General features: G+C 37.7%; 37 protein-coding genes, 2 pseudogenes and 1 riboswitch. Of the genes and pseudogenes, 27 read left to right on the top strand and 12 right to left on the bottom strand.

Annotation, left to right across the window (positions count from 1 at the left end):
- Positions 1–103: 103 nt before the first annotated feature.
- Positions 104–291 (bottom strand): annotated as a pseudogene (locus AC973_RS07680) (AAA family ATPase); the annotation flags it as partial.
- A gap of 239 nt (positions 292–530) precedes the next feature.
- On the opposite strand from AC973_RS07680, the gene AC973_RS07675 reads away from it, so the two are divergent.
- The 4 genes from AC973_RS07675 to AC973_RS07660 all read left to right on the top strand — a co-directional run bounded on the left by AC973_RS07675 (position 531) and on the right by AC973_RS07660 (position 4,491).
- Entirely contained in the window at positions 531–1,658 is a 1,128-nt protein-coding gene (locus AC973_RS07675; RefSeq protein ID WP_065419883.1) for a hypothetical protein, read from the top strand.
- A gap of 94 nt (positions 1,659–1,752) precedes the next feature.
- Positions 1,753–2,352, top strand: a complete 600-nt coding sequence (locus AC973_RS07670) for a super-infection exclusion protein B (RefSeq protein ID WP_225968963.1) — start codon at positions 1,753–1,755, stop codon at positions 2,350–2,352.
- 675 nt (positions 2,353–3,027) lie between these two features.
- On the top strand, positions 3,028–3,657 hold the full coding sequence (locus AC973_RS07665) for a helix-turn-helix domain-containing protein (protein WP_107069910.1): 630 nt from the start codon (positions 3,028–3,030) through the stop codon (positions 3,655–3,657).
- A gap of 9 nt (positions 3,658–3,666) precedes the next feature.
- Entirely contained in the window at positions 3,667–4,491 is an 825-nt protein-coding gene (locus AC973_RS07660) for an IS3 family transposase (protein WP_048729280.1), read from the top strand.
- Positions 4,492–4,636: 145 nt separating this feature from the next.
- Here AC973_RS07660 and AC973_RS07655 read toward each other — a convergent pair whose 3' ends face one another.
- Positions 4,637–6,649, bottom strand: a complete 2,013-nt coding sequence (locus AC973_RS07655) for a KUP/HAK/KT family potassium transporter (protein WP_048729278.1) — start codon at positions 6,647–6,649, stop codon at positions 4,637–4,639.
- A 295-nt stretch (positions 6,650–6,944) separates the two neighbouring features.
- Positions 6,945–7,457: a GNAT family N-acetyltransferase gene (locus AC973_RS07650; RefSeq protein ID WP_048729277.1), complete on the bottom strand. Its 513-nt coding sequence runs from the start codon at positions 7,455–7,457 to the stop codon at positions 6,945–6,947.
- Between the two features lie 442 nt (positions 7,458–7,899).
- Between AC973_RS07650 and AC973_RS07645 the strand changes: the two genes are divergently transcribed.
- From AC973_RS07645 to AC973_RS07625, 5 genes are all read left to right on the top strand, one after another.
- Positions 7,900–9,246 (top strand): ABC transporter substrate-binding protein, encoded by a 1,347-nt coding sequence (locus tag AC973_RS07645; RefSeq protein ID WP_048729276.1) that lies wholly within the window; start codon positions 7,900–7,902, stop codon positions 9,244–9,246.
- 64 nt (positions 9,247–9,310) lie between these two features.
- Positions 9,311–10,204 (top strand): carbohydrate ABC transporter permease, encoded by an 894-nt coding sequence (locus AC973_RS07640; RefSeq protein WP_082148269.1) that lies wholly within the window; start codon positions 9,311–9,313, stop codon positions 10,202–10,204.
- Positions 10,204–11,091 carry a carbohydrate ABC transporter permease gene (locus tag AC973_RS07635; RefSeq protein WP_048729275.1) on the top strand — a complete coding sequence of 296 codons (888 nt, stop codon included), beginning with the start codon at positions 10,204–10,206 and terminating at the stop codon, positions 11,089–11,091. The genes AC973_RS07640 and AC973_RS07635 overlap by 1 nt, the downstream gene beginning before the upstream one ends.
- Before the next feature lie 12 nt (positions 11,092–11,103).
- The gene (locus AC973_RS07630) at positions 11,104–12,228 is read left to right on the top strand and encodes an ABC transporter ATP-binding protein (RefSeq protein ID WP_048729273.1); all 1,125 of its coding nucleotides are present in this window, start codon (positions 11,104–11,106) and stop codon (positions 12,226–12,228) included.
- An 11-nt stretch (positions 12,229–12,239) separates the two neighbouring features.
- Complete coding sequence (locus tag AC973_RS07625) at positions 12,240–12,977, top strand: glycerophosphodiester phosphodiesterase (RefSeq protein ID WP_048729272.1); 738 nt, start codon at positions 12,240–12,242, stop codon at positions 12,975–12,977.
- A gap of 69 nt (positions 12,978–13,046) precedes the next feature.
- On the opposite strand, the gene AC973_RS07620 is transcribed toward AC973_RS07625, so the two are convergent.
- Together AC973_RS07620 and AC973_RS07615 are read right to left on the bottom strand one after the other, a co-directional pair.
- Entirely contained in the window at positions 13,047–14,021 is a 975-nt protein-coding gene (locus tag AC973_RS07620) for a Gfo/Idh/MocA family protein (protein ID WP_048729270.1), read from the bottom strand.
- 30 nt (positions 14,022–14,051) lie between these two features.
- Entirely contained in the window at positions 14,052–15,065 is a 1,014-nt protein-coding gene (locus AC973_RS07615; protein ID WP_048729268.1) for a Gfo/Idh/MocA family oxidoreductase, read from the bottom strand.
- Between the two features lie 214 nt (positions 15,066–15,279).
- Between AC973_RS07615 and AC973_RS07610 the strand changes: the two genes are divergently transcribed.
- From AC973_RS07610 to AC973_RS07600, 3 genes are all read left to right on the top strand, one after another.
- Positions 15,280–16,143 (top strand): MurR/RpiR family transcriptional regulator, encoded by an 864-nt coding sequence (locus AC973_RS07610; RefSeq protein WP_048729267.1) that lies wholly within the window; start codon positions 15,280–15,282, stop codon positions 16,141–16,143.
- Positions 16,136–17,083, top strand: coding sequence for a Gfo/Idh/MocA family protein (locus tag AC973_RS07605; protein ID WP_048729265.1), 948 nt, complete (start codon positions 16,136–16,138; stop codon positions 17,081–17,083). Before AC973_RS07610 ends, AC973_RS07605 begins: the two co-directional genes overlap by 8 nt.
- 75 nt (positions 17,084–17,158) lie before the next feature.
- Positions 17,159–17,935 carry a Cof-type HAD-IIB family hydrolase gene (locus AC973_RS07600; protein ID WP_225968962.1) on the top strand — a complete coding sequence of 259 codons (777 nt, stop codon included), beginning with the start codon at positions 17,159–17,161 and terminating at the stop codon, positions 17,933–17,935.
- A 172-nt stretch (positions 17,936–18,107) separates the two neighbouring features.
- Here AC973_RS07600 and AC973_RS07595 read toward each other — a convergent pair whose 3' ends face one another.
- Positions 18,108–18,917 (bottom strand): Cof-type HAD-IIB family hydrolase, encoded by an 810-nt coding sequence (locus AC973_RS07595; RefSeq protein WP_048729262.1) that lies wholly within the window; start codon positions 18,915–18,917, stop codon positions 18,108–18,110.
- A gap of 177 nt (positions 18,918–19,094) precedes the next feature.
- Here AC973_RS07595 and AC973_RS07590 point away from each other — a divergent pair.
- Positions 19,095–19,481 (top strand): annotated as a pseudogene (locus AC973_RS07590) (YccF domain-containing protein); the annotation flags it as partial.
- 49 nt (positions 19,482–19,530) lie between these two features.
- On the opposite strand, the gene ybaK reads toward AC973_RS07590, so the two are convergent.
- On the bottom strand, positions 19,531–20,013 hold the full coding sequence (ybaK, locus tag AC973_RS07585) for a Cys-tRNA(Pro) deacylase (RefSeq protein ID WP_048729258.1): 483 nt from the start codon (positions 20,011–20,013) through the stop codon (positions 19,531–19,533).
- Positions 20,014–20,299: 286 nt separating this feature from the next.
- On the opposite strand from ybaK, the gene AC973_RS07580 reads away from it, so the two are divergent.
- Positions 20,300–22,483, top strand: a complete 2,184-nt coding sequence (locus tag AC973_RS07580) for an amino acid ABC transporter substrate-binding protein/permease (protein WP_048729283.1) — start codon at positions 20,300–20,302, stop codon at positions 22,481–22,483.
- A gap of 94 nt (positions 22,484–22,577) precedes the next feature.
- Here AC973_RS07580 and AC973_RS07575 read toward each other — a convergent pair whose 3' ends face one another.
- Positions 22,578–23,537: a 2-hydroxyacid dehydrogenase gene (locus tag AC973_RS07575; protein ID WP_048729257.1), complete on the bottom strand. Its 960-nt coding sequence runs from the start codon at positions 23,535–23,537 to the stop codon at positions 22,578–22,580.
- Between the two features lie 133 nt (positions 23,538–23,670).
- On the opposite strand from AC973_RS07575, the gene AC973_RS07570 reads away from it, so the two are divergent.
- A complete protein-coding gene (locus AC973_RS07570; RefSeq protein ID WP_048729254.1) occupies positions 23,671–23,946 on the top strand; it encodes a DUF503 domain-containing protein in 276 nt (91 codons plus the stop codon).
- 4 nt (positions 23,947–23,950) lie between these two features.
- On the opposite strand, the gene AC973_RS07565 is transcribed toward AC973_RS07570, so the two are convergent.
- Entirely contained in the window at positions 23,951–24,394 is a 444-nt protein-coding gene (locus AC973_RS07565) for a YaiI/YqxD family protein (RefSeq protein ID WP_048729252.1), read from the bottom strand.
- A gap of 112 nt (positions 24,395–24,506) precedes the next feature.
- On the opposite strand from AC973_RS07565, the gene AC973_RS07560 reads away from it, so the two are divergent.
- On the top strand, positions 24,507–25,451 hold the full coding sequence (locus tag AC973_RS07560; protein WP_048729250.1) for an exonuclease domain-containing protein: 945 nt from the start codon (positions 24,507–24,509) through the stop codon (positions 25,449–25,451).
- Between the two features lie 64 nt (positions 25,452–25,515).
- Here AC973_RS07560 and AC973_RS07555 read toward each other — a convergent pair whose 3' ends face one another.
- Complete coding sequence (locus AC973_RS07555) at positions 25,516–26,067, bottom strand: hypothetical protein (protein WP_065419881.1); 552 nt, start codon at positions 26,065–26,067, stop codon at positions 25,516–25,518.
- Positions 26,068–26,208: 141 nt separating this feature from the next.
- Between AC973_RS07555 and tsaA the strand changes: the two genes are divergently transcribed.
- The 7 genes from tsaA to AC973_RS07520 all read left to right on the top strand — a co-directional run bounded on the left by tsaA (position 26,209) and on the right by AC973_RS07520 (position 33,595).
- Positions 26,209–26,892 (top strand): tRNA (N6-threonylcarbamoyladenosine(37)-N6)-methyltransferase TrmO, encoded by a 684-nt coding sequence (gene tsaA, locus AC973_RS07550; protein WP_048729245.1) that lies wholly within the window; start codon positions 26,209–26,211, stop codon positions 26,890–26,892.
- A gap of 10 nt (positions 26,893–26,902) precedes the next feature.
- Positions 26,903–27,796 carry a fumarylacetoacetate hydrolase family protein gene (locus AC973_RS07545; RefSeq protein WP_048729244.1) on the top strand — a complete coding sequence of 298 codons (894 nt, stop codon included), beginning with the start codon at positions 26,903–26,905 and terminating at the stop codon, positions 27,794–27,796.
- A gap of 145 nt (positions 27,797–27,941) precedes the next feature.
- Complete coding sequence (locus AC973_RS07540; protein ID WP_048729242.1) at positions 27,942–28,484, top strand: LemA family protein; 543 nt, start codon at positions 27,942–27,944, stop codon at positions 28,482–28,484.
- On the top strand, positions 28,478–30,295 hold the full coding sequence (locus tag AC973_RS07535) for a DUF2207 family protein (protein WP_048729239.1): 1,818 nt from the start codon (positions 28,478–28,480) through the stop codon (positions 30,293–30,295). Before AC973_RS07540 ends, AC973_RS07535 begins: the two co-directional genes overlap by 7 nt.
- Before the next feature lie 314 nt (positions 30,296–30,609).
- On the top strand, positions 30,610–31,671 hold the full coding sequence (locus AC973_RS07530; RefSeq protein ID WP_048729238.1) for a GGDEF domain-containing protein: 1,062 nt from the start codon (positions 30,610–30,612) through the stop codon (positions 31,669–31,671).
- 149 nt (positions 31,672–31,820) lie between these two features.
- Complete coding sequence (locus tag AC973_RS07525; RefSeq protein ID WP_048729235.1) at positions 31,821–32,702, top strand: DUF368 domain-containing protein; 882 nt, start codon at positions 31,821–31,823, stop codon at positions 32,700–32,702.
- A gap of 119 nt (positions 32,703–32,821) precedes the next feature.
- A complete protein-coding gene (locus tag AC973_RS07520) occupies positions 32,822–33,595 on the top strand; it encodes a CHAD domain-containing protein (RefSeq protein WP_048729233.1) in 774 nt (257 codons plus the stop codon).
- 249 nt (positions 33,596–33,844) lie between these two features.
- Here AC973_RS07520 and AC973_RS07515 read toward each other — a convergent pair whose 3' ends face one another.
- Together AC973_RS07515 and AC973_RS07510 are read right to left on the bottom strand one after the other, a co-directional pair.
- Positions 33,845–34,603 (bottom strand): amino acid ABC transporter ATP-binding protein, encoded by a 759-nt coding sequence (locus AC973_RS07515; protein WP_048729232.1) that lies wholly within the window; start codon positions 34,601–34,603, stop codon positions 33,845–33,847.
- Between the two features lie 12 nt (positions 34,604–34,615).
- Positions 34,616–36,283 carry an ABC transporter permease subunit gene (locus AC973_RS07510; RefSeq protein WP_048729230.1) on the bottom strand — a complete coding sequence of 556 codons (1,668 nt, stop codon included), beginning with the start codon at positions 36,281–36,283 and terminating at the stop codon, positions 34,616–34,618.
- Between the two features lie 103 nt (positions 36,284–36,386).
- Positions 36,387–36,550: riboswitch (Lysine riboswitch) on the bottom strand.
- A 263-nt stretch (positions 36,551–36,813) separates the two neighbouring features.
- On the opposite strand from AC973_RS07510, the gene AC973_RS07505 reads away from it, so the two are divergent.
- The 4 genes from AC973_RS07505 to trxA all read left to right on the top strand — a co-directional run bounded on the left by AC973_RS07505 (position 36,814) and on the right by trxA (position 40,887).
- A complete protein-coding gene (locus AC973_RS07505) occupies positions 36,814–37,377 on the top strand; it encodes a cell division protein ZapA (protein WP_048729228.1) in 564 nt (187 codons plus the stop codon).
- Between the two features lie 39 nt (positions 37,378–37,416).
- Positions 37,417–37,974, top strand: coding sequence for a CvpA family protein (locus AC973_RS07500; protein WP_048729227.1), 558 nt, complete (start codon positions 37,417–37,419; stop codon positions 37,972–37,974).
- Between the two features lie 135 nt (positions 37,975–38,109).
- Positions 38,110–40,494 (top strand): endonuclease MutS2, encoded by a 2,385-nt coding sequence (locus AC973_RS07495; protein WP_048729225.1) that lies wholly within the window; start codon positions 38,110–38,112, stop codon positions 40,492–40,494.
- Positions 40,495–40,575: 81 nt separating this feature from the next.
- Positions 40,576–40,887, top strand: a complete 312-nt coding sequence (gene trxA / locus AC973_RS07490) for a thioredoxin (RefSeq protein ID WP_016896983.1) — start codon at positions 40,576–40,578, stop codon at positions 40,885–40,887.
- Positions 40,888–40,993: the final 106 nt, after the last annotated feature.

The following is a 40,993-nucleotide window of genomic DNA, read 5'->3' as shown; positions in this document are numbered from 1 at the left end:
ATGGCATTTAACTTTATTGATTTCTTAATTATTATTAAAAACTAAAAAACGTATTCGTGTACTTTGAAATTATTTACCAACACTATTTGTAAAAGAACCGCCTGAAGTCTGATTCTTTGAGCGTTTTATTATTATAATATTACTATCATCTAACAGAATTCTCAAAGCAGTGAGAGCGTTAGTTTTTCCCGAATCGTTTTCGCCTATAATAGTATTGGTCTCACTGTCGAATCTAAATATTTCAGATTCATAATTTCGAAAATTTCGAATTTGAAGAGTAGATAAAAACATACTCAATTCTCCTTATTTTTTAATTTGATTACATAGTATATTTTATCACAAAGAATCTGATTAAAGCCTTAATTATGTATAAATTGAGTTGTTAAAAAGTTTTTCCTAAAGATGATTTTTTATATTAATTATGGCATTTTTTAGTTATCATTAATATAAAGATTACTTGGTTGGTATTTCTACTCAAATATTAATTTCAAAGTACCGTAAAATTAAAAAGCTAAGGAAATGGAAAAATTATGGAACTTCTACAAGAAACTTCATTTATATTACTTTCTCAAGAATCAGTTGAAGTAAAACAAATTATATACCAGTTGGTTAACTCAAGATTTAAACAACAAGATCAACTCAATATTTCTATATTACCTTTCTTATCATCTATTTGTGATGGATGGTTAACATTTTTTAAGTCACAAAACATAGAAATAGAAATTCCAAGTATTGAAAACGTTCCTTTCGATAGATTAGTCAAATCAACACGTGTTAGTTATAAACTATATTCAGATAAAAAGCATAACAAAATTAGTAGCCAACTACAAAAGGACGGTTTGAAAAGGATGGATCTGTTACAAACAGATTACAATTTTATTCAAAAACTAGTTGTTAAATTATTGGGGCAGAAAGATTTAGGCGTATTTACTATAGATGGGTCTCCTTACGGAAATACAAGTCAACTAAACATTTATTTAGACAAAATACTAAACATAAAATCTACAGCGTCGTTAAGTGACCTTGAAAAAAATTCATTCCTTTTTTTAACTAAATACTCTGAATATATTGCATCATTCATTAATTCTGTGGTTACTCAAACTTCAAATAGTAGTATTGATGAAAATAAGAGTTTATCATTAGATTCAAATAAATTCGAACACAAAGATTATTTTTTTTATGATGAACAGCGTAAAAATCTATTAAGTGGTGTTTTACCGAAAGATGCTCAGCTATTTCTTTTTAATATATTCTGCCAAAATAACTTTATAAACGATGTAATACCTGATGTTTTTCAGATCTCCGGACCATTTTTTTATAGGTCTAAATTACAAACTTACCTCATTAGTATTAATTGTCTATCTCTAATACTGAAGAAACATTCACGATCAATTAATGAAAGCCAATTTCATACTATTCAACATTTGCTTGAAGAAAAAGAAAAGTATTTCACTTTCGAAAATAAATTACGAAATAATATTTTTCACTATGGAATTCAAGAAATTCCGGTTTCAATATTTAAAGATTCAAAACATCATTTTGAAGAAATGATAGAATACTCAGTTGATATCGACTTTGAACGCTTTATGGCAAAAATAAATCAATCATTCACAATTATGAACCAAATGCTTAGCGATTTAATCAAATATAAACTTTAATTTAAAGTACACACTTCAACAAAGAAGTTAAGTCACAATTACTTTATACGCAACAAAATACATGTAGAATATAATATGTTCTGGGGGTGTTACCTTGAATTTTAACTTAAATATTACAGATATACTAAATTTACCTATAAAAATAATGTCAGCACTTGCTTTAGCAAGCGGTCTACTACTTTTCTTACCATCAAAAATATTAGCAAAACTTTATTTAGACACTTTTATAAATAAATATGGTTTTATAATTGGATTAATTTTTATTGTATCTTTAGCTATTTTAATAATTACACTAATTATCCAAGTATTTAATTTTATAGCAAATAAGAGAAGTATAAATAGGTTCTATCAAACAGCTGAGACTCGTTTAAGAAAGTTAAGCCCTTATGAAATTTGTATTGTTTTAAGTTTATTTGAAAAAGAAAATTATACAAACTTGTTGCCTATCAATGATGGGGCCGTGAAAAAAATAGAAAGTGAAATGATCATCGGAAAAGCAACAACTCAATATATGATTTCTAACCTAAATACTGCAAAATTTCCTTATTTATTACACCCCTGGGTGGTTGATGAATTGAAAAAAAAAGATCATCTTTTAGATTATTTTGAAAGTACTGCTGAAGAATTTCTGAAGAATGACGCAAATAAACAATTGATTTATGATTCTTGTATTCGACAACCGGATTATTATTAATTGATATAGATATTAACATTAAAACTAGGTTTAATATCGCATTCCATATTATATAGTATCCATTTTTAACTAACCAATTTGAAGAAATATTAAATTAACTTTTAACCGATTTCTTTATTTTTTCAGAAATGATAAAAGTTCAAATATTCTTAATTACACTATATAAAAAAAGCGTCCAATTACGAACGCCTTTATCTTTGAATATTGAACTTTAGAATCCCTATTTACGATTTTATACAAATCTGAATCAGTGCTTCTATTGCACTTTTTGCAATTCTCATCTTATTTTTTATGATTTATAACACTTTATCCGTTTCCATATTTCTTGATTTTACTGCATGTCCCCTTATATGACTCACACAAAATCCAGAGTGGGAATAAGGTGAATTTTAAGAACGCTGATATAACAGCGTTCTTTTTTGTGTTCAATTTTCTTTAGCCATAATTTACATCTTTAAAATAAAAAAGATAATCAATCAAATAATGAACCAAGATTACTCAGATAACAATATCAAAAAAAGGAACTCCGTCTTGATATGATCCCTCTAAAGTAGACACTTAAAAAAGTAAATCTACTTTAGGGGGAGTTTTTTACGTTCAAATAGTAAACATACAGTATCTGAATTAGAATATTTTATTAAATTATATTTACAGGAAGGTGTAAGTATCAGTGAGTTGCAAGAAACCTATGGTTTAAAGCTTGTAGAAAGTAAATTTCGCCGCAAGATTCTACGATATAAAAAGCACGGCATTTCTGGTATTCAGTCAAGTAAAACCAACAATCATTATAGTCAAGAGTTTAAGCAAGCTACTGTTGAGGAGTATTTTATTTCTGATCAAACAATAGTTGGGATTGCACGTAAGTATAATATTCCTTCAGATGCAACTGTTGGAAATTGGATAATCAAGTATACTAAGGGTGAAGAAAACCGTAATTATTCTCCATTACCCGAGGTGTTTAAAATGAAAAGCAGAAAAACGACCACAGAAGAAAAAATAATGATTGTCAAAGATTGCTTGGCCAATGAATTGTCTTATAAAGAAACAGCTCAGAAACATCATGTATCCTACAACAATGTGTATTCGTGGGTTAAAAAGTACAAAGAATACGGTCCTGATGGACTTAGCGATAATCGTGGACGGCGGAAACCAGATAGTTTACAAACAAATGAAGAGAAGTTAAAGGCAGAAATTGCCGCACTGAAGGCTAAAAAACGAGTACTTAGAAACAGAAAATGCAGCAATAAAAAAGCGGAGAGAAGTGGAAAGAGAGTTGATGTTACGCAAACAAGGTATGAAGTCTAATATCAAACCATTAAAAAATTACAACAAGAAGGATTCAAAATAGTTCATTTATGTAAAGCTTTAAAAGTCAGTAGAGCCGGTTACTATAAATGGTTGAATCGCAAACCATCCCGCAAAGGTCAGCGTTTAGAAAAGCTTATTGAAATGATTGCCCATACTTATAATAAATTTAATGGTATTTATGGTTATCGTCGGATAACCATTTATCTAAATCATTACTTAGGTGCTAAAGTAAACCATAAGTGTGTTCATCGATTAATGAAATTATTGAAATTAAAAGCTGTTATTCGTCAAAAAAGATATAATTACAAACCGCATACACCTAATCATGTGGCAGAAAACATCTTAAATAGAGCATTCCAAGAAGAATACAAGCCAATGGAAGTGCTACTTACAGATGTAACAGAATTACCTTACGGTAATAATTCAAAAGCATATCTAAGCGCTATTTTAGATTATGGTGTCCAAAAAATAATAGCATTCAAACTCTCACACCAGAATAACAATGCCTTAGTTCGAGATACGTTTTCACAAATTGAAAATCAACTTATCCCGAATAAAACATTGATCCACAGTGATCGTGGAGTTCAATATACTTCTCATTTTTTTAGAGAATATATTTCTAGAAACGATGTAATACATAGTATGTCCAGAGTGGGTAAATGTATAGATAACGGTCCGATGGAAAGCTTCTGGGGTATTCTGAAATCAAAAATGCTACAATTAGAAGCATACGATACGTTTGAAGAGTTAAATGATACACTTCAATCTTATATTGAATTTTATAATATGGAGCGAGTTCCACTTAGCATGGGATTGCGTATTCCAGCATAAAAAAACCATGCATATTAAAATTGATGCATGGCTTAAATATTTTATTTATTTACCTGTCTGCTTGACAGGGGGCAGTTCATCTTATGAGTTCCTTTTTTTGTATATTTATTCAGGTCGTTGAAACATTGATAATGAATAGTTGTTACTAATTTTTTATATGATCATTAGTAATTTCAGTTAGTGTTATTTTTCTCTCATTTCCAATAACTAAAGGTACATATTCGTTTAATACTTCTGAATAATCTAAGCCAAAGGCTGAAGCAGTTGGTTGAACATGTTCTTTAATAAACAATTTAAGTTGCATAACTTGGCGCTCAATAGAGCTGAGCTCAGAGGTTTGAGAAAGTTTCTCATGAATAATGACGAATTGGAAGTCACCAACTTCCCTACCAGGTGTTATGGTATATCTCTGTGGTTGTTTTGGTAAACGACCACTTGTCATTAAGTCATGGATGATCTGGCGAATATATACATTAATTTCTTGGGTAACTTTAAATCCTAGGTGTAATTTCACTTTAACAATATAATCTGTATCCATCATGTCGACCTCATAAGCTTTTGTATAAGGTTCATCAGTTACAACAACATTCACAAACCAATAAACTCTTGCCTTTTTAGGCCGTTTATCAAGGATCGAATAGATATATTGACGCCCGATAATAGAGTCATTCATATGAGCAACTAAGAAAACGACATTTGTTTGATTTAAAGGCAATGAGGAATCTTTTCGTAATTCACCAATTTGGTCTAAATAATCATGTAAATCAATAAGGTCTTCTGTCTTGGCTTCAATTTGGTTGCCCCATTGCCATATTACCATGATGAATAAAATAATGGCAGCAATCATCACAGCAACATACCCACCGTGAAAGAATTTGGTAATACTTGAAATGAAGAAAATCCCTTCAATTAATGCAAAGAATAGGGTTAAGGTATGTGCGACCAGTTTAGGTTGACCAATCTGCATTAGGTATGCATGTAATAAGATGGTTGTCATTAACATGGTAATTGTTATAGACAGACCGTACGCAGCTTCCATACGCGCAGATGTTTGAAAGGCGACCACTACACAAGATGTAAAAATCCATAACAGTAAATTAATTGTTGGAATATACATTTGACCAATAGAAGAGCCTGGATATAATATTTTCAGTCTCGGTAATAGTTTTAATTTGATTGCTTCAGAAACCAATGAGAATGATCCGGAAATCAATGCTTGAGACGCGATAACTGCTGCAATCGTAGCAAATATTACCCCAAATACTAGCCAACCTTCTGGAAGCATTGCGAAAAAGGGATTTAAGTCTTCAATTTCTTGGTAGTCCGGGTTATTTCTAACTTTTAATAACCAAGCTGCTTGACCTAGGTAATTCAAGGTCAAACAGATTTTAATATATGGCCAACTAGCACGAATATTGGCTAATCCGGCATGTCCTAAATCGGAATACAAAGCTTCAGCACCAGTAGTTGCTAGAAAGACACTACCTAGAATAAAAATACCAGCTTTATTTTCCGGGCTAAATAAAACTTTAAAAGCATAGTAAGGATTCAAAGCTCTTATAACTGTCCAATCGCCTATAAAGTTTAATAAACCAACAGTGCCTAAAAAGGTGAACCATGCAAACATAATTGGACCAAATGCTCGTCCTACTACATCAGTACCAAATCGTTGGATCCCAAAAAGTACGAGTATGATAGCCAAGGTGATGGCAATTACAATTTGTTGACTTTCACCAAAATGACTATAGAATGTCGGCACACCACGCAAGCCTTCAATAGCAGTTGTTACCGTTACAGCGGGTGTAAGGACACCGTCAGCTAGAAGTGAAGCCCCACCAATCATCGCAGGAATGATGAGATAGCGAGCTTTTTTTCGTACTAAAGTATATAAAGCGAAAATACCACCTTCCCCTCTATTATCTGCTTTTAACGCTATTAAAACGTATTTGATTGAAGTTAGTAGGGTAATAGTCCAAAAGATTAGTGAAACAGAACCGATAATAAAATCAGGACTGATATTGGCCAGTCCACCGTTACCAGCCACAATTGCCTTCATTACATATAAAGGGCTGGTTCCTATATCCCCATATACGACGCCCATTGCAATCAACAATCCCGCAAAAGAAAGTTTATTGTTTATGCTATTTTTACTTGTCATTATACTCTCCAATAATATTCAAAAATTTTCCAAGATTACCAAATTATGAACTATTCACTATAAAAGTCAATAGGTTTAATGTACTTATTTCACAAAAGTACTCGAATAATCAAAAGGCAATACACTTACTGAAAGTCGCTAAATATATACTAGCCTAAGAGTGATTAAAAACTGGGTATGTAAGACTAGATTCATCTCTATTGATATAAAAAGAAGAGAGTTAACCGATTGGTCAACTCTCATAAAATTAGTCTAACATTTAGGGTCACCTATACTGTCTAGGGATTTTTGTGTCTTATAATTCTTTATAATAAATCAAGTCTATTTGTTCGTCGTCTGCCATGAAGAAGGGATGTTGACTAATATGGCGAAAGCCCATTTTGCTGTAAAAATTAAGTGCGCGTTGATTATGTTCCCATACGCCCAACCAAATACCAGCCAAACCTAGACTACGTGCAATTTCTTCAGCAGCTTGAATTAATTTTGTGCCATATCCGTTGCGTAGAAAAGCTGTTCGCACATAAATCCTTTCGACTTCAAGGAGATTGTCGCCCACATATTCTGACTGTGCTTCGCCCACATTCAATTTAAGATAACCCATAGTTTCATTATTCTCTCTTAAAAAGAAGAATTGACTATTGGCGGTTTCTAATTCTGCTACTAATTTGCTCCGATTATATGCATCTTCTAAATAAATCATCATATTTTCATCTGAATTAAATTCCCCAAAAGTGTCCGTATAGGTTTCGATTGAGACAGCTCTTAGCTCATCCACATCGGCCACACTACATTGATGTAATTGTATCATAAATGACCATCCTCCTTGCAAAATGGATTCCCTATATCATAACCTAAAAGCCAAAAAAATTTAAATCAAAAGGGGTAGGGAATTGGGGAAATGCAGCTACTGGTTTGACGTGTAAAATTATTTCTTAGTATTAAGGACTATAATCAGTGAAATTTGCAATAGAAGCGCGTATTTGTAAAGAATTTACTTAATATTTACAAGAATTATATCTAGTTTTAGAAATGAGCAATGTATAAATGCACTTGTTCTGGCATTGGTAAAGGGTTATATTCGTTTTTTATTAGATATATAAAATCAATTAAGTGTAAAGAAATCGAATTAAAGACTTTACTGATTATTTTCAAAACTAATACTTAAAATTGATTGGAAGTTAATATTGGTAGTTTAAGATAAACAGCGGAGTTAAAAATTTGAGATCAATTTTCGGGAGGAAATAAGGACAATGAAATTTAACAAGAATATTATGCGCTTTGGTGTGGGGTTATTATCAGCTGCATTATTAGCTGCATGTGGTAATGCTAGTGCAGGTTCTGAATCATCTAACTCATCTACTGGTGCTGCAGAGGGCGAAACTGAATTAGTATTCTGGCATGGTATGGGTGGGTCTACTGGTGAAGCACTACAAAAAATCGTTGACCAATATAACGAGTCGCAAGATGAAGTTTTCGTCAATGCGCAATATCAAGGAACTTATGATGAAACATTAACAAAATTACGGTCATCTGCCTCTGGTTCTGATGTCGGTGCCGACTTAGTTCAAGTATTTGAACAAGGGATGACATTCATGATCGACTCAGGTTTAACAGTACCTGTTCAAGATTACGTTGACGAATCTGGATTTGAATTAGGCGACTTAGAAGAAAACTTATTAGCTTACTATACGAAGGATGACACTTTATACTCTATGCCATTCAACTCATCTACACCGTTAATGTACTACAATGCGGACCTATTTGAGCAAGCTGGTATCGAAGAAGCACCAACTACATTTGAAGAAATTATTGAAATTTCACCACAATTAACTGAAGCAGGCGTTGAAATGCCAATGTCATTAACTATCTATGGTTGGTACATTGAGCAATTTATCAACAAAACTGAAGAAGACATGTACAACAATGGTAACGGCCGTGATGCTGCACCAACAGAAGTTGCATTCGACCAAAACGGTAGCATGTTACGTGCCTTAGAAACTTGGAAAAAAGCACAAGATGAAGGTTTAGCACCTAACGTAGGACGTACGGGTGGACAAGCTGAGTTCGTTTCAGGTCAATCAGCAATTACTTTAGCTTCAACAGCAACATTACGTCAAATCTTAACAGAAGTTGACGGCCGATTCGAAGTAGGTACTGCTTACTTCCCAGCATTATCTTCGGAAGATGAAGGTAGCGTTTCAATCGGTGGTGCGTCTCTATGGATGATCGAATCTGAAGACGAAGCTAAGAAAGATGCTACTTGGGACTTCATGCAATACCTAGTAACACCTGAGGTTCAAGCGCAATGGAATGCAGATACAGGTTACTTCCCTGTAAACAAAAATGCCCATGACGAACAAGTATTCAAAGATAACTTAGCAGAATTCCCTCAATTCCAAACGGCGATTGACCAATTACATGATGCGACACCTGAAGATCAAGGTGCTTTATCTGGTGTAAATCAAGAAGCTCGTATGTACTTCGAAGCAGAATTAGAGCGCCTATTAAATGATGAAATCACTGCAGAAGAGGCAGTTCAAAATATGGCTGATCAAACAAATGCAGCGCTTGAAAACTACAATGCGACGAATCAATAAGATTTAGACTTTGTACAGCCGGAAGCTTTTTCCGGCTGTTTTATATTTTGAAAGGAGCACAATTTTGGAACGTACAGATGAAATTGTAATCATTAAAGCGAAGAAGACCTTGGGTGAACGAATCCAACCTTATATGTACTTGTTACCAGCTTTGTTAGTTTTAACAGTATTTATGTTTTGGCCTTTTATCCAAACGATTTTCCGTTCGCTATATCTAACAGATTCTTTCGGTCAAATGTCCCAGTTTCTTGGTTTGAGAAACTATGTTGAATTATTTGCCAGTAAATCATTCTGGAACTCTATGATGGTATCATTCCAGTTTGTTTTGATTGTTGTACTTTTTGGTGTGACAGTTGGACTAATAGCGGCTATTCTATGTCAACGGTCATTTCCTGGGATTAGATTTTTCTCTACCTCTTATGCGATGCCAATGGCTATTGCATCTGCAGGTATGGCCATGATTTTCCAAGTCATGTTAAACCCGACAGTAGGAATTATAAACAAGTTAATCGGCACCAATCAGAACCTTCTAACGCATCCAACATGGTCTCTGGTAGTTATAGGGATTTTAACTGGCTGGTTAAATTCAGGGATGAACTTTTTATATTTCTCTTCTGGATTAGCGAGTATTGAGGATTCTTTATATGAAAGTGCCTCAATTGATGGAGCCAACGGTTTTCAAAAATTTATCAATATTACCATTCCTTCATTAGGCCCAACTTTCTTCTTTGTTATTGTAACTAACGTGATTAACGCCTTCCAAGGTTTCGGTCAAATCAATATCTTGACTAAAGGTGGTCCAGGTGAAGCGACGAACGTAATTGTTTACGATATTTACAAGAATGCCTTTATGAATTACCGGTATGGATTTGCCTCAGCAGAATCAGTTGTTTTATTCGTCATCATTATGGTTTTAACAATTATCATGTTCATCATTCGAGGAAGGAGTAATAAATAATGGCCAGCACGCAAGCAAATTCAACAGCAGTTACAAACCGTAATAAACAAAATCAAAAATACTTGGTGCAGCAAAGAGTTCAACAAGTAGGCGTAATTGTCCTTAACGTTATCATGTGGCTTTTTATGATGTTTCCTTTAATTTATGCCGTATTAATGGCCTTGAAACCATCAGCTGAATTATATGATCCAAATTCAATTCTATTCCCGCAAAACCCAACGTTAACAAACTTCGTTCAAGTTTTTGATATCGCCCCTTTAGGTCGTTATATCGTCAACTCAATTATCGTAGCAACATCTGTTACCTTATTGCAGATTCTGACATCTTTATTAGCCGGTTTTGCTTTCAGATTTGTAAACTTTAAGGGCAGTAAATTAGTGTATGCCTTAATCCTTTCTACCATGATGGTACCAGGTGAAGCGGTAATTATCTCTCAATTCTTGATGGTATCTGGCTGGGGCTTAAATGATTCAATTATTGTATTGATCCTGCCATTTATGGCTTCAGCATTTAACATCTTTTTATGTACACAAGCGCTACAAAACTTCCCTTATGAAATTTATGAAGCAGCTAAAATGGATGGGTGTAAAGATTTACGATTTGTATTTGAAATTATGTTTCCATTACTGAGACCAACGCTTGGTTCAATGGCCGTTCAGTCATTCCTTGCAGGTTGGAACATGTACATGTGGCCGTTACTAGTAACGAATAACGATAATGCGCGAACTGTTCAAATCGGGATTTCAATGTTGAATAGTGTAGATTCACAATCATTAGTTTTAATGGTAGCGGGTGTTATTATTTCAATGATACCTAGTCTAGCCATCTTTGTTATCGGATCTAAGAACATGGTTAAAGGTTTAACTGCAGGGGCAGTGAAAGGTTAATAGGAGGATAGAATGGCAAAAGTTCAATTAAATAAAGTTGGCAAAATTTATGAAGATGGATTTAAAGCAATCCATAATATCGATTTAGACATCGAAGATAAAGAATTTATCGTATTTGTGGGACCATCTGGTTGCGGCAAATCGACTACTCTACGAATGATCGCAGGATTAGAAACTATTTCTGAAGGGGAATTACGTATTGGTGATGATGTTGTCAACAACGTACCTGCAAAAGACCGTGACATCGCAATGGTTTTCCAATCATACGCCTTATACCCACATATGAATGTTCGTGATAATATTGCCTTCGCAATGAAAATGGAAGGTATTTCTAAAAAAGAACGTTATGCAAAAGTTGAGGAAGTAGCGAAACCACTACAACTAACAGAATACTTAGACAAGAAGCCAGGTGCCTTATCTGGTGGACAACGTCAACGTGTGGCTTTAGGTCGTGCGATGGTACGTAATCCAAAAGTATTCTTGTTAGATGAACCATTATCAAACTTGGATGCGAAATTACGTGTATCGATGCGTTCTGAAATCGTTGAATTGCACCGTCAATTACAAACTACCTTCATTTATGTCACACATGACCAAACCGAAGCGATGACAATGGGGACGCGTATTGCAGTCTTAAATGCTGGTCGTGTTGAACAATTTGATACACCAGAAAACTTATACAATAATCCAGTGAACCGTTTTGTTGCGGAATTCATTGGCAGTCCACAAATGAACTTAATCAACGGTCGTTTAGTGAAAACTGAAAATGGTACGGCAATTGAATCAAGCGCGGAAATCTTCCCATTACCTCAAGAGATGCAGGATAACATTTTAGTAGAAGCAACTGGTCAAGAAATTCAAATCGGTTTACGCCCAGAGCACTTTGAATATAAGAATGACCGTTTTGATAACCAGACTATTTTAGTTCAAACTAAAAATGTTGAACAAGTAGGTGCAGATACCTTCGTTTACTTTGATTTCCATTCTTCAGAATGTGAAATGACAGCGCGCTTAAGTCCAGCGAGAAGAGTGCCAACACATTCTGATGTGTATTTACAAATTGATATAAATAAAGCATATTTATTTGATAAAACAACAGGTAATTCAATCTTAAACCGTCGTTACCACGAAGAATAAGGAGTGAACCTATGACTGGCATTATTGCCCACCGAGGCTTTTCAAAGTTATTCCCTGAAAATACCATGCTGGCTTTTAAAGAAGCAGCTAAGTTTGATATCACGGGTATTGAGCTTGATGTACAATTAACGAGTGATGAACAGGTCGTGATTTGTCACGATGAAACCATTGACCGGACGTCAAATGGCACGGGTTTTATCAAGGACATGACCTTAGCGGAATTAAAAACCTTCTATTTCTACGGCAAATACCAAGGTCGAGTTGAAGAAAATGAAGACATTCAAATACCAACACTTGAAGAATTTTTCAAGTGGTTCCAGCCCTTAGACATCATGGTCAATATTGAATTAAAAACCAATATTTTCCGTTATGATGGTCTGGTTGAAAAGGTGAATGACTTGATTCAACAATATGACTTAATTGATCGAGTAGTCCTATCTTCTTTCCAACACCACACCATGAATGATGCCAAAAAGGTAAATCCGGCCTTAAAAACGGGTCTTTTAACGATGAGTGGCATTTTGAACCCAGGTGATTATACCGCTAGTCACGGGCATGAATTTTACCATCCATTCTTCATGACTTTAGAGTCAAAAGATTTTGACAATCTTGCAGCCAACAATATCTGGATTAACACCTATACTGTAAACCGAGCTGAAGATATGGAAAAACTAATTACTGCTAAAGTAACCAATATCATTACCGATGATGTGGCCTTAGGACTAGAAACATTGAATGCATTAAAATAATTTACAAAGGAAAAGCCTATGGTTCCAATTGTGGATGCCATAGGCTTTTGTCGTATACTTTAGTGGTGCTTATCCTAATTGTAAATCTGCTGAAGTAAGGGCTTGGTCAATGACTGCCATAACCGCTTTAGAGTGGGCTAAGTTTGCTTTGACCCGGTCCATATCGTGAGTACGGATGATATCTTCAAATTCAACAAATTCTTCATACATGCGGTGGTTGTGAATTCGTTTGTCGGTTGTTTGTGAAGTCTCTCCGCGCAAGGCTAGATTATAAGAAGCCAATGAATTGGTTGGGCCATCGATAATTAAGGCACCGTTTCGTCCTTGAATAGTTGATCTAATTGGGGCGTCGGTATCTTTTGACCCGATGCAGACCGCTTTAAAATCTTCAAAATCCATAATCAACATGCCCGAAGTATCGATTCCCCGGTCTACATTGGCATAATAGGTAGCTGATTTTGGTGCGCCAAATAAGCCGACCAGTAAATGGACGTTGTAAATATTGATGTCCATTAAGGCACCACCAGCTTTTTTGGGATCAAAGGCTGGTAAAATCTCACCATCCATAAAAGCATCATACCGGCTTGAATATTGTGAGTAGTTGGCTTCAACAATTTTAATAGTTCCTAGTTTAGCCAAATCTGCTTTTAGTGCTTTGAAGTTTTGGAAGTGTTGGTTGGTAATCGCCTCTACTAATACCAAATCTTTTTCCAGAGCGATTCCTTCCAGTTCTTCTAGCTCTGCCAAGTTTAAGGTGAATGGCTTCTCACAAATCACGTTTTTATTGGCCAATAGTGCCTTTTTTGCAAATTCATAATGCAGATGGTTGGGCAAGGCCACATAGATGGTATCGATATCGCTAGCTAATAAGGCGTCTAGGTCCGTGAAAACTTGGTTGATTCCGTGGTCGTCCGCCATCGCTTGGTTTTTAGCCAAAGATCTTTCAGATGACAAAAGGGCAACCAATTCTATAGCTGGGATATCGTGGACCATTGATAGGAAATCTACGACAATCTTACCAGCACCCAATATTCCTAATTTCATATATATTTCCTTTCTTTAGTAGGGTCTAAATTAATGTAAGCCGACTTGACCGTCTTCCATAATTTGCATGACTAACAGGGTTTCTTCGTCTTTCACGACTTTCTCTTTGCCGTTAATAATGGTTTCATAAATATCGCGGTAAACTTGACGGTAGTCGCCAACTTCAGTAACAACCGCTTCTTTGTGGTAGACACCATTGTCATCGAGATAGGTTAAAGTGCCGTAGTGTTCAGGCAAGTCTTGGCCAAAACCAGGTTGGTCAGGGGTATAGTTTAGTTTCAAGTGGTCTTCTTGACGGTCTTTTGTTTGCTTGATGAAGACACCTTTTTTTCCGTAAATGGCAAAAGATGGTCTGGCTTCAAACCGCATTAATGACCCGGCTACTGCCACTTTTAAATTGCCGTAGTTTAAATCAAAGTCGAAGTAGCCGTTTAATTTGCCGGAACCAAGAATTTGACGGGTATCGAAGTGGACATCGTCAGGCATGCCGAAGTAAGAAATGGCTTGGTCAAGGGAATGAGAACCCAGGCCGTATGTATAGGAATCGATTAAACTATAAGTTGAATTTTCTGAAAATTCAGGGTTATAGCGATCGTAGTGAATTTCAACCTCGATCAAATCACCAAGGACGCCAGATTCGATGACTTTTTGCGTAGTTAGGAAGTCCGAATCGTAGCGACGATTTTGATAGCATTGGATGAATAGGCCTTTTTCTTTGGCTAAGTCGAATAACTCTTTGGCTTGGTCACGAGTTTCCGCAAATGGTTTTTCAACCAATACATTTTTACCGGCTTCAAGAGTTTGTTTGGCTAAATCATGGTGGGTAGGGTTAGGTGTTGTAATGACAACTAGGTTGATGGCTTCATCCTTGTAGATATCATCTAGGTTACTCGTGTAATGAACACCGTCAAGACTTGGCCAAGCACTTTTCCCAGACCGTGAGTAAATCGTTTGCACGTTGACAATTTCCGGTAGGCGACTAGAGAAGGGTAGGTGGTAGCGGTTGGTGGATTTACCGTTTCCGATATAAGCAATATTTAACATGAATATAACCTCCATAAATGTATTTGTCTTAAATATAGCGGTATTGATGGGAAAATGATAGCGATTTGGTTATTCTGGTAGTAACTGCCAGGAAGGTGTCGAATGAAAGGGGGTTTTTGAACATTTTGACCAAAAAGATATCCTCCATACCAATTTTCAGGCAGATAGCGTACAATGTTATGAGTAGAAAACCCTTTCAGGAGAAGGTGAGAAAATGAATTTAGTGCAAGCACTTAAAAATGACCAAAAATTTACGCCCAATGAAAAGCGAATTGCGGCTTATATCTTGAGCAATCCCTTAGCGACCAGCCAGTTTAATTTAAGAGACTTGGCGACTAAAACTTATACCTCACATTCAGCGATTGTCCGTTTTACCCAAAAGCTAGGTTATGAAGGTTTCAGGGATTTCCGGGTGGCTTTAATTGCCTATGCCCAGCAGGACCGGTTCAAAGAAGGGGCAGTGGATGCCAATTTTCCCTTCGTACCGGAAGATTCGACTAGTGTTATTGCCGACAAAATGGCTAGTTTGACCAAGCAAACGATTGAAGCTATGCAAGCCAATTTTGATGAACAGACTTTTGAAGCCTGTGTGAAAACTATGCTAGATGCCAAACGGATATTTATTTTTGCCAAAGGCGACACGCAAATTTCAGCCCGATCTTTTCAAAATAAGCTGGCTAAATTAGGGATTTTCATTGTGATTGCTGAAGAATACGCGGATGAGGCCTGGGTAGCATCCAATATTTTAAAGACTGACTGTACCATTTTTACCTCTTACCGGGCGGATTCAGTCAAGTACCAGCAATTTATTAAGATTTTGAAAGCTGAAAGTGTGCCAACTATTTTGATTTCGTCCCTAAACGCTAAAGTTTTAGCGGGGATGACTGACCATTGGCTGACAACTGTTGATTTGGAGCGGTCAGACTCCTTGAAAATAGGGACTTTCTCCTCGCAAATTGCCATTGAATATATTTTCAACGTTTTATATGCCATGATTTATATGACCAATTACCAGAAAAATAACGAACAAATTGCCAAGAAGTTTACGCGAATCCAGAGAGGAGCTTTAGATGGTTAAGTGGGGAATTATCGGCGCAGGAAATATTGCCAACCGTTTTGCGAATAGTCTAGAGGAGGTAACTGACGGTGAATTATACGCGGTTGCCAACCGGACGATTGAAAAGGCTGAAGCTTTCAAAGCTAACCATCCATGTGAAAAGGGCTATGGGTCTTACCAAGAATTATTGGACGACGACCAAGTGGACGCCGTCTACATAGCCTTACCGCATAAATACCATTTGGAATGGGTCTTGAAAGCCATCCAAGCAGGCAAAGCCATTCTTTGTGAAAAACCAGCGACTATGAATCAAGCTGAAGTTTCAAAAATTGAAGCAGCTTTACATGCTAAACCCGTTTTCTTTATGGAAGCCATGAAGAGTCGCTTTACACCTGCTTATCAAACGGTGAAAGAGCTGGTCGCACAAGGTGAAATTGGGGAAGTCCATACGGTAACCACTTCTTTATGCCGAAAATTCGATGAGTCCAATGCTTCTTACCATTTTGAAAAAGGTCAAGGTGGCTGTTTACTAGATATGGGTGTCTATAACGTTGCCTTACTAGAAGACTTCTTGCCAGGTGAATTTGTCCTGAAAAATTTGGATTACAAGTTACATGATAGTCAAGTAGAAGTTTACGTGAATGCGGTATTTGACGTGAACGGTAAGGAAGCTGTGCTAGAATCAGGTTTTGACCGGTTTACAGACGCAAAAGCAGTGATTTCAGGAAGTAAAGGGGAAATTGTGCTTTATGACTTCCACCGACCGACTAAATTTGACTTAATTGTAGACGATAGGGTCACCAACAATGAAATCTTAAATATTGTCGATGATTTTTATGGTGAAATTACCCATGTCCATGCCAATCTAAAAGCAGGTAGATTAGAAAGCAACCGGATGCCAATGGCGGATACTAAGAAATTCGCAGCCATTATTGATCAATTGAAAGCAGAAATATTTTAGTAAATGCAATCACTCAGATCAAATGAAAGCGTAAACTGCTATAATGAAAGTAAGAAAATTACAGGAGGCTCTTCTATGAAGATTGAACGAGTGGCATTTTTTGATATTGACGGTACCTTATTTGACTCAAACAAGTACCATTTACCCATTGAACAACAGGTCCCAGAGTCAACCTACCTTGCCATTGAAAAGTTAAAAGCCAATGGCGTGCTGCCAATTATTGCGACAGGTCGCTGGAAGAACCGTGCCCAGGACTTGGGGGACTTATTGAAGATTGATTCATTCATCACTTCAAATGGTCAGGCAGTTCATATCGAAAATGACCTTGTTTATCAAAACTATATTGACCAAGCACTAGTTGAACGAACGGTTGACGAGATGCGTTTCCGCGATGTGCCAGGCTTTTTTGATACCAAGGAAGGCCTTCATTTACTACCAAATGTTTTTCATGCCAGGGATTACGGAGAACCATTTAAGATTGTGCATGATAGTGAATATCCTGAACACGTCCTTCAAATGCTCGTGACCACTGAAAATATCCAGATTGTGAGCGACTGGTTGACTGAATTGAAAGTCGTTCAAACGGGGCCGACTCATTTGGATATCTATCCATTCGATGTGTCTAAAGCCAATGGGATTGACAGGGTTCTTGAGATATTAAATATGAATATTTCACAAACTTATGCCTTCGGTGACGCCGACAATGACCTTGAAATGTTGGCCAAAGTTGGCACCTCAGTTGCAATGGGTAATGGGACCGATAACGTCAAGAAAACTGCAGATATCATTACTTCTGAAGTTTGGAATGACGGCATTTATAAAGCCTGTGAACAATTAGGATTGTTTGATTAATACCTGAAAAAGGTCAATCACCAGCTTACTAGCGGTTTTTTCTATAGAAGGACAGGCTAGCTTGGGGAAATGGTAAATAAGGAAGAACATACTAGAGGGAAAAACACAGAAAATGGCTGATCAAGTGAGGTTCAACTACTTTCTGTGTTTTTGATTTATGGTTATGTTATTTTTAGAAGTTACCGTCTAACAAGTCTTGAATGATTTTTGAGACACCTAGATCGTTATTAGATGGAGCGATAAAATTAGCTTGTGCTTTAATATCGTCATGTGCATTTTCCATGGCATATGAATATTTCACTGCAACTAACATTTCAATGTCATTATAGTTATCACCAAAAGCCATCATTTGGTCAGTGGTGATATTGAGTAAGTTACTCAGTTGGTACATAGCTTGTCCTTTATTGATATTTTTGTTCATAATATCAATCCATTCTTTACCAGATGTTGTGGCAGAGAATTGTTTGTTTAAAGCAGGTCCGTAAATGTCTGCATATTGGTCAACAGCATCGTTATTCGGTGTATAAACGGTAAACTTGTTGGCAACAGCTTCTACTGACGCAAAGTCGTCATAATAATAAATATTTGTATAAAAAGTCCGGTAGACTTGGTCATACTGGTCATGGGCTTTTGGAATATAGGCAGCATCTAGGGCGCACAAGATAGGGATGCCAGCAGCTTCATTTTGCTCAAGGGTAAAGGCCATCAATTTTCGGTAGTCATCTGGTTCGATGATTGAATTAAATAATTGTTCTCCTTGTTTGGTAATGGCTGCACCATTATCAGATACGAAAATCAAATCGTCCTCGATATGACTGAACATATCTGCCAAGGTATAAAGTGGTCGTCCGGATGCGATGGCCACCTGGATGCCTTTTTCCTTTAAGGCGTGTACCTGGTCAGTAAAGTTCTTAGGGAGCTGTCCCTTGTCATTTAGTAAGGTGTGGTCCATATCAATGGCAATTAATTTAATATCTGTCATGTAAATCCTCCAATTGGTATTTTTTTACTAGCGAGCTTTTGTAGACTGTTATATAGCGCTTACAATTACTTTTAACTTAAAATTACATCGTAAGACGGATGGCTAGTAAACTTGTCTATGCTATATTATAACCATAAACTATTGAAAACGAAAATGAAAGGATGAACGCCCAGGGGTTGTTTAGGAAATTTAATTTGGATGATCTTTGGTGGTATTATTTCTGCCATCTCTTGGATCTTTATCGGCTGTCTATGGTGCCTAACGATTATTGGTATTCCCCTGGGCCTACAATGTTTCAAAATTGCCAAATTATCACTAATGCCATTTGGTAAGGAGGTTGTTCGTGAAGAAAGTGGCTTTGGGAGCTTGCTATGGAATATTCTATGGTTAATCTTTGGTGGTCTAGAATTAGCAGCCATGCACCTATTTATGGGGGTTATTTTAGCCATTACCATTATCGGTATCCCATTCGCCAAACAACACTTTAAACTAGCTTTACTATCGCTTGTACCATTTGGTGCACGGATAGTGCCGTCAAATACACTTTACATGGATATAAGATAGTAGAATAGATATAGGAAAAACTAGCCAGATTTCTCTTGGCTAGTTTTTTTTAGGCCAGAATGTCGGCAAAGTCTAATTGGGCAATCACTTTTTCCAAGTCATTAACGGGTGCTTCAACTAGGAAACCGCGTTTTCCGGCTGAAAAAATAATAGTCTCATAATTTTGAGCGGTGGCATCAATAACGGTTGGGAAGGCCTTTTTCATACCAATCGGAGAACACCCACCGTGAATGTAGCCAGTTAAGGGTTCAAGATCTTTCTGGGCAATCATATGAATATTCTTCTCGCCAACGGCAGCAGCGGCTAATTTTAGGTCTAACTCATGGTTAACAGGGACTAGGAAGACATAATGGTTTTTCGATTTTCCGTGTGTGACTAGTGTTTTAAATTGTTGGTCTGGATTAATGCCAAGGACTTCAGCAACTTCTTCACTGGAATGTGGCGTGAAATCTTCAGGAAGGGTCATCTCTGTATAGGGAATTTTTTGTTGATCTAATTTACGGATTACATTGGTTTTTTTAGCTTTGGCCATAATTCAACATCACTTTCTTTTTTATTTTCAACTTTCGATTTAATTCTTTGATTTAATCCTTTGATTTAATCCTATTTTACACATTTATATTTATTTTGTGAAAAAAAGTGATTGGGTATAACAAATGGGTCGTGTGAGTAAATAGACGGGTTTTATCTGCGTGTGTGAGAAAATCTGACATTTTGCGTGATATTTCCTTTCCTTTTTTGAAAATTTCAAGGTATACTTGTAACTATCTTTTGAAAGCATTAAAAATATATGAAGAAAGAAGTGAGGGAAAGGCATGATGAAGCATAAAAAGCTATCATTTTCCGTATTTATTGTAAGTTTACTTACTCTATTATTTTCAATCGCACCTGGCAAAGTTGAGGCAACTGAAACAGGTAATGGCGAAACCTATATTATTGCAACCGATACAACTTTTGCACCTTTTGAATTCGTAGATGATTCAGGTGAATTTGTTGGGATCGATGTAGATATTTTAGCAGCAATCGCTGAAGACCAAGGATTTGATTATGAATTACGTTCATTAGGTTTCGACGCAGCTGTTCAAGCTGTTGAAACTGGTCAAGCGGATGCGGTAATCGCGGGTATGTCGATTACAGATGAACGTCAACAAACTTTTGATTTCTCAGAACCATATTATGAATCAGGTACTGCCTTTGCAGTCCTAGACGATTCTGAATACCAATCTTTGGAAGATTTAGAAGGTCAATCCGTTGCTGTTAAAACTGGTACGCAAGGGGCAACCATTGCAGCCGAACTAGCGGACAAATACGGTTTTACAGTGAATACTTTCGATGACTCGCCAAACATGTACCAAGATGTTATTTCTGGTAACTCAGTGGCAGCGGTAGAAGATTATCCAGTAATGGGTTATGCAATCGAATCAGGTGGTTTAAACTTACGATTCATTGGTGACAATTTTGAAGAAGCGCCATATGGTTTCGCCGTATTAGGTGGTCAAAATGCTGAATTACTTGAAATGTTCAACGCTGGTCTTAAAAACATCAAGGCATCTGGCGAATATGATGAAATTTTAGCTGAATATGGTGCTGGCCAAGAAGATACATCTTCTTCAACAGAAACACCAGCAGCTGGTTCAGGTGAAACTTACACAATTGCAACAGATACAACTTTTGCACCATTTGAATTCGTAGACGAAAATGGTGACTTTACTGGTATCGATGTTGAATTATTGGATGCCATTGCAGCTAACCAAGGTTTCAAATACGAGTTGAAATCACTAGGGTTTGATGCGGCAGTTCAAGCGGTTGAGACCCAACAAGCAGATGCCGTAATCGCTGGTATGTCAATTACAGAAGAACGTCAACAAACATTTGACTTCTCAGAACCGTATTTTGATTCAGGGACAACATTTGCTGTTTTAGCGGATTCAGATATTGAATCATACGAAGACTTAGAAGGACAAAATGTTGCCGTTAAAACTGGTACGCAAGGGGCAACAATTGCCCAATCAATGGCCGACGAATACGGTTTTACCGTAACGACATTTGATGACTCTTCTAACATGTACCAAGATGTTATTTCTGGTAACTCATCGGCAGCGGTAGAAGATTATCCAGTAATGGCTTACGCGATTAACTCTGGTGGTTTGAACCTTAAAATTATTGGTGACCAATTAGAACCAGTTTCTTATGGGTTCGCTGTTTTAGCTGGTGAAAACCAAGAATTACTACAAATGTTCAATGACGGACTAGCAGCTATTCAAGAATCTGGCGAGTACGACGAAATCGTTGGTAAATACTTAGGTGATTCTGAAGAAGGCGAAACAAGCTCTTCTAACGGCTTCTTAACTCAATTAGCTAACAACTTCCCAGCCTTATTATCAGGTTTAGGAACAACTGTTTACTTAGCTATCATATCATTAGTAATTGCAACAATCTTAGGTATTTTCTTAGGATTGATGCGTACAAGTGGTAACGTTGTGCTATCAGGAATTGCGACAGTTTATATTGACATCATGCGTGGGTTACCCCTAATTGTAATGTCATTCTTCATCTACTTCGGTATTCCACAAATGTTTAATATTACCATTTCAAGTAACTTGGCGGGTATCTTAACCCTTTCACTTAATGCAGCAGCCTACATGGGTGAAATCGTTCGTGGTGGTATCCAAGCCATCGACACTGGTCAAACTGAAGCAGCAAGAAGTCTAGGTTTAACAAACGGCCAAACAATGCGTCACATCATCTTGCCTCAGGCAGTAAAAGTGATGGTACCGTCATTCATTAACCAGTTCGTTATTACCTTGAAAGATACGTCAATCCTATCCGTAATTGGTATCGTAGAATTGACGCAAACAGGTCGTATCATCATCGCCCGTACTTACCAATCAGGTAGCATGTGGTTGATTGTTGGTTTGATGTACATCATCATTATTACGATTCTAACTAAACTATCAAACTATATTGAAAAACGTTATGTAGGTTCAAGAACTACACGCTAATAAATAAACGTTAATCATACGAAAAATCCAGGCACCCTTAACCGGGCAGCCTGGATTTTTTTGTTATTTGAATATCGATTTAAGCTAGCAGAAACTAGGCTTCTTGAACGATGTTTTGGGGTTTACCGTTGATAAATGCTTGCGTGTTTTCAAACGCAATTTGCGCCCTTAATTCCATGGCTTCGTCAGATAAGAAACCAACATGTGGTGTCAAAATAGCATTCTTAGCCGATAATAACGGGTAGTCAGCAGGCAATGGCGGTTCGCCGTCAAAGACGTCAATCCCAGCGCCGGCTATTTTACCATCATTCAATAAGTCAGCTAAGGCTGCATCATCAATAATCGGCCCGCGGGCAACGTTAATCATCACAGCGGATTCTTTCATCAAGCTTAATTTGTCTTTATTTAACAAGTGTTTTGTTTCATCATTTAGAGGTAAATGAACTGAAACAATATCTGCCCTTTGCAATAATTCATCCAGTTCAACTAATTCTACGCCTAAGTCTTTGGCTTCCTGCTTTTCAGACCGGTTGAATCCGATTAAATTAGCGCCAAAAACTTTGAATAATTTGGCCGTTTCAAGTCCGATATGACCAGTACCGACGATACCAACCGTTTTCCCTTTGATTTCACGACCTTGGAAGGGACCTGGAAAGTTGGCATTACGGATGTCGTCGTTACCCTTTGTGATGGCGCGGAATAGGTCTAAAGTCAAACCTAAAGCCAATTCAGCAACCGCTGTTGTTGCATATCCTGAAGCATTGGCGATGGCGATCCCTTTATCCTTACTTGCTTTGCTGTTAACATGGTCGAAACCAGTGAAGGCGACGTTGATAAATTTTGTATTTTCTAAACGCTCGATCACTTCAGCCGGGTAGGGATTATTGGCAATCATGACAATATCAGCGTCTTTAGACCGTTCATAAAGTTCGTTTGGATCAGTCGTTTTGTCAGGGTAATAGGTAAATTCATGACCAGCGTCAATCAGCGGTTGGGCCAATTCGTTAATGCGGGCTTCTGGTACGCGTAATGGTTCTAGTAAAGCAATCTTCATGGAATCTTCCTTTCAACATTTAATTATACAATCGATTCTTACTTTCACTATAAGGCATAAAGGCTTTTAATTCAAACAGTTGACACCCGGAAATAATATGAGAAAATTTAGGAAAAAGGGGTAGGTGTGTGACATGATTTTACTGGGATTGGAAATTACATTTACATTTGCTAGCGATTCGCTGAAAGACAAACGCCGAATCCTACAAGGCATGATGGAAAAAGTATCCGCCAAATACGGTGTTACAGTTGCAGAAACAGGAGACCAAGACGTCATCAACCAGGCTATTCTTGGCATTGGTATTGTGTCAAATTCATACAGCTTTGCGGAGAAGATGCTCAATCAAGCTGTTGACTTTTGTGAAACCAACTATCCAATTGAAGTCATCCAACAAGATTGGTATGAATAGCTTTTTAGAGGCAGTCTTGAATAACCTTGTCTAGGGCTTGAATAAAATGATGACGGTCTTCTGCAGTAAAGGGTTTAGGCCCCTTCGTCCGCATCTTGGCTTTTCGCATCTGTTGACTTTCATACCGCTGGCTGAGCAGTTGGTCGATATTCATGTCGGTATAAATCATGCCAGAGTGGTGGATGACTGTCGCTTTTGCCAGAGCTAATGAAGCTAGGCCGTAATCTTGGGTGACCACAATATCCCCGGCACTGATCATGGATAGGATTTTAAAATCGGCCGAGTCAGCACCTCTTTCCACATAGACAGTTTCCACATGATCAGCGACTAACTTTTTTGAAAAATGGTCAATCGAGGTTACTAAAACGGCTGGTAAATCATATTTTTTCGCCAATTGAATAGTTTCTTGTTTAGTGGGACTACCGTCACCGTCGATAAAGATTTTCATCAAAACATCCTTTCTATCATTAACTAATGGGAAAATAAAACGTATAATATAGTGTATACAAAATAATGAACAATTAAGTTGTAAAATCACCAGTAAATAAGGAAGTGGCAATATGGCTTACAATAGAAAATCTGGTCAACAACGACCACATATGGGCAAGTCAATCATCGGTTTTCCAAAAGACTATGTCATGATTGATATCGAAACAACCGGTTTAAAACCAAGTAACGATGAAATTTTAGAATTATCAGCTATTCGGATTCGCGACCACCAGATGGACCGAACTTTTTCAACCTTGGTCCAACCCAACCGGCCAATTTCAGGATTTATCACCAAATTAACCGGTATTACCAACAATATGGTCATGACCGCACCGCGAATTGACCAAGCCATGCCCGAATTCTTAGATTTTATCCAAGAAGATATCATTTTAGGCTACAACGTCAATTTTGACCTCGGCTTTATTTATGATACCGCAGTAAACCTGTATAATTTCCCTGTGAAAAATGACTATCTGGACGTGCTAACCATTGCCCGTAAATTAGTAACAGGAACACCCAACCATAAGTTGGGGACTATGGCCCAATTCTACGGCATCTCTTACGAAGGCGCTCACCGTGGATTAACAGACTGCTATATTACTATTGAAGTCTATAACCAACTCTTTAACCAAGCCAAACAGGTTTATCAAAGTGAACAAGACTTCAAAAATGCTTTTTACCGTCGTAGCTATCCAAAACAAATTAAAGTGGAAGACTTGAAGGCAGAAACAAGTGACTTTAATCCGATGCATCCGCTATTTAATAAGACTATTGTTTTTTCAGGGGACCTAGACAATATGTCCCGTGAAGAAGCCATGCAAACTAGTTTGAATAAGGGGGCTATTTTAGGTAAATCAGTGACCCTTAAGACAGACTACCTTATTGTCTCACAATCTGATTCAAATAAGCAGAAGAAGACCAGTAAATTTAAAAAAGCTGAAGAATACGCCAACCGTGGTGAAAAAATTAAAATTATTTCAGAGAAAATCTTCAAACAACTCTTGGAAATGGAGTAAGGCTAGCACAATTAGGATGAAAAAAATAGCTGTGACATCATGGTCACAGCTCTAGTATGGCAAGCTAGCCTTTAGGTCCATGACGCTGAATAATACCATCGTATTTTTCAACCAGTTCATGACCTCGTTCAGTTGTTTGGTAAGCAATCATTGGCATTTGCGGCGCTAAATCTTCTTCACTGATTTGATCTTGCACATATTTCACCAATTCATCTTTTTTCATAGAAGAATAGCCCGATAAGCCAGCATTTTTAAGGATTTTTTTCAAAGTCCCGGCATTCACTAAGTACAAAGTTTCCTTGGCTGACATTTGGTAAGCTAGGCCTTCTTCAATAAAACGGTCTAAGTCATCTAAGGCATGAATCCCGTAAAGATACTCAAAATAACGAGGAATAGCTGATTCAGTTGAAAAAGTTCCTAAGTCAAGACGCCATAATAAAATGATGTGTCCCGGCAACAAACCTTCTTCTGTGCGTACCATATTTCGTTTAGGGACTAGGTGTTCTTTTTGAACATTCAGTTTATCCATAAAGGTATTGAAATCACGATCTGGATTGATATAAGGTATTTCAGGGTAATCTTTATAAAGTTTTTTTATCGTATCTAAGTTGGCCATAAAATCTCCTTTTGTCATGTTTATCTTTAAACTTAGTATAGTTTGCGAAGGAAACTTACACAAGTATACTGAGGAAAGTGCCATCTGTTATTGTAACTAATTAAAATAAAGCAGAAATAAGCAAGAGCATGGAGGATGTATATGGAAGTAGCACCTATAGGTTGGATAGAAACGGCTTTTGTAGAAAAGTTCGGCATTCCGAGACAAAGTATGGTTGTGCCACAAGTAAAGGGCATGATTCAGTTTTATCCACCTTTCAATCAAATTGAATATTTTAAAGGGATTGAATCCTTTGATTACTTGTGGTTAGTTTGGCATTTTTCAGCACAAAAGGGTCGGGCCAATAAAGCAACTGTCAGACCGCCTCGTTTGGGTGGGAATGAACGGGTAGGTGTCTTTGCTTCCAGGTCGCCGTACCGACCAAATCCTATTGGCCTGTCTTCAGTGAAATTAGAAAAAGTCCATATAGATGGGACTGGAAAAGTGTCTTTAGAAGTATCTGGTGTTGATTTAATGGATAAAACACCTATTTTAGATATCAAACCCTATGTCAAAACAGACATCCACGAAGAAGCTAGAGCTGGTTTTACAGATGAAGTAGCTTGGCGACCACTGGCAGTCGAGATGCCTGAAGCGGTGACTGCGGGGTTACCAGAATATTTATTTACCCAACTGCAAGCCGTTTTAGCTCAAGACCCGAGACCTAGAACCCAAGACAATCCTGATAAAATTTACGGCATGCGTTTTGATGCTTATGATGTACATTTTACAGTCGAAAGTGGTATTTTAAGGGTAGTAAAAATCACTGAACAGGCAGAATCATAGGAGGTTGACGATGAAATTTATTCAATATTTCCCGGCAAATTCAAATGACATTCAAGTCGGTATCCTGAGTGACTTAGGGATTATCGACATCAGAGAAGCAAGTGAAACATTAGGTGTCCAAGTCCCAAACCAACTGAAGGCCATTATTGAAGGGGATTACAATAACCGAATTCAACAAATTTTAGACTACTATACCCACCACGCCCATGAAGTGAACTTTGTGGATTCGGATACTATTGTCTATGCACCGGTTATCCATAATCCTGAGAAAATTATCTGTGTCGGCTTAAATTATCATGACCATGTGAGTGAATCAAAAATCTCTGATGATCCAGAAGAACCCGTGTTATTTTCAAAATTTAATAACGCCTTAGCCAGCCATCATCAGGTCATCCCATTGAATAAACACGGCGAACAATTCGATTATGAAGGGGAATTAGTAGTCGTAATTGGCAAAACAGCTAAAAACATTTCTCATTCCGAGGCCCTAGATGCCGTATTTGGCTATTCTATAGCCAATGATGTATCCGTTCGTGACTTACAGTTTAAATCAGGTCAATGGTTACTTGGTAAAACCAATGATTTCTCTACACCCGTTGGTCCCTATTTAACGACTAAAGATGAAGTGGACATCAACAATTTAGTCATTAAGACATACCGTAATGGTGCAGAAGTTCAATCAGCTAGTACCAAGCAAATGATTTTCAAGGTAGCTGAGATTGTGTCTTATATCTCTGAATACATGACCTTACAGGCAGGGGATATCATCTTAACAGGTACACCTTCAGGGGTAGTATTAGGTTATCCAGAAGATCAACAAGACTGGCTTAAAACAGGCGATGAAATTTCGATTGAAATTGAAGGATTAGGTCGTTTAACCAATAGCTTTGAAATAGAAGGATAAGAGAAATATATAGAAATTTGAGAGATGTAAGTATGTCAATATAGTACTTTACCTCTCTTTTTTATACAATGCCCGATGGTATCGCTTTATTGACGACGACATTTAAAGTATAATTAGAATATAAAAAGAGAAGGAGTTGTATATTATGGTATGGATTATTGTCATTGCTATAATCGTTATATTAGTTGTGTGGGGGATTGGAGCCTACAATAACTTCGTACGTTCCAAAGAAATGGTATCAAATGCCATGGCGCAAATTGCAGCACAAGTAGAATCTCGTTGGGATGCCTTAACCAATTTGATTTCAGCAATCAAACAATATCAAACACATGAACACGATACCTTAACCAAAATCGTTGAATCACGTTCGAATGTTTCACGTAACTCCTCTGTTAGTGATGTGGAAAAAGATGATGCAGCTTTCAACCGTGCATTACGTTCAATTGATGTAGTAGTGGAACAATATCCGAATTTAAAAGCTTCGGACGTTTACCAATCAACAATGAATTCTGTAAATACTTATGAAAACAATGTACGTCAGTCACGTATGGTCTTTAATGACACTGTTACTAAATACAATCGTTTAATTAAAACTTTCCCGAATTCTGTTATTGCTGGATTTACAGGATTTACACCAGAAGAATACTTTGAAAATTCAGCAGAAAAAGCGGAGATGCCACAATGGTAAAAACACATCAAAAAGCTATTGAGATAATCATAGCCTTTGGTGCGTTGGTTTTATTTTGGGTAGCACCCCAATCAGTATTGGCGAATGAGATTAATTCGATCGATGTAGATGTAACTTTACAATCTGATGGATCAGCCTTAATCCATGAAACTTGGGACATGAATACTGATGAGGGAACTGAGATTTATAAAGGTTTGAATCTTAAAGATGTTCAGAATATCTCTAATTTTACAGTTTCAATGGATGGAAAGCCTATGGATCAACAATCATCTTGGGATATTGATGATAGTTTTGACCAAAAAGCAGGTACCTATGGGCAAAACACGAATGAACTGAATTGGGGGATTACTGAATACGGGCAACACACATACGAGTTGTCATATGAGATTTCAAATTTTGTTACACAAACATCAACGGATCAAATGGTCTATTGGCAGTTTATTAACTCCGACTTGTCACCATCTCCCAAAGCTGTGTCTGTGGAAATTTCCTCAGATGTACAAACGATGAATTATGATGATAACCGTATTTGGGGATTTGGTTTCAACGGTAATATTGATATCACAAGCGATGGTGTCGTTCAGACGGCATCTACAGAGCCATTAGGTTCCAACAACTATGTAACGATTCTTTTGCGTATTCCAGATGGCACCTATCCAACTGACTTCGTGATTGAAGATAGAAGCTTTGATTCATTTGTAGAGCAAGCATTCGAAGGGTCATCGTATAACTATGAAGACTATAATCCTGATGCCACTTATGAAGATATTCAAGAAATGGATGGGGCAAGTGAAGCCGATACCTCAACCTCAACATCTACTAAGGTCATCCTTGGTTTAGCAGCAGCTGCTGGTATTGGTGGACTGGGTGCGGGTATTTGGGGGATCTCTCAATATGCTTCTAACCAACGGAAATACCGAGAGTATTATCCAACCATGAAAACTATGGAAAAACGTACGCAAGGAGAATATTACCGTGAAGCGCCAGCTGAAGATGTATTCCAACTTTATGTGATTTTATCCCAATTAATCGATAACAAGAGTGAATTGCGGCAAAACTATATGACGGCAGGAATTTTATACCTGGTGAAAAATGGTTTTATCACTGTGCGTGAAGAAGAAATTGATGGCTTCCTAAGATCGAAAGATCAAGCCGTTATCTATATTCAATCAGACAAAGCACCAACAGGACCATCCGCAAGATTGTTTAAATTAATGCAACGCGTTGCTCAAAAAGACGGCCGTGTTGAACAAAAAGCCTTCTCTAAATATATAGAAAAGAATTACAAGAAAATTGAGGCCTATGAACGAGCCTTAGATTCTTATTCATCAGATTATTTGGAAGAAAATGGTTACACTTTTGTCGGCTTAACAGCCAAATCACGTCGTGAAAAAAGCGACTTAGATATCGCCCATGAAGTGGCAGGTGTCGCTTATACAGATAAAGGCTTTGAGTTACGCGATAATATCGTGAAATTCAAAAACTATCTGTTAGACTTCTCATTACTAAATGAGCGTCAAACCAATGAGGTTGCCCTATGGGATGAATTAATGATTTATGCGGGTGCTTTTGGTATTGCTGATGAAGTGGAAGAAGAATTCCGTAAGATTTATCCTGAATATGCTGAAATCTCAACTTACTCAGATGCACCATTCTTCTACTACGCATACTATGGTTCAATGCTTAACAGATCTTATTCAGACGGTCATAGCGCTGCAACAGCTTCTTCATCATCTGGTGGAGGTGGTGGTACCAGCTTCGGTGGAGGTGGCGGTTCCTTCGGTGGTGGCGGAGGCGGCGGTGTTCGCTAGTCTGTCACAGTATAAGTGTAAACAATAATTGTATTAGCCAACTAGACTCGTTTTAGTTGGCTTTTTTATTTGCGAATGATTTCAAATATTCATACCAGGATTTCCAATAATATAACTTATTATCCTTAATTAAGTGTAAGGTTTAGCCAAATTAAAAAATGAATGTCTAATAATTAAGGAATGGATAAATTTCCAAGATTTTTCTCTCAGAAAAGCTATTTTAGTTTTTTCTGGCCGAATAATCATGATATATTTATAAGGAAGAGTTTACGAATTAGGAATATTATACACATTAATGAATATAGGAGGATAGCATGATTGTAAATGTCTTAGCAAATATGGCAATTGTTTTTATGGATATTTATTTAGTTTGGCGCTGGCGATATGGTATTGAGGAAAGACGAAATCCCATCAACAACCGTAAACTCTTTATTAGTTTACAAACGGCAGCGGGTTTTTGCTTGATGATGTCATCCTTTCTCGTTGAAGGTGTTCGTTTTGACTTTAGGTCGGTACTATTCGCCTATACCATGGTATATTTGGATAAGGAAATTGCCAATCCAACAATTGTGCTGGTTGCGATTGGTCGTTTTTTCTTTGGTGACTTAACCTTGTCCAGTTTATACCTCTTGATGGTCTTAGTCTATATTTTGCTGAGTTTAAGTGTCTTTGACCGTATTAAAGCCAAGTATTCAGAGTTCTTCCAACTATGGTTGTTAGCGATGATGGCTATTTTCATTACTACGCCAATATCCATCATTCGATTAGAAGATCCCGCCCAAGTATTTTCATCTTTACTATTGCTAGCTGTTTTGTCATCGGCATTCATATACGTTTCTTACCAGTTCACCAACGATCTAGACAAACTCTACCAATCCTCAGTGCACGACAGCCTAACGGCCCTCTATAACGCCCGAAAATTAGAAGAAGACCTTAGGAAAATTTCAGAAAATAATGATTCCTATTCCCTATTAGTTCTTGATATTGATAATTTCAAAAAGTTAAATGACACCTATGGTCATCTTGTGGGCGATAAGGCACTGGAAGAAATAGGGATTGTTTTGAATAGTTTAAAGTCTGAGTTATTCGATTATTACCGGTACGGTGGAGAAGAATTCGTGAGCTTAGTCTTTGACTGTACTGGACAAAAAACGCTGGATTTAGCTGAATCTATCCATGAAAGGATTGCTGAAATGTCGCTATTAAGTGAAGAGGGCGAGCCTTTAAAGATTACGGTGTCAATTGGTGTGGCCCATAGAAAACCGCATGAAGATATGAAAATTACCTTATTGCGGGCTGACCAAGCATTATATCAAGCGAAACACCGAGGGAAGAACCAGACGGTGAGCGCTATAGGCGAGTTGGGTGTTGATTAATTGATTATTTCCAACTGGAACTTTCATTTTTTTAGCTTTCAACGATGATTCTCAGACCAAAGATTGATACAATTAGTATTAGATAAGAGTATACTGGACTCGTCTTATTGAACTGTCTAGTAAAAAAAGGAATTGAAAGAGGAGAATAAATGAATAATAAAAAAGATGCCGTCTTTTCGGCAGATTGGTTTATCCGTGTTCTGAAGGGTGCAGCTGTTGGAATAGGAGGAATTCTACCAGGTCTTTCAGGTGGAGTCCTAGCTGTCATTTTCGGCTTGTACGATCAAATAATTAACTTTTTAGCTAATATTACGGAAAACTTCTGGAAAAATGTGCGTTACTTTATTCCAGTTGGGATTGGTTTCTTATTAGGAATATTGGTATTTTCAATTTTCGTTGAAAAAGCTTTTGGACTTTACGCAGCTATTTTTATTACCTTATTTATCGGTTTCGTAGTGGGTACATTACCATCACTATTTAAGTCTGCTGGAAAAGAAGGGCGCAGTACATCTGACTTAACCTTGCTTGCAGTGACTGCAGTCATCATTTTCTTAATCATGTACTTTGGAGGTCAAGGGATTACACAAGTACAACCTTCTTTTATCGCTTGGGTATTATCAGGTGCTTTGATTGGTTTAGGGGTTATTGTACCGGGGATGAGCCCATCAAACTTCTTAATCTACTTTGGTTTGTATGACAAAATGGCCGCTGGTATTGCAGCCCTTGATTTTTCAGTCATTATTCCGTTAGGTTTAGGTGGGTTACTGTGTGTCATTGGTTTAGCTAAGGTTGCTGAATGGGCCTTTAAACATTACTACTCTAAAATGTACCACTTTATTTTAGGGACTGTAATTGGTTCATCGATTGCATTATTCCCAACACAAGTATTCCCAGGTTTCTCAGCTGAAGGTTTAGCAAATTCTGGTTTATCATTCATGAGCACATTGATTTGGTGTGTGATTGCCTTTGTATTAGGGACAATCTTCTCATTATGGTTCTCTAAAATTGAAGAAAAATATTCAAATGACTAAATCTTCTAAAAACAGGCACTTCCTTTTGTGGGGAGTGCCTGTTTCGTTTTACGGATAATAATTTATTTTGTATAATGAAATTATAAGAAAACGAATTACTAGGGAAGGGAGTGACTTGAATGAATAAACGACAAGCAGTATTTGAATACCAAATAAATAAGGTGTCGGGCTTATATCTAGATTATCAGAACAACCCATTTTCCAATAAACTAGTCCATGATTTGCGTGTTTCAATTCGAGAATTACGTGGTCTACTTAACTTTATAAAAAAACGTATGGACGAAGATCTTTATAATAAGTTGAACCAGCAATTGGGAGCAGCAGCGCGTGTATTCGGGACCCTTCGTGAATTGGATGTGCTCTATGAATATTGCGAAGATTATGCAGTAGATCATCCTGAAACTAGCGAGGCTTATTATCAAATGTTTAACACCTTCGTAAAAGACCGTCGGATAGAAATGAACCGGACTTTTAATAAGAGCAATAGCGCCACCATTCAGCAAGCTATTGAGGATGCGAAAGAAATCCTTGAACTCGACCTATTTGAAAATAAGAAAGACTGGAAAAAGTATACACTTAAGCGACTGAAGAAGAAGGATAAAAAATTGAGATATGACTTTAAGACAGTAGATATTTCTGACTATGAAGCAGTCCACGAAATTAGAAAGAGTGCCAAGAAGGTGCGGTATGCAGCCACTTACTTCAACGAGACGGTTTCTAAAGACTTAAACCAATACAGAAAAGACGCCAAGGCCATTCAATCTGAATTCGGTGAAATTACAGATGCGCATGTCAATTATGATTTACTGACAAAATATGCAGATAAAGTAAAAGATGAAAATGTGCGTGATTTATTGATTCAAATTCGTGATGATATCGAATTCGGGGAATAGATTTAAGCATAGGATAATACACAAAAAGCAGTTGAATTTTCCAACTGCTTTTTGTGATTTTTTGCTATTTGAAAGTAGGTAGCGCCTTGCACCCTCATTCAAAATCGGGTTCGAGCGACTCACACCATACATAGTCGAGTTTAAAATGTCAGACTTTGCTGACATTTCACAAAATCCCCCATTATCTTTTAGATATTGTTTAGTTTTTGTTCTAGTCCGACTATCTAAGCGACATTTTTACCATCCAGTTTAAAATCTTTCGTTTGCGTATCTTGTCAAGAAGGCTTTTGTTCTTTCTTGTTTCGGTGTATCGATCACTTCTTTGGCTGGTCCTTGTTCGACGATGACACCTTTGTCCATGAAGACGATATTAGTTGATACGTCACGGGCGAAGGCCATTTCGTGGGTTACAACGATCATAGTTAGACCTTCTGTTGCTAATTGAGTCATTGTTTCTAATACTTCCCCAACCATTTCTGGGTCAAGGGCAGATGTAGGCTCATCGAATAATAAGACTTCTGGATCCATTGAAAGGGCACGGGCGATAGCGACACGCTGTTGTTGTCCTCCAGATAGTTGTTCAGGGCGGGCGTCACGGTAAGGAGCCATACCAACTTTTTCAAGGTTCTTAAGAGCAACTGCTTCTGCTTCTGCTTGGCTACGACCTAATATTTTGCGTTGGCCAACTGTACAGTTTTCAAGGGCTGTAAAGTTTTTAAATAGGTTGAATGATTGGAATACCATACCAACTTGGGTACGGTATTTATTAATGTTCATTTTCTTCCCGTTTAAAATTGATTGACCATGGTATAAAATGTCCCCACCAGTTGGTTCTTCAAGTAGGTTTAAGCAACGTAATAGGGTAGATTTACCTGATCCAGATGAACCAATAATAGAGGTTACTTGCCCTGGGCGTACTTGGAAGTCGATATCACGTAGGACCAAGTTTTCCCCAAAACGTTTTTCTAAATGTTGTACATTTAAGATTAATTGATCTTGGTTTTGCATGTCATTTTCCTCCTATTGTTCTCTTTGACCGTTGATTACCGTATTTGTGCTAGATTCATAGATATGGTAAGTCTTTTTGCCTGCCATACGATTTTCGATGAAATTCAAGACACGGGTTGTTGTAAAAGTTAAGACGAAGTAGATAATCGCTGTAATTAGGAATGTTTGGAAGGTTAGGTAAGTTGAACCTGCAGCTGATTTGGTTACAAAGAATAACTCAGTTACTGCGATAACATTTAATACAGACGTATCTTTAATATTGATCACGAATTCGTTACCTAAAGCTGGTAAGATTGACCGAATAGCTTGTGGCAAGACGATTGTCGTCATTGTTTGGTAGTGGTTCATACCAATGGCACGAGCCGCCTCAGTTTGGCCTTTATCCACTGAAGTAATCCCACCACGGATCACTTCGGCAAGGTAAGCACCAGTATTAATCGACACAATTAGTAAGGCTGCAAACAACGTAGACATTTGGAAATCAAAGAATAGTCTTGAACCATAGAAAATCATCATAGCTTGTACCATCATTGGGGTACCTCGGAAGATTTCAATGTAGGCAGCAATCACAAAGTCGAATAATTTATAGAAGAAGTAGGCAACCGGTTTTTGATCGCGACGAACGATTAATGAACGGTAGATAGCAATCAATAAACCAATGACAAATCCCATAATTGTCGAGCTTAATGCGATAAACATAGTGTTACCAGCACCAACTAGAAATTGGGAACCGTAAGTATTCCAGATGCCTGCAACTTCAGACCAGAAACCAGCACTTTCACCGCGCTCGTTTAAATTCACCATATCTTCCATTAATTGGTCACGGTCAGCGGTTGGAATAGTTGCTAAGGCTTGGTTCATAATGTCTGTTAATGGAGAATCTTTTCTGGTTGCAACAGCAATATCAGAAGTGACTTCACCTAAGTCAAAGCCTTGACCCTCAGCAAATTCCACGTACGTTAGGTCAGGGTTGGCAGCTACAGCAGCCATTGCACCTGGTTTTTCAGATACATAGGCGTCAACCGAACCAGCAGTTAAAGCAGTGATCATCGTTGGGAATGAATCTAGGGCAGTGGCTTGGGTTACGTCAGGGATTTGCGGAATTAAATCATAATGGAATGTGTTTAATTGACCAGTAACTGTTGTGCCAGCGAAATCTTCTAGCGATGTAGCATCTGCGTATTCACCGTCAGCCATTGTCACAAGAACGATATCTGAAGAATAGTAAGAATCTGAAAAGTCCATTTGTTGCAGACGTTCTGGTGTTGGTGACATACCGGCAATAATCACGTCAATCATGCCAGATTCAAGTGCAGGTGGTAGACCGTCCCACTCTAACTTAACAATTTCGAGTTCTAAGCTTAGTGAATCAGCTAGACGTTTAGCAATTTGTACGTCATAACCGTTTGCATATTCACCGTCAGAGTTTGAAATAGGGACTGCACCATCCGCGTCAGATGTTTGCGACCAGTTGAAGGGTGCATAGTTGGCTTCCATCCCAACTCGTAATACGCCTTCTGTGTCTAGACCTTCAGCTAATACTTCTTGGTCCACCTCAATTGTTGTGCCGACCTCACTCGCTTCAACAAAAGCGGATGTTGGGCCAACGATGGCAAATACGATTGTCAAAATAGCAATCAAAGCTTTTTGCCAAGTGTTACTTACTTGATGATTTTTCATAATAATACCTCCCGAAAATAATAAAAAGCCTCTACAGCAATAAATTGCAATAGAGGCTTCCCTTTGTGCGCAATAAGACTATGACTAGTCTTCCAGTCGTCACTCGTAGGATAGCGCATCACTTGTTTAAGTGACAGTCATAAACATTTTTTGTTTATGCCCAATACTTTAACTTGGGGTTAAAATATTTCGGCGAATATTCCTTTCCATACTTTCAACGCTCCCGCTCGGGTATGTACTGATAAGCTCCGCACCTCTATCTCAATATATCGTATTTCATCATACACGAAGAACAAGGGCCTGTCATGAAAATCTGATTAAATCTTTCATGACGGCCTAAAATCATTGCATTTTTTCTAACTTTTTTGGTCATTGGAAGCAGATAATGTCTAAGTCTAGCCATTATCTGGGATAAATGGTAAAATATCTAAGATTATGAAAGCTAGGTGGAACAAAAGTCGTTAAGACTCGACCTTTCTATTGCATCTACAAACATTTAACGCACAGTATAAAAAGTTGGAGTGACAAATATGTCGAATGAAGAAAAAAACAGAGTAATAGCGAAATTGGGCTATCACAAATTCACCATCAAGAGTCATAAAACAAGTGAACATATTCAACAAGTGAGCCGTGATATCAACCAGCTACTTGCTGATATCAGTAAAAAGAATCCCAATATGTCATTGGAAGAGATGGCTTTACTAGTAGCTTTAAACATTCAATCTGACAATGTGGATTTACAAGCACAAATGGCAGCAAAATCTAAAGAAAATGCCGATTTAATGGTCCGTGTGAAATCAATGGAGCAAACCATGGGTACATTGGTAAAAGAGATTGCTGAAATAGAAAAAGAAAAAATGCGTGAAGCACAAGAAAAAACACAATCGCAAACACCGTCAAAAGGAAAGACAAACCAGGGTCAAGCTAAGGCGCCAGTTAAAAGACTAGCGCAAACAAACGCAAGTGGAAAACAAACGCCAACACAGGCTGACTTAGAAAAAGAAATTCCTGAAATTAGCCAACCTAGTTTGAAATCTAGTGTGAACACAGCCTCAAAACAATTGGGTCGTTTGCGTCAAACACCTAGATCATAGGCTATTAATAGAAAATATTGGTACCAACGGGAGGAAAGCATGACAAGTTTTTTGATTTTATTATTTTTTATTCTTAGCATAGGCGTTGGTGTCTATCGAGGGGCAATACTACAAGGGATTCATTCTATAGGTCTATTGGTCGCGTATTTGTTTGCCGTTTTGTTCTATCAAAATCTAGTTGACCTTGTATCCTTATGGGTTCCTTATGTAGGTTTTGATATTGAAAATACCTTTGTCTTTTATCCAGTAGCTTTATTACAAAATATGGATATCATTTACTTTAGATTAGTTGCCTTGTTAGCTATTATCTTGCTTGTCTGGATTGTTACTAAATTTATTGCTTTTGGCTTAAGAGACTTAAAATTTAAAGAAATGGATATTCAATGGAACGGCATTTTGGGCGGCCTATTCGGGTTTTTCTCAGCTTGGTTTTGGTCATTCTTTATTTTAATGTTTATGTCCGTTTTAACCTTTGAAGGGGTACAGACAGCCTTAGCCAATTCTTCAGTCGCCAACTTTATTATCTTGAATACCCCAATCTTATCTGGCCAAGTATTCAACATCCTACTACAAGGACTAGGCAACTTACCATTTTAACAACATGCAAATATATGCCTTTGCGTACTGTGCGACTATGGCAATAGATATGGCTGTGATAATGGATCACGGCCTATTTCCTACTTAAGACGACTTTTTTGTTCGTTCCTGATAACAATCGAAGGAGGACACATTTTGAATCCTAAAATATTTCAAACCTTAGAATTTGAGAAAATACAACAACAAGTAGCAAATGAAACCAGAACTGAAATCGGGAAAATTCAAGCTTTAAATTTAAAACCAAGTGCAGAAGTGGAAGAAATCGAGCAAGCCTTACAAAGTGTTGACGATGTAAAACGCTTGTTTGAATTAGACAAACGGATCCCTGTCAGCCAACTAATCAACGTAAAACCATTCTTAAAACGATTGGATATTGGTGCTGACTTAAATGGGAAAGAATTAGCTGCAGTAGGCCGGGTCTTACGGGCATCCGGCGAAGTTTCTACTTTCTTTAGAAAACTAAAAGAAGCGCAAGTTGAATTAATGCAATTATATGCAATTGCGGATGACTTTATTGACATGCGAGATCTGATGCGTAAAATGCAAAATGCAATCGCAGATGATGGATCAGTCTATGACAATGCCTCGTCAACTTTACATGGCTTAAGACAAGGAATCAAACGTGAAGAAGCGAGTATCCGTGTCAAACTAGACCAAATAATCCGGTCTAATAAGGCCTCTTATTTAAGTGAGGCCATTATTACTATCCGTAACAACCGCTTTGTTATTCCGGTTAAACAAGAATACCGTAACGCCTTTGGTGGGGTAGTTCATGACCAATCGTCATCAGGACAAACACTCTATATTGAACCGCAAACAGTTTTAGATGCGAATAACCACTTACGGTCCCTGCAAGTCCAAGAAGACGAGGAAATTAGACGTATTTTCCAAGAGCTAGCTGCAGAATTAGCCCCTTACACTAGTGAAATTGCTGAAAACAATCAACATCTTGGGGATTTGGACCTCATTCAAGCTAAATTCTCCTTTGCCCGTGAAATTGGAGCCAACCGACCGGTTTTAGCAAATGAATCTGAACGCATTGACTTAAAAGAGGCTAGACATCCCTTATTAGACCGCAAATCAGTAGTCGCAAATGATATTCATTTTAGCCATGAATATAATATGATCATCATTACCGGGCCAAATACTGGTGGTAAAACCATTACCTTGAAAACGGTGGGGCTACTGCAATTAATGGCTCAATCAGGCTTGTATATTACAGCCAAGGCAGATTCGCGGGTAGAAATCTTTAATGAGATTTTTGCGGATATTGGTGACGAACAGTCCATTGAACAAAGTTTATCAACGTTCTCGGGACATATGACCAATATTATCCGTATTGTTGAGGCTGCAGACGACCATTCACTTGTCTTAATCGATGAGCTGGGATCTGGTACCGACCCTCAAGAAGGGGCAGCCATTGCCATCGCGGTACTCAACCGTTTTGCCTTCCTAAACGCCCGCGTGGTGGCCACCACTCATTATCCAGAGCTGAAAACGTACGCTTACGACCATCCTGGTGCCATTAATGCCTCGATGGAATTTAACGAAATCACCTTGGAGCCAACCTATCAATTGCTGATTGGGGTACCGGGTCGCTCTAACGCCTTTGATATCTCCCAACGACTAGGTTTACCAGTTGAAATGGTGGATGAAGCACGTTCTTATATCCAGGAAGATAGCCAAAATCTGAACGAAATGTTGCTTGATTTAGAAGCCCAACGTCACGAATACGAAGACTTATCAGCCAAAGCCGCCAAAGACTTAGCCGATGCTGAAAATCTTTTAAATGATTTGAAAAAGGCACAAGCTAGACTAGAAGCTGACAAACAAACCTATATGAACCGAGCCCGCAAAGAAGCCAATCGATTGGTAGAAGACACTAAGGCAAAAGCTGATGCTATTCTAGCGGAGATTCGAGAATGGCAAATCAACCATCCAACCATTGGTAATATCAAAGAACACGAGATGATTGACCGTCAAAGTGCCTTATCTAACTTAATGCAAGAAGAAGAGCAGTTGAATAAAAACAAAGTCCTTCAAAACGCCAAGAAAAATAAAGAGCGAAAAGCTAGCTTTGAAGCGGGCGATGAAGTAAATGTTCTAACCTACGGGCAACGTGGTACCTTGGTTGAGAAACGCGACAAGGACTGGGTTGTTCAGATGGGTATGCTGAAGATGGAAGTGGCTGAAAAAGACTTATCACTTGTTGACGAGAAACCGAAAAAAGAAAAAAATCATCGGGCTGGCCTTAAGGCAAGTAAAGCTAAATCAGTCAATACCAGCCTAGATTTACGTGGTGAACGGTATGAGGAAGCCATGATTCGACTAAGCAACTTTATCGATTCAGCCTTATTAGCTGGACATGGTCAGGTAACCATAATTCATGGTCACGGGACGGGCGCCTTAAGACAGGGTGTTCAAAAGGCCTTGAAGAACCATCCACGGGTTGAATCCTTTGAATTTGCTCCTTATAATATGGGTGGTAACGGGGCGACAATCGCTAAATTTAAGGGCTAAATTGCTAACAAGCAGATAAATGTTCAAATTGGTCAGACAATGCTATAATGTTGAAGAATAAAACTGAGAGGGGTAATATAAATGGTTAAAGCTATTACAGATGCAGAATTTAAAAATGAAACTGAAGAAGGCGTTGTATTAATCGACTTCTGGGCAACTTGGTGTGGTCCTTGTCGCATGCAATCACCAATCGTTGAGACTTTAGATGATGAAATGGGTGACCAAGTTAAATTCACTAAAATGGATGTAGATGACAATCCAGAAACAGCACGTGAATTTGGTATCATGTCAATCCCAACATTAATGATCAAGAAAGACGGTCAAGTTGTTGAGCAATTAGTTGGTTATACGCCAAAAGAAAATCTAGAGCAAGTATTAAACCAATACTTATAATCTAAAATAAAGAAAGCGGCCGGGAAAATTCTCGACCGCTTTCTTTATTGGCTCTTCGTCAAATAGGACTGATGAGTAATATCTGCCAGGTAATCATTAGATTACC

The sequence above is a fragment of the Carnobacterium sp. 1290_CSPC genome (genome assembly GCF_001053265.1).
Taxonomy (GTDB): domain Bacteria; phylum Bacillota; class Bacilli; order Lactobacillales; family Aerococcaceae; genus Aerococcus; species Aerococcus urinaeequi.
Note: the sequence above shows the minus strand (reverse complement) of the source record. Positions and strands in the feature narration are given on the sequence as shown.

Coding starts and splice junctions, on each gene's coding strand:
- AC973_RS07675 (WP_065419883.1), top strand. CDS start 531: ATGGAACTTCTACAAGAAACTTCATTTATATTACTTTCTCAAGAATCA.
- AC973_RS07655 (WP_048729278.1), bottom strand. CDS start 6,649: ATGACAAGTAAAAATAGCATAAACAATAAACTTTCTTTTGCGGGATTG.
- AC973_RS07650 (WP_048729277.1), bottom strand. CDS start 7,457: ATGATACAATTACATCAATGTAGTGTGGCCGATGTGGATGAGCTAAGA.
- AC973_RS07645 (WP_048729276.1), top strand. CDS start 7,900: ATGAAATTTAACAAGAATATTATGCGCTTTGGTGTGGGGTTATTATCA.
- AC973_RS07635 (WP_048729275.1), top strand. CDS start 10,204: ATGGCCAGCACGCAAGCAAATTCAACAGCAGTTACAAACCGTAATAAA.
- AC973_RS07630 (WP_048729273.1), top strand. CDS start 11,104: ATGGCAAAAGTTCAATTAAATAAAGTTGGCAAAATTTATGAAGATGGA.
- AC973_RS07625 (WP_048729272.1), top strand. CDS start 12,240: ATGACTGGCATTATTGCCCACCGAGGCTTTTCAAAGTTATTCCCTGAA.
- AC973_RS07620 (WP_048729270.1), bottom strand. CDS start 14,021: ATGAAATTAGGAATATTGGGTGCTGGTAAGATTGTCGTAGATTTCCTA.
- AC973_RS07615 (WP_048729268.1), bottom strand. CDS start 15,065: ATGTTAAATATTGCTTATATCGGAAACGGTAAATCCACCAACCGCTAC.
- AC973_RS07610 (WP_048729267.1), top strand. CDS start 15,280: ATGAATTTAGTGCAAGCACTTAAAAATGACCAAAAATTTACGCCCAAT.
- AC973_RS07605 (WP_048729265.1), top strand. CDS start 16,136: ATGGTTAAGTGGGGAATTATCGGCGCAGGAAATATTGCCAACCGTTTT.
- AC973_RS07600 (WP_225968962.1), top strand. CDS start 17,159: ATGAAGATTGAACGAGTGGCATTTTTTGATATTGACGGTACCTTATTT.
- AC973_RS07595 (WP_048729262.1), bottom strand. CDS start 18,917: ATGACAGATATTAAATTAATTGCCATTGATATGGACCACACCTTACTA.
- ybaK (WP_048729258.1), bottom strand. CDS start 20,013: ATGGCCAAAGCTAAAAAAACCAATGTAATCCGTAAATTAGATCAACAA.
- AC973_RS07580 (WP_048729283.1), top strand. CDS start 20,300: ATGAAGCATAAAAAGCTATCATTTTCCGTATTTATTGTAAGTTTACTT.
- AC973_RS07575 (WP_048729257.1), bottom strand. CDS start 23,537: ATGAAGATTGCTTTACTAGAACCATTACGCGTACCAGAAGCCCGCATT.
- AC973_RS07570 (WP_048729254.1), top strand. CDS start 23,671: ATGATTTTACTGGGATTGGAAATTACATTTACATTTGCTAGCGATTCG.
- AC973_RS07565 (WP_048729252.1), bottom strand. CDS start 24,394: ATGAAAATCTTTATCGACGGTGACGGTAGTCCCACTAAACAAGAAACT.
- AC973_RS07560 (WP_048729250.1), top strand. CDS start 24,507: ATGGCTTACAATAGAAAATCTGGTCAACAACGACCACATATGGGCAAG.
- AC973_RS07555 (WP_065419881.1), bottom strand. CDS start 26,067: ATGGCCAACTTAGATACGATAAAAAAACTTTATAAAGATTACCCTGAA.
- tsaA (WP_048729245.1), top strand. CDS start 26,209: ATGGAAGTAGCACCTATAGGTTGGATAGAAACGGCTTTTGTAGAAAAG.
- AC973_RS07545 (WP_048729244.1), top strand. CDS start 26,903: ATGAAATTTATTCAATATTTCCCGGCAAATTCAAATGACATTCAAGTC.
- AC973_RS07540 (WP_048729242.1), top strand. CDS start 27,942: ATGGTATGGATTATTGTCATTGCTATAATCGTTATATTAGTTGTGTGG.
- AC973_RS07535 (WP_048729239.1), top strand. CDS start 28,478: ATGGTAAAAACACATCAAAAAGCTATTGAGATAATCATAGCCTTTGGT.
- AC973_RS07530 (WP_048729238.1), top strand. CDS start 30,610: ATGATTGTAAATGTCTTAGCAAATATGGCAATTGTTTTTATGGATATT.
- AC973_RS07525 (WP_048729235.1), top strand. CDS start 31,821: ATGAATAATAAAAAAGATGCCGTCTTTTCGGCAGATTGGTTTATCCGT.
- AC973_RS07520 (WP_048729233.1), top strand. CDS start 32,822: ATGAATAAACGACAAGCAGTATTTGAATACCAAATAAATAAGGTGTCG.
- AC973_RS07515 (WP_048729232.1), bottom strand. CDS start 34,603: ATGCAAAACCAAGATCAATTAATCTTAAATGTACAACATTTAGAAAAA.
- AC973_RS07510 (WP_048729230.1), bottom strand. CDS start 36,283: ATGAAAAATCATCAAGTAAGTAACACTTGGCAAAAAGCTTTGATTGCT.
- AC973_RS07505 (WP_048729228.1), top strand. CDS start 36,814: ATGTCGAATGAAGAAAAAAACAGAGTAATAGCGAAATTGGGCTATCAC.
- AC973_RS07500 (WP_048729227.1), top strand. CDS start 37,417: ATGACAAGTTTTTTGATTTTATTATTTTTTATTCTTAGCATAGGCGTT.
- trxA (WP_016896983.1), top strand. CDS start 40,576: ATGGTTAAAGCTATTACAGATGCAGAATTTAAAAATGAAACTGAAGAA.